Source organism: Sporosarcina sp. E16_8 (assembly GCF_017347095.1).
In the GTDB taxonomy this organism is placed as follows: Bacteria; Bacillota; Bacilli; order Bacillales_A; family Planococcaceae; genus Sporosarcina.
The window spans coordinates 1-40,802 of record NZ_JADPRZ010000032.1 but is presented as its reverse complement, the minus strand read 5'-3'; the positions used below and the strand labels follow the sequence as shown (position 1 = coordinate 40,802).

The 40,802-nt window shown below is 40.2% G+C and carries 32 protein-coding genes, 1 rRNA gene, 2 pseudogenes and 5 riboswitches; of the genes and pseudogenes, 12 read left to right on the top strand and 23 right to left on the bottom strand.

What is annotated here, in order from left to right; genetic code table 11:
* The 8 genes from I2484_RS15295 to I2484_RS15260 form a co-directional block, all read right to left on the bottom strand.
* Window positions 1-60 (bottom strand): 16S ribosomal RNA (locus I2484_RS15295); the annotation flags it as partial.
* Window positions 61-479: 419 nt separating this feature from the next.
* Window positions 480-1,814 (bottom strand): NCS2 family permease, encoded by a 1,335-nt coding sequence (locus I2484_RS15290; protein ID WP_207151912.1) that lies wholly within the window; start codon window positions 1,812-1,814, stop codon window positions 480-482.
* Window positions 1,815-1,908: 94 nt separating this feature from the next.
* A riboswitch (purine riboswitch) is annotated at window positions 1,909-2,010 on the bottom strand.
* Window positions 2,002-3,336: a glutamine-hydrolyzing GMP synthase gene (gene guaA / locus I2484_RS15285; protein ID WP_255551480.1), complete on the bottom strand. Its 1,335-nt coding sequence runs from the start codon at window positions 3,334-3,336 to the stop codon at window positions 2,002-2,004. (Overlaps the previous riboswitch by 9 nt.)
* Before the next feature lie 161 nt (window positions 3,337-3,497).
* Window positions 3,498-3,598, bottom strand: a riboswitch (purine riboswitch).
* A 31-nt stretch (window positions 3,599-3,629) separates the two neighbouring features.
* A complete protein-coding gene (locus tag I2484_RS15280) occupies window positions 3,630-5,819 on the bottom strand; it encodes a DUF4129 domain-containing transglutaminase family protein (RefSeq protein WP_207151911.1) in 2,190 nt (729 codons plus the stop codon).
* Window positions 5,816-7,021, bottom strand: coding sequence for a DUF58 domain-containing protein (locus I2484_RS15275; RefSeq protein WP_207151910.1), 1,206 nt, complete (start codon window positions 7,019-7,021; stop codon window positions 5,816-5,818). The genes I2484_RS15280 and I2484_RS15275 overlap by 4 nt, the downstream gene beginning before the upstream one ends.
* Window positions 7,018-7,968: an AAA family ATPase gene (locus I2484_RS15270; protein WP_207151909.1), complete on the bottom strand. Its 951-nt coding sequence runs from the start codon at window positions 7,966-7,968 to the stop codon at window positions 7,018-7,020. Before I2484_RS15270 ends, I2484_RS15275 begins: the two co-directional genes overlap by 4 nt.
* Before the next feature lie 139 nt (window positions 7,969-8,107).
* A complete protein-coding gene (gene nadE, locus I2484_RS15265; protein WP_207151908.1) occupies window positions 8,108-8,932 on the bottom strand; it encodes an ammonia-dependent NAD(+) synthetase in 825 nt (274 codons plus the stop codon).
* A gap of 15 nt (window positions 8,933-8,947) precedes the next feature.
* Window positions 8,948-10,417 carry a nicotinate phosphoribosyltransferase gene (locus tag I2484_RS15260; RefSeq protein WP_207151907.1) on the bottom strand — a complete coding sequence of 490 codons (1,470 nt, stop codon included), beginning with the start codon at window positions 10,415-10,417 and terminating at the stop codon, window positions 8,948-8,950.
* Between the two features lie 171 nt (window positions 10,418-10,588).
* Here I2484_RS15260 and I2484_RS15255 point away from each other — a divergent pair, with 171 nt between their 5' ends.
* Entirely contained in the window at window positions 10,589-10,759 is a 171-nt protein-coding gene (locus tag I2484_RS15255) for a hypothetical protein (protein ID WP_207151906.1), read from the top strand.
* 75 nt (window positions 10,760-10,834) lie between these two features.
* Here the strand turns inward: I2484_RS15255 and I2484_RS15250 are convergent, their stop codons facing one another.
* The 3 genes from I2484_RS15250 to I2484_RS15240 are packed head-to-tail and all read right to left on the bottom strand — an operon-like array spanning window position 10,835 to window position 15,638.
* On the bottom strand, window positions 10,835-12,646 hold the full coding sequence (locus tag I2484_RS15250) for an ABC transporter substrate-binding protein (protein ID WP_207151905.1): 1,812 nt from the start codon (window positions 12,644-12,646) through the stop codon (window positions 10,835-10,837).
* A gap of 36 nt (window positions 12,647-12,682) precedes the next feature.
* A complete protein-coding gene (locus tag I2484_RS15245) occupies window positions 12,683-14,170 on the bottom strand; it encodes an ABC transporter permease (protein WP_207151904.1) in 1,488 nt (495 codons plus the stop codon).
* A gap of 22 nt (window positions 14,171-14,192) precedes the next feature.
* Window positions 14,193-15,638 (bottom strand): ABC transporter permease, encoded by a 1,446-nt coding sequence (locus I2484_RS15240; RefSeq protein ID WP_207151903.1) that lies wholly within the window; start codon window positions 15,636-15,638, stop codon window positions 14,193-14,195.
* A gap of 127 nt (window positions 15,639-15,765) precedes the next feature.
* Here I2484_RS15240 and I2484_RS15235 point away from each other — a divergent pair, with 127 nt between their 5' ends.
* Both I2484_RS15235 and I2484_RS15230 read left to right on the top strand, forming a co-directional pair.
* The gene (locus tag I2484_RS15235) at window positions 15,766-17,505 is read left to right on the top strand and encodes an ABC transporter ATP-binding protein (protein ID WP_207151902.1); all 1,740 of its coding nucleotides are present in this window, start codon (window positions 15,766-15,768) and stop codon (window positions 17,503-17,505) included.
* A 242-nt stretch (window positions 17,506-17,747) separates the two neighbouring features.
* Window positions 17,748-18,791 (top strand): AI-2E family transporter, encoded by a 1,044-nt coding sequence (locus tag I2484_RS15230; protein WP_207151901.1) that lies wholly within the window; start codon window positions 17,748-17,750, stop codon window positions 18,789-18,791.
* 36 nt (window positions 18,792-18,827) lie between these two features.
* Here the strand turns inward: I2484_RS15230 and I2484_RS15225 are convergent, their stop codons facing one another.
* Together I2484_RS15225 and I2484_RS15220 are read right to left on the bottom strand one after the other, a co-directional pair.
* The gene (locus I2484_RS15225) at window positions 18,828-19,340 is read right to left on the bottom strand and encodes a methylated-DNA--[protein]-cysteine S-methyltransferase (protein WP_207151900.1); all 513 of its coding nucleotides are present in this window, start codon (window positions 19,338-19,340) and stop codon (window positions 18,828-18,830) included.
* Window positions 19,324-19,917, bottom strand: a complete 594-nt coding sequence (locus tag I2484_RS15220; protein WP_207151899.1) for a bifunctional transcriptional activator/DNA repair enzyme AdaA — start codon at window positions 19,915-19,917, stop codon at window positions 19,324-19,326. Before I2484_RS15220 ends, I2484_RS15225 begins: the two co-directional genes overlap by 17 nt.
* 197 nt (window positions 19,918-20,114) lie before the next feature.
* Between I2484_RS15220 and I2484_RS21585 the strand changes: the two are divergent.
* The 7 genes and pseudogenes from I2484_RS21585 to I2484_RS15190 form a co-directional block, all read left to right on the top strand.
* A pseudogene (locus I2484_RS21585) lies at window positions 20,115-20,306 on the top strand (DNA-3-methyladenine glycosylase); the annotation flags it as partial.
* A gap of 36 nt (window positions 20,307-20,342) precedes the next feature.
* Window positions 20,343-20,567, top strand: a pseudogene (locus I2484_RS22030) (phosphate ABC transporter ATP-binding protein); the annotation flags it as partial.
* Window positions 20,564-21,307 carry an ABC transporter permease gene (locus I2484_RS15210; RefSeq protein WP_207151898.1) on the top strand — a complete coding sequence of 248 codons (744 nt, stop codon included), beginning with the start codon at window positions 20,564-20,566 and terminating at the stop codon, window positions 21,305-21,307. The pseudogene I2484_RS22030 and the gene I2484_RS15210, both read left to right, overlap by 4 nt.
* A gap of 91 nt (window positions 21,308-21,398) precedes the next feature.
* Window positions 21,399-21,505: riboswitch (SAM riboswitch) on the top strand.
* A 78-nt stretch (window positions 21,506-21,583) separates the two neighbouring features.
* Window positions 21,584-22,705 carry a methionine biosynthesis PLP-dependent protein gene (locus I2484_RS15205; RefSeq protein WP_207151897.1) on the top strand — a complete coding sequence of 374 codons (1,122 nt, stop codon included), beginning with the start codon at window positions 21,584-21,586 and terminating at the stop codon, window positions 22,703-22,705.
* Window positions 22,702-23,886 (top strand): cystathionine beta-lyase, encoded by a 1,185-nt coding sequence (gene metC / locus I2484_RS15200; protein ID WP_207151896.1) that lies wholly within the window; start codon window positions 22,702-22,704, stop codon window positions 23,884-23,886. The genes I2484_RS15205 and metC overlap by 4 nt, the downstream gene beginning before the upstream one ends.
* Window positions 23,887-23,931: 45 nt before the next feature.
* On the top strand, window positions 23,932-25,050 hold the full coding sequence (locus I2484_RS15195) for a 5-methyltetrahydropteroyltriglutamate--homocysteine S-methyltransferase (protein WP_207151895.1): 1,119 nt from the start codon (window positions 23,932-23,934) through the stop codon (window positions 25,048-25,050).
* Between the two features lie 28 nt (window positions 25,051-25,078).
* Window positions 25,079-25,189: riboswitch (SAM riboswitch) on the top strand.
* 80 nt (window positions 25,190-25,269) lie between these two features.
* Window positions 25,270-26,727 (top strand): MFS transporter, encoded by a 1,458-nt coding sequence (locus tag I2484_RS15190; RefSeq protein WP_207151894.1) that lies wholly within the window; start codon window positions 25,270-25,272, stop codon window positions 26,725-26,727.
* A 413-nt stretch (window positions 26,728-27,140) separates the two neighbouring features.
* On the opposite strand, the gene I2484_RS15185 is transcribed toward I2484_RS15190, so the two are convergent.
* A complete protein-coding gene (locus tag I2484_RS15185) occupies window positions 27,141-27,638 on the bottom strand; it encodes a flavin reductase family protein (RefSeq protein ID WP_207151893.1) in 498 nt (165 codons plus the stop codon).
* 98 nt (window positions 27,639-27,736) lie between these two features.
* Window positions 27,737-28,579 carry a pirin family protein gene (locus tag I2484_RS15180; RefSeq protein ID WP_207151892.1) on the bottom strand — a complete coding sequence of 281 codons (843 nt, stop codon included), beginning with the start codon at window positions 28,577-28,579 and terminating at the stop codon, window positions 27,737-27,739.
* Window positions 28,580-28,817: 238 nt separating this feature from the next.
* Between I2484_RS15180 and I2484_RS15175 the strand changes: the two genes are divergently transcribed.
* Window positions 28,818-29,177: a winged helix-turn-helix transcriptional regulator gene (locus tag I2484_RS15175; protein ID WP_207151891.1), complete on the top strand. Its 360-nt coding sequence runs from the start codon at window positions 28,818-28,820 to the stop codon at window positions 29,175-29,177.
* Between the two features lie 62 nt (window positions 29,178-29,239).
* Here I2484_RS15175 and I2484_RS15170 read toward each other — a convergent pair whose 3' ends face one another.
* The 3 genes from I2484_RS15170 to I2484_RS15160 form a co-directional block, all read right to left on the bottom strand.
* The gene (locus tag I2484_RS15170; RefSeq protein WP_207151890.1) at window positions 29,240-29,806 is read right to left on the bottom strand and encodes an NADPH-dependent FMN reductase; all 567 of its coding nucleotides are present in this window, start codon (window positions 29,804-29,806) and stop codon (window positions 29,240-29,242) included.
* Window positions 29,807-30,083: 277 nt separating this feature from the next.
* Entirely contained in the window at window positions 30,084-32,378 is a 2,295-nt protein-coding gene (gene metE / locus I2484_RS15165; protein ID WP_218628033.1) for a 5-methyltetrahydropteroyltriglutamate--homocysteine S-methyltransferase, read from the bottom strand.
* A 46-nt stretch (window positions 32,379-32,424) separates the two neighbouring features.
* Window positions 32,425-34,290, bottom strand: coding sequence for a bifunctional homocysteine S-methyltransferase/methylenetetrahydrofolate reductase (locus tag I2484_RS15160; protein ID WP_207151889.1), 1,866 nt, complete (start codon window positions 34,288-34,290; stop codon window positions 32,425-32,427).
* 168 nt (window positions 34,291-34,458) lie between these two features.
* Window positions 34,459-34,567: riboswitch (SAM riboswitch) on the bottom strand.
* Between the two features lie 357 nt (window positions 34,568-34,924).
* Here I2484_RS15160 and I2484_RS15155 point away from each other — a divergent pair.
* Window positions 34,925-35,122, top strand: a complete 198-nt coding sequence (locus I2484_RS15155) for a hypothetical protein (RefSeq protein WP_207151888.1) — start codon at window positions 34,925-34,927, stop codon at window positions 35,120-35,122.
* Between the two features lie 82 nt (window positions 35,123-35,204).
* Here the strand turns inward: I2484_RS15155 and I2484_RS15150 are convergent, their stop codons facing one another.
* The 5 genes from I2484_RS15150 to I2484_RS15130 form a co-directional block, all read right to left on the bottom strand.
* Entirely contained in the window at window positions 35,205-35,489 is a 285-nt protein-coding gene (locus tag I2484_RS15150) for a TetR-like C-terminal domain-containing protein (protein WP_207151887.1), read from the bottom strand.
* Between the two features lie 126 nt (window positions 35,490-35,615).
* On the bottom strand, window positions 35,616-36,962 hold the full coding sequence (locus I2484_RS15145) for a GntP family permease (protein WP_207151886.1): 1,347 nt from the start codon (window positions 36,960-36,962) through the stop codon (window positions 35,616-35,618).
* Window positions 36,963-36,981: 19 nt separating this feature from the next.
* Window positions 36,982-38,529: a gluconokinase gene (gntK, locus tag I2484_RS15140; RefSeq protein ID WP_207151885.1), complete on the bottom strand. Its 1,548-nt coding sequence runs from the start codon at window positions 38,527-38,529 to the stop codon at window positions 36,982-36,984.
* A 2-nt stretch (window positions 38,530-38,531) separates the two neighbouring features.
* Window positions 38,532-39,254 (bottom strand): GntR family transcriptional regulator, encoded by a 723-nt coding sequence (locus tag I2484_RS15135; RefSeq protein WP_207151884.1) that lies wholly within the window; start codon window positions 39,252-39,254, stop codon window positions 38,532-38,534.
* 400 nt (window positions 39,255-39,654) lie between these two features.
* A partial coding sequence (locus I2484_RS15130; RefSeq protein ID WP_207151883.1) for a coiled-coil domain-containing protein occupies window positions 39,655-40,802 on the bottom strand: 1,148 nt, incomplete at its 5' end.

Here is a 40,802-nt window from a genome sequence, read left to right as displayed (position 1 = left end):
TTGCATGTATTAGGCATGCCGCCAGCGTTCGTCCTGAGCCAGGATCAAACTCTCCATAAGAACTTTTTCACCATGCAAAGCATGATGAAAAGAGTTTTCCATAAAGAAATCAAATAGCTCATTTCTTGCTGACTCGAATCCGAAGATTCTTGTGTGTGTTTCTTTTCGACCAACCGAAGCTAGTTTAGTTAGAAACGTTTTGCTCAAGTGCGTTAGCACTCTCGCTGTATTTCATTGATGTTTTGCTGTTCAGTTTTCAAGGTTCATTTGTTGTAACTCGCTGTCGGTATTTGTCGTTCGCTCCCGACTGCTTAATCAATATAACATCCCCTAAAACGGATGTCAACAGTTTTGTATACTTTGTGTAAAGTTTATTGAGTTTTTATTAATCCCCACTACTTCAAGACTCAAAATCATATGCAATAGCCATAGAAAAACGGCCCCCTAATCCAGACTGGGAGCCGTTTGTTTCACTTTCATTACTCTATAAACACGAAGTACATGATAAAGATGATCCATAAACCATACATGATGGGATGGACTTCTTTTCTGCGTCCGCTTATAACCATCGTGATTGGATAGAAGATGAAACCAATCGCGATTCCTGTCGCAATGCTGTACGTAAGTGGCATCGCAATAATCGTAAAGAATGCCGGTACTGCAATTTCAAAGCGTTTCCACTCTATGTTTCCTAATGATGACGCCATCAATACACCTACAATGATTAATGCTGGTGCAGTTACTTCAGACGTAATGACAAACAGCAGCGGTGAAAAGAACAAAGCAAGTAGAAACAGGATGCCAGTTACAACGGAAGCAAATCCCGACCTTGCCCCTGCAGCTACCCCCGCAGTCGATTCAATGTAGGAAGTCGTAGTCGATGTTCCAAAAACTGCCCCAGTTACAGTCGCCATTGAATCAGCAAGAAGTGCTTTCCCCGCTCTCGGCAACTTATCTTCTTTCATTAGTCCTGCCTGATTAGCAACTGCAACCAGCGTACCCGCCGTATCAAAGAAATCAACGAATAGGAATGTAATAACAATAACAAGGAACTGAGTTGTAAATAACGAAGTCGGATCTTGGAATATCGCTTCGAATGCAGCACCGAATGTCGGAGCCACACTAGGTACACTAGAAACGATTTTATTGGGCAAATTAATGAGCCCGAAAATCATTCCTATTATAGTAGTTGTTATCATTCCATAAAATATAGCTCCATTAATTTTACGCACCATCATAATCACAGTTATGACGAGCCCGAATATCGCGAGTAATGTTGGACCCTTTGAAAGGTCACCTAAAGCTACAAGCGTATTTGGATCTGCAACGATAATATTCGCATTTTGAAATCCGAGGAATGTGATGAAAAGACCGATACCCGCGCCAACTGCAAATTTAAGTTGCGCAGGGATTGCATTAATGATCGTTTCCCGGAGACCAGTAAGTGATAATACAATAAATATGAGTCCTGAAAAAAGCACGCCCGTTAATGCCGTTTGCCAAGGAATCCCCATACCTAGTACAACACTGAACGCAAAGAATGCATTTAATCCCATACCCGGTGCAAGTCCAATCGGATATCTTGCTATAATCCCCATAAACAGTGAACCTACAGCGGCTGCTAGTGCTGTCGCGACAAATACAGCACCTTTGTCCATACGCATTTCATCAGGGATACCAGTTACGCCGTCAAGTGACAACATTAAAGGATTGACGATAAGAATATAGGCCATTGCAAGAAATGTCGTCAATCCCCCGATAACTTCTCGGCGATAATTCGTTCCAAGTTTGTCGAACTCAAAGTACTTTTTCATATATAACTTCCTCTTCAATTATTATTTTTTAGATAAAAAGAAGCATGCGATAGTACCTCGCATGCTTCTCGAAACAAATTCAAATAGAAGGGTTATCCCCTTCTATTGAAATCGTAGTCGAGACATTTAAGGTGTCCCGGTAGAAACTTCCGAGCCATATCCTCGGTTTTATACGATAATTCCTATTTTATTCCCACTCGATTGTGCCGCCTGGCTTTGGAGACAGGTCATAGCATACGCGGTTTACATTTTTTACTTCGTTAATGATCCGGTCAGTGATTTTTAGAAGAATTGGCCAGTCGATTTGTTCCACTGTCGCTGTCATCGCATCTACTGTGTTGACCGCACGAATAATGATTGGGTATTCATACGTGCGCTCGTTGTTGCGTACACCGACAGATTTGAAGTTCGGAATGATTGTAAAGTATTGCCAAACTTTTTGATCCAATCCTACGAGTGCAAATTCTTCGTGCAAAATAGCATCTGCTTCGCGTACTGCTTCAAGACGTACAGGCTCAATCTCTCCTAAAACACGTACCCCTAGACCAGGTCCTGGGAATGGTTGACGATAGACCATATCATGTGAAAGGCCTAGCTCAACACCACATGCACGTACTTCATCTTTGAATAACTGGAATAATGGCTCCACTAACTCAAATTGCAAGTCTTCCGGAAGTCCCCCAACATTATGGTGAGATTTTATGACTTTATGTGTTTTCGTACCAGATTCTACGATATCTGGATAGATTGTCCCTTGTGCTAAGAAGTCAATTCCTTCAAGTTTCCCTGCTTCTTCTTCAAATACGCGAATAAATTCATTACCGATAATTTTGCGTTTTTCTTCTGGCTCATCTACACCTTTTAGCTTACCTAAGAAACGCTCGCTTGCATCTACGTAAATAAGGTTTTCTTCAAGGTCTTCTGCGAACATTTTTATAACGCCCTCAGACTCATTTTTACGCATTAAACCGTGATTTACGTGCACGCAATATAATTGCTTGCCAATTGCCTTAATTAGCAATGCAGCAACGACAGACGAATCCACACCGCCTGAAAGAGCTAGCAGTACCTTTTTGTCGCCCACTTGCTCGCGAACTAAAGCAACTTGGTCTTCAATAAAGTTTTTCATATTCCAGTTAGCTTCCGCTTTACAAGTATTGATCACGAAATCTTTTAACAGTACTTTCGTTTCCTTTTCACTTGGCCATTGCTCGAATGTTTTAAGTGCTTTCGTAGAAGGATGACCCACACTAATAACCGGAATATTTAAAGCGTATATTTCATCTAATACATCAATCGCTTCACCATCAACGATATTATTTTTACCACCATTTAATATAACTCCTTTTACTGTTTTTAACCCTTCAATCGTTTGTGGTGTAATATCATGAGGGTGAATCTCACTATATACACCTAAATCACGAATCCAACGGGCTATTGTCGTATTCTCACTACTACCTAAATCCAATACTAAAATATTGTCCTGTTTCAAGATGATACAACCTCCTTCTAATTTTACCATTCCAGACTTTTCCATCTATTTTTACCATTTTTTTCATCGTGCAACATTACTATATTCCAAATGTCCCACAAGGTCTTTTCAAATAGAGAAAAACGCGTCAGAAAGTCCAGCTTTCTGCGCGTCTCATCATCTATAAAAAAAGCGAAAACAGCTCATATAGTATGAGCTGAATCCACCTGCATAGTCAAGTCATTTTCGGTGACTTGTAGAAACATCCGAACCATATTATCGGATATATATGAGGGCATCTTCGGCTTATTCTTTTTTCATCTTACTTCTATTTACGACAAAAATCAACCTGAAGTCCTATTAATTAAACCTTCCCATATTTCCTTCAATTCAAACCACTCATGATCGGTAATATTTCCACCATACAATCCCTTTTCATATGCAGTTGTAAGCATTTTCATTCTTTCTCCACCAAAGTATTTGTCAACACTCGTTGCATAATCAGATAATGTCATACCAGTTGCTCGCTTCAGACCTGAACGGTCTAGTTGCTTTAATAAACTGGTATAGCGTTTTGTAAATGTAACCCAGTCTTCTTGTTTAGTACGATGGGTATACACGAGTACTTTAGGCAGCCATTTCACCCTACCAACGAATAATCGCCAACCGGCGAAAATGACTATAAATCCAATTGCACCTACTAACCACAGATTATTTCGGATCCAAGTACCAACAGATTTGAAAATCTCACTACTTTTAAAGTCCTTATCTGTCTTAACCGTTTTTTTATCCTGCTTTTTCTTTGGTTGTTCAGGCTTTTTCACTTCCGGTGTTAATGTATCATCAAGGTTTAACTCGATATCATATTCAATATCCGTTAAGCTATTAAATCCGATCGTCGGTTCGTATGGCATCCAGCCAACACCAGGCATATATGCTTCGACCCACGAATGCGCCTCATTATTCGTAATCTGATAAACTTTCTCCCCCTCGTCATTTAAAACGAATTCTCCGGGAGCAAAACCTTTTACCCAACGTGCTGGAATATCAATCGAGCGTAACATGACAACCATAGACGTGGAAAAGTTATCGCAGTATCCCTTTTTGGTATCAAAGAGGAACTGATCTACATAATCATCGCCAGCCTTCGGAATAGCGACGCCCTGCTGCGAATAGACAAAGCCATTTCTTCCAAAGTACCTTTCGATTTCCTTCGTCTTTTCGTAAACACTTTCCTGGTTCTCTGTTATGTTTTTTGCAAGTTCCTTCACCCGCTCAGGTAATTGCTCTGGAAGTTGTAGATACTGGGTTAAATCTTCAGCTACCTCTGAAAAATCTTCCATCCTTGTAGCCCTTAACTTTTTCAAGCTGTAGTCGGGCTCTGTGAATTCGACTTGATACGAATCTAGGACCTCTTCCTTGCCCCCGATTTCTGTACTGTACTTCCCTGCCTCTTCCAAGTGTTGAAAAACAACATCCTTTGTTGCGTATACTTTATTCATCCCATAAGGATAAACAATAAAAGGGAATTTTTCCGACACCTTCAAATCGGCAAGTAGTTGGGCCGTATCTTCCACATTCCCTTGACCTGCAATTTCCCCCATCTTCATACCAGGAGTATAACTAGTCTGGACATCGTCAACAGATACCTGTTCCCAACCTTTTGAAGTGTATGTGTTTTTCGTTTCAATTTTCCAGTATTGTTCGCTAGCCACTTTCGCTTCAATAACTAATGTGGAATCCTGCACAAACGAACCGCCAAGTGTGGCATCATTTGTATCGTATCCACTTTTAGCTCCACCACCACCTTCCCCATGGCCTTGTACAATCGACTCAAAATAAGGAAGCGGATCTGGCCAGATGGGATCCTGTTTAGGTAGAAAGTTTGCAAGCGCCCCACTGACAACTACCGCAAAAAGAAGTGGAACGGATATCGCTAGGAACGTACCTGTCGGAATAGATGTGTTGTGCTTCTCCGCAAGCCTAGTAATCGCCAGCAAACCAAGAAGTAATAATCCCGTCACCATGATTCTGAAAATAGCGCCGCCTGCTGCATATCCACCGAAAGTATCAATGAACGCTATAAAAAGAATAGTCATTATATAAAATAGCAAAATGCTTTTTCTAACTTCAATCCAATGACGGATTAGATAGGTCGTCATCCACAGCAGCGCAAAAAATAACACAGTCCTGAATGGATTCGTAATACGCTCCCAGTCACCATTCATGATAATTGGTGCATTCGTAAGAAGGTTACCCGATAAATGTACTAGTGTTTCCTGCGTAAATAGTATCTTATCAAAAAATACATAATGAGTCGCTGATAAAATGAATAGTATCTTTGTAGGAACGACTATCCACCACTTTGCTTTAATTAAGGCCAAAAGAAATGACAGCGCAACAAATAATAAAAACAGTGTTAAATGGTCTGAATTAGTCAATTCAATAACCGGAATGAGCCATTCTCTTAATAAGATCAATGCGAGTATATACAGAATTAGTAGCAGTCGCCTATCAATTCGCGTTCCAGTCATAATCGCACCACCTCTTTAAAAGCATTTATAAACTGCTCCCGTTCTAACAAATGTACGGTTATTCCCTTTGATTTTGCTAATCGGATATCATCTTCAATTCTTTGCAGCGTTGGATCATCCCTCTTCACCACGACCATGCAAATAATGGAGTCAATATTTTTCACACTTAACATGACCGATTGTATGAAAGGCCCATCTGGGTTCCCTGTGATCAATACAATACTGCCACCGTGCTGAAACGCAGTTCCAAAGTCAGCTAGCGACGCTTCATTTATGGGCTTAATCTTCGCCAAGTGAACTAGCGCCATATGAAGTTGCTCTTCAGACTGTATAAATGGGAATAAGGAAGGTTTAGGGCCCATCGTCATTAAGGCAAGACCCGCCTGATGCCCTGATGCTTCTTTCAATATTGAAGCAGTAAGTTCCACTAGCTCCTCAAACATTTCCGTCTCTCTACCATCCATGATTATAAATAACTCCTGTGATCGTCTATCTTCGAACTCCTTCGTCATCAGGGTTTGCGTTCTAGCAAACGATTTCCAATGAATCCATGTCACTCGATCACCTGACTGGTAATTGCGCACACCCGTTGCCATTGTCGTATCTTTGACGATATTTAATGGTGAAGCCATCGTACCTTGGTCAAATTGTGTATTGAATGGAACATAATGAATACCTGTCATTTTCGGAAACACAAGAATCGTATTCTCCTCTTCAATAAGTCTCGTTTTCCGAAGCCATCCAAAAAAGTCGGAAATCTCAACTTTTACCCCTTGAAGTATATGTTCACCCCTGGGCATTTTTTCAATTTCGTATTCCCACTCAACTTCTTTACGAAATCCAAAAACAAACAGGCGTTTCAATTTTCCACCTGCCAAAATAGCTAGTTCAGGCTCCGCCCACTTTTCACTCGCAACAGTATAAAGCAAAGGAAATCGACCTTTGCGTTTAATAGATAAAGAAACAATCAACTTCTCACCATTTTGCACATGAGGTGTCCGAATGGTACGTTCCACGGTCATTTTCGACATTGGATAGAAAAATAATAATAGAGAATAGATTGTAAAAGGCAATATGATATAAAAAATAGTCCAGCTGACCATGCCGCCTTGGAACATAGCAAAAACAAATGTAGCAACCAAGACGAACAATACAAATAATAACCGGCTCGAAATATCAATCATTTTCTTAACGGTTGTCATTTCAACTGAACCTTATCTACGGGTACACGTACTTTCATCAAGATCCGTTCTATAATTTCCGAAGTGGAAACTCCTTCATACTTAGCTTCAGGACGTAAAATCATGCGGTGTCCAAATACGAATGGAGATAAGTACTGAACATCATCCGGTGTGACATAGGTTCTTCCTTTTATCATTGCATACGCCTGACATGCTTTCATAAGCGCAAGAGATCCACGTGGGCTTACACCTAAATAGACATATGGGTTATCACGTGTCTGCGAAGCACATTCCACGATATAGGATTTAATGGTATTATCAACTTTAACCTCCGTTACAGCCTTTTGAAGTTCGATCAATTCTTCAAGTGATACCACCGTTTCCAACGTATCAATCGGAACGGCTTTCTCCGCACGATCAAGAACTTCAATTTCTTCAAGCTTTGTCGGATAGCCCATCTTCAGTTTGAATAGAAAACGGTCTAGTTGCGCTTCAGGTAACGGGTATGTCCCTTCATATTCAATTGGATTTTGTGTTGCCATAACAAAAAAAGGTTGCGGAATCCGCATCGTTTCACCATCTATCGTTACGGTGGACTCTTCCATCCCTTCTAATAGAGAGGATTGTGTCTTTGGCGAAGTTCTATTGATTTCATCAGCTAGAATAATATTTCCCATGATTGGCCCTGGCCTAAATTCAAATTCCATTTCTCTAGGGTTGTAAATTGAAACACCAAGAACATCGGAAGGTAGTAAGTCAGGTGTAAATTGAATACGCTTAAAGTCCGCCCCGATTGACTTCGCCAACGCTTTTACCATCATCGTTTTTCCAACACCCGGCACATCTTCAAGCAGGACATGGCCTCGGGCAAGAAGCGCGGTAACGCTTAATTCGGCGATATTCCTTTTCCCAATCATCACTTTTTCAATATTGGTTAAAACTTTTTCAATCATCTCTTTATGTGTCATTTCAATTCCCCCAGTTGTATATAACATTCAATTTGTCCGAAAATTAACAAAACACAACTTAATAATACAGGATATCCCATTCTCACACAACTTAAGCGTTGAAGGGACATAAAAAAAGACTCCCATAGGAGCCCATAAATCACTTCCAATAATCATCAAAAATCGTAATTGGCATATGCCGTTTATGCTTTGAACGGAGAAAATGATTCTCGATTGCTATACGGGGTCCCTCCGACAACACTTCCCCCTCAAGATAATTGTCGATATCATCGTAGGTAACACCAAGTGCTACTTCATCAGGTACGGCCGGCCTGTCTTCTTCAAGATCCGCTGTCGGAACTTTCAAGTAGAGATGTTCAGGGCAACCAAGTTCCTTAAGTAGTTCTTTCCCCTGCCGTTTGTTCAACCTATAGATCGGCATAAGGTCTGCACCGCCGTCCCCGAATTTCGTGTAAAATCCGGTAATTGCTTCCGCGGCATGATCACTTCCGAGAACAATACAATTATGCATGGCCGCAACAGAGTATTGAACCTTCATACGTTCCCGTGCTTTTTCATTTCCTTTAGCAAAATCGGTCAACATGATGCCCGCTGCTGTCAATGCACGTTCACTCGCATCGACAGCTTCTTTAATGTTAACCGTGTAGATTAGCGACGGCTTAATGAATTCCAATGCATCCTGGCAATCCTTCTCGTCAAACTGAGAACCGTAAGGCAACCGAATTGCAATGAATTTATAGCGCTTTGTTCCCTCTTCATCATTTAATTCATCAACAGCAAGTTGGCCAAGTTTACCGACGAGCGTCGAGTCTTGCCCGCCTGAAATCCCAAGAACAAAGCCATTTAAAAACGGGTTTTTCCTTGCATATTCTTTCATGAAGTTAATCGATTTCCGTATTTCTTCTTCGGGTTCAATCATAGGCTGCGCCTTTAACTCGGCAATAATTCTATCTTGTAGTGTCAACTTCAACAAACCTCCTTATCCGTTAATAAAGTCTTCTACCATTTCCTGGACTTCCTGGATATTACGCATTTTATTGTCCCAACATTTTTGGCTTAAATCGACCGGATACTCCTCAGGGTTTAGCGATCTTTTATATTCATCCCATAATAATTCTAAGTTGCCTTTCGCGTAATCACGCATTTGTTGAAGCGTTGGATTATCGTAAATAATAACTCCTTGTTCCGCGACTTTGACATGTAGATCTTTTGCTTCGAAATTCGTAACAAACTTCGAAATGAATGTGTGGACGGGGTGGAACATTTTGATGCGTTTCTCGGATGTGGGATCTTCATCATGCATCGTAATATAATCCCCTTCAGCCTTACCATTTTCTCGATCAATAATTCGATACAACTTTTTCCGACCAGGTGTAGTCACTTTTTCGGTTGTCGACGAAATTTTGATTGTATCTTCCATTTCACCCGCATCGTTTTCTATGGAAACAATTTTATAAACAGCTCCTAGTGCAGGCTGGTCATACGCTGTGATTAATTTTGTTCCGATTCCCCACACATCTACCTTCGCACCTTGTGCCTTCAAGTTGAGGATTGTATATTCGTCCAAGTCATTTGAAACGACAACTTTCGCATCTGAGAATCCAGCTTCATCCAACATTCGGCGCGCTTCCTTGGATAGGAACGAAATATCTCCGCTATCTAAACGGACGCCGATGAAATTGATTTTATCACCAAGTTCTTTTGCTACTTTAATTGCCGTCGGAATACCTATTTTCACTGTATTATACGTATCTACTAGGAATACACAGTCTTTATGACGTTTAGCGTATGAATGGAATGCTTCGTATTCACTTTTATAGGCCTGAATCATTGAATGAGCATGTGTTCCCGCTACAGGAATATCGAATCTCTTCCCAGCACGAACATTACTTGTTGCTTCAACTCCGCCAATAAACGTAGCACGTGCACCCCATATCGCCGCATCCATCTCATGTGCTCGGCGACTGCCAAATTCCATCACTACTTCGTCCTTGACGACTTGTTTGATGCGGCTCGCTTTCGTCGCAATAAGTGTCTGATAATTAACGATATTAAGTAAAGCCGTCTCAATCAGCTGTGCTTCGATAAGTGTCGCTTCTACGCGAATAATCGGTTCGTTCGCAAAAACTAGTTCCCCTTCAACCATCGAATAGACATCGCCAGAAAAACGGAGTTCTTTTAAATAAGAAATGAAGTCGTCTTCATAACCGAGGTCATCCTTCAAATAGGCAAGATCACTTTCACTAAAATGAAAATCTCTTAAATAATCGAGAACACGCTCAAGCCCTGCGAATAGCGCATAGCCATTACCGAATGGCAAGTTTCTGAAAAACAGTTCAAAAACCGCTTTCCGTTCATGTATACCATCCGCCCAGTAGGATTCCGCCATATTGATTTGATATAAATCTGTATGTAAAGCCAAGCTGTCATCCGCATATTTCGAACTCATGTCAATCTCCTTCTTCCGAATACTAATGGTACAAGTATACACTATTTACCCTAAATCCGACTTAACATAACATGATGTAACATATCCTTTTTTCCTTTTCCCCAATTCATGATTGAATTTATCCTACTGAGCCATATTAAGAAGAATTGATTCTAATTAGGAGGTGTTTTTATGCAAAAAGACAATGAACGAGATGCAAACAAAAACAAACCCTTATCTGAAAAGATAAAAACGAGAACAATCAATCAAAATGGCATTCATGAAGAATTATCCCGTGAGTTCGCAACGCTTGGTGACCGAAAAAAAGCGATGATTGATTTTTATCGGTCTACAAAAAAATAAAACTTAAATAAGTAGAAAAGAGACTAAATCCTAACAACGGATTTAGTCTCTCTTCATTAATCATACAAGAAGGTATTAGTTACCTGCTTTATAATCGTTCAAAAACTCTTGAACTTTTGCCGAATCTGCCTTCAATTCATTCCCCGTATCGACCAGCGGGCTAACCGTAGAAACTGCCTTCTTTTTATTCCCTTGATAGAAATTAAGAATTTCATCTTGGTTGATGGAATATAGAACAGCCTTTCTTAATGTTTCACTTGTTGATACTTCACGATTTTTCGTATTGAAGAGTAAGTAGCTTACAGCGTTACTATCATTTTTTTGTAGGAATAACTTGCTGTCATTTTCAACTAAATCATATTTTGTTTCCGGAACACCATTAAACAAATGGATTTCACTGTTACGCAATGCTGATAGCGTGCTGTCCGGATCTTGTATAAAGCGTACAGTTACAGTAGATATTTTCGGTTCGTAATCCGTCCCTGCCATATAACCAGGGTTTTTGTAGAAAATTGCTTCATAATCATTTTTGTGAGACAGAATATATGGTCCGCTTGCATACAATGTGTTGTTATATTTGGCACCTTCCGTGACAGTGTTCTGGTCCCCGTAAGGAATATCTTTACTTACGTCAAACGTAGCAACATCATACGTATTGATGCTTTCAACTTGTTTTTTTGACACGATCCCTGCGGATTGGTGAGCCAAATAGTTCAGAACTTGTGGGAAAGGGTTAACTGTTGTCATTTTTACAACTTGGTATTTTCCAGAAGCATTGTTTGCTACAGCTTTATCAGAAACGAGCTCAGCGATCTTTACGTCCAAGCCCTTCTCCAGTCCTTCTCTAATCGTCTCGTTACTTCCGGATTGGAGACCATCCAATTCAGATAGATCCGTCACAACTTCCACATCCTGAATATGTTCATGCAAGCTATATGTGCGGTGATCAGGTACAGAATCCGGATCTTTTGCACGGTTCATCGAGAATATAACATCATCAGCGCCTACACGTTCACCTGTATCTACAGCTTTTCCGTCCGTAATTGATGCGAAATTGATATCATCACGAAGAAGGAAGTAATAAGCTGAATTGCCCTCTGCGATGCTGTGATTATAAGATAATGAGCCGTCTGAAACAACAACGTCATCATCTGTCAAGTTGACGAGACGCACATACATATTTGTATTCAATGTATTAATAGATCCATCGTTCCCTTTAATTGGATCGAGAGACGTCAAAGTTCCAATAGCTTGCTGAATGATTAGTGGATCCGTATCTCTTTTTGTTTCGTCAATGAAATCAATAGGTTCCCACGCAATTGCACGTGATTTAGCAAGCCTAACCGTGTCTACGTCGAGAATGTCCTTATTGACCCCTTGCGCTTTAAATGAATTATAAAGAGGTGCAATATAAGCTTTGTCAAACACTAGACGCTGTTCTAATTGCTTGTATGTCTCTGCAAACTCATTAGGCGTTTCTGTACTTGCTTTTTCAATCAATGCATCAATCTCATCATCAGCCATAATACTGTTATCACCGTCTGACTTGAACAGTGCTCGAACTGCATAATCCGGGTTCCCCGTAACTGTTGTCCAGCTAGATAATGCGACATCATAATTCCCTGCTTCTTTCTGTGCAGTGAAGCTTCCGTAATCAGGTTGAATATTCAATTTTACATCAAAGCCATTTTTAATAAGCTGATCTCGTACAATATTCATATCTTCTTCCCCAGAACCCATACCCAGAAGCTCGATGACCACTTTACTTTTATCCGTCTTTGGTTCTGTATTGTCATTCTTTTTATCGGAAACATCCGATTTGGTACTTACACATCCGGCCAAAACCACCATAACTGCTAGTAAAATCGTCAATAAACTTTTCTTCATTACTAATTCCCCCTCATTATTGTTCGGTATTTATGATCAATCCATTCTTGGATCAAAGGCATCCCGCAGTCCATCTCCCAAAAAGTTAAACGATAAAACAAGTAAGATAATCGCAAGCCCTGGGATAATGGCTAAATAGGAATGAGATTCCAAGTAAGTACTGCCGATTTTTAAAATATTTCCCCATTCTGGAATATGTGGTTCCACACCGAGTCCTAAGAAACTCAAGCTACTCGTCGCGATGACAGCGCCTCCGATTGTCAGTGTTGCTTTGACAATCATCGGTGCGAGCGAATTCGGTACTATCTGCCTAAAAATAATAGAGAAGTCTGATGAACCAAGCGCGCGTGCTGAATCGACAAATTCATAGTTCGATACCATCATGACATTCGCACGCATCGTTCGGGCATAGGTTGGTATAGACCCGACACTAAGCGCTAAAATAAGATTCGTCGTATTTGCCCCAAATGCCGCAATGATAGCAATCGCCAATAAAATTCCAGGAACAGCATATAGTACATCTAGCAGTCGCATAATGATATTGTCCGTCCGCTGACTGTAATACCCGGCTAATGCACCTAGGAATCCACCAATAACTACGGGAATTGCCGTTGAAGCAAAACCTACAAGCAGCGAAATTCTTGCACCAAAAATGATTCTCGAAAACAAATCCCGTCCGAAATTATCAGTGCCAAAAGGATAGGCAAGGCTCGGCTTTTGAAGTATTGCACCATAATCATTTTCAACCGCCATATCATAGTCAAATGTAAACGCACTGCAAATGGATACGGAAAACATAAGAATGATGAAAAACAAACCAAGTATTGCCGTTGAATTACGGGTGATTTTCTCCCAGATTGTATTCCATTTCAAAATTCTTGACTGATCATGACTGCGAATCTTTAAAATAAGGCTATAGCCAAGCAATAGTGCAAAAATATTGCCCGTCAACGCGGTAAACAGTAGAAATATGGCAACAATCATCATCCAAGCTGGTGCACTTTCTTCTTCAACATATTTCGCTGTGAGAATGAGTGTCACGACTTGAAAAATCATTACACCTAGTAGGATAATCATTGCCGCTAAAAATGTATCCGCCACATATGACTTAAACAAATTAAGCGATGATATCGCGATGATGAAAACCTGGGTGAGCAGCATATAGACAGCGAACATATACTCCGGTGTCTTCTGCTTTTTAATAAGATTGAATGCAAATGCTACAGTAAAAACATTTCCCGTTACTATACTGAATAGCTGCACGTAGCCGAGTTTTCTTGTCGAACTCCGAATTTCACCTATTGTCAGAAGGTCTCGCTTCACCATCAATGTAAGTATCATTTGGAAGATAGTGAACATAGCATAAGCCGTAAATATGCTAAAAACCGAACCTTTCAACTCCCCTTTTTCGAAATTGAAACTGTTCAGTAGCAAGACACTCGTCAGGATTAGAGAAATAATCCATGTGAAATTTGCTTGTGTATATTCCCTCGATAATTTCAATGCATATTTTTTAGTTAGCATCACCTTCACACCTTCTCCTGCTCTACGATTGCTTCATCTTCGAACGGATGCGAGGATCGAAAAACGCATACAAAATGTCGATGAGCACATTAACTAACGAAATCGTTATTGCAATATAGATAACTCCACCCATAATAGCGGGAATATCGGGAATGAACTGCTTGTCTACGATGTAACTTCCGATTCCGCTAATGTTGAATACTTTCTCAGTCACCGCTGCGCCCCCGAGCATTCCCCCGAATAACAGACCAATGACTGTAATAATCGGTATCATTGCATTGCCAATCGCATGTTTCCATAGAACCTGAAGCCGATTGAGGCCCTTCGCTTTTGCGGTGATGATGTAGTCCTCGTTGATGATTTCCAACATCGAAGAACGTGTCATCCTCGCAACCGATGCAGTCAAAGCAGTCCCAAGGACGACAACAGGCATAATTATAGACAGCCAGTTTTGAGGACTATATGTGGCTGGTAACCATTGTAATTTAATAGAGAAGTTCAAAATAAATAATAGGCCTTGCCAAAAGTTCGGGATCGATAATCCAATCAATGCAATAAACATGAATGAATAGTCCAAAAATGAATTCGACCTAGTCGCAGAAATGATGCCTACCGGGATGGCGATGACAATTGCCATCAGTAAGGATAAAACGGCAATTGTTAATGTGATTGGGAATTTATTTGCTATACTCGCTGCGACATCCTCATTGCCGGCATAAGAAGCACCTAAATCAAACGTCGCGATTCCTATTAGCGCATTCCATAATTGTGAAAAATATGATAAATCCAGACCATGCAATTGATTGAATGAAGCGATTTGCTCCTTTGTCGCCGCCTCACCAAGAATATTCGCGGCAGGATCAAACGGTGATAAGTAAAGAATCGTGAACACAAGAACTGCAACGCCAGCTATGACAAAGATGCTCATAATCAATCGTTCAACTATAAACTTGATGTACGGATTGCTGAACAAAAGAATAAGTAGATACATAAAGATGCCTGGAATGAATGAAGCAAGCAAGAACAACGGTTTTCCAAGCAACGATTGAAAGTAAGTTGAATACGTAACTTGTTGAATACCTTTCTGATCCGCTACCTGATTTGTTTTTTTTGTTAGCGTTTTTGTAAATTGTTCTTCGGCAAGCTCTTTCACTTGCCTATCTATTTCCAGCTCATTTACTTTTTTATTGAAGAATGAATGTTTCCGTAGTAATTGTTCTTTAAAATCAAGCATCGACGCCTCTTTATAACCTGATGCTGTTAATGATGCCCTTACCTCTTCATAAATTGATGAGTATGTATTGTCTCCCCTCTTCGACAGATAGAATAGACATACAATTAGATGAACCGGCAAACCTAAAATTAGTAGCCAATACTTATAAGTCGGTCGTCGCTCCATTTTGCCAAACGTATATTGAAGAACATCCGATAATCTAAAATAGGGTGTCGCTTCTTTATTCACTCCCATCGAAGCAATTCCTCCTTCCTGATATTGTTTAATCCCTATCGGTATAGTAAAGTATAGATTCGGTAACTATTTAAGTCAATGTAATTTTTAGTTAAATATAATTTCAGATAATAGGCAGGTGTTCTTATTGGAAACAGTATTAAAGGTAAGTGATCTACGAGTCTCGTTTCTTAGCCATGACAAGGAATTTGAAGCAGTGCGCGGTGTGAGTTTTGAAGTGAAGAAAGGTGAGACGCTTGGAATAGTAGGTGAATCTGGAAGCGGGAAAAGCGTGACAGCCCGCTCAATCATGCGCCTCCTCCCCTCTCCCCCTTCTTATCTAAAAGATGGAGAGATTGAATTTCAAGGTGAGAATCTCGTGCATAAAACGGAAAAAGAGATGGAGAGTATTCGCGGTCGCGATATAAGCATGATTTTTCAAGATCCAATGACTTCATTAAATCCAACAATTCAAATCGGGAAACAAATAGCTGAAAGTTTAATCAAACATCAGAACTTATCTAAAAGAGATGCGAAAAATCGTACCATTGAACTTCTGAAACTTGTAGGTATCCGTAATAGTGAAGCTCGTTTCAGCCAATATCCGCACGAATTTTCAGGGGGAATGCGGCAGCGTGTCATGATCGCGATTGCACTCGCTTGCCGCCCTACTCTACTGATTGCGGATGAACCGACAACTGCACTTGATGTGACAATACAAGCCCAAATCTTAAATTTGATGAAAGACATGCAGCAACGTTTTGGAACATCCATCATACTTATTACCCATGACCTAGGCGTTGTTGCCGGCATGTGTGATCGCGTCGCCGTCATGAAAGACGGTGAAATTGTGGAAACCGGAACGACGGAAGAAATTTTTGATAACCCTAAACATCCCTATACGAAGAAACTACTCAATGCCCTTCCACGTCTTGACGAGAAAAAGAAGCCTAAACGCGCTCCTTTACGTTCCATTGGTATAGCTAAAGGGAAACCGCTGCTAGAGGTGAAATCACTAAAACAGCATTTCGACGTTGGGAAAGGCAATATAGTGAAAGCCGTGGACGATATCAGCTTTCATATCAAACCTGGAGAGACGCTTGGACTTGTCGGTGAGTCTGGATCAGGTAAGTCAACGACCGGCCGCGCCATTTTACGCCTTCATGAACCGACAGACGGAGATGTGTTGTATCAAGGAATGGCCATCAACCGGCTTTCGAAAAATGAAATGAAAACGATGCGGCGTCATATGCAGATGATTTTCCAAGATCCGTATTCTTCACTTAATCCGCGTTTCAAAGTGCTTGATATTATCGGTCAAGCATTAGATATCCATCGGTTGAGTAAAAACAAAGAGGAACGCAAAAAGAGGGTAGAAGAGTTGCTTGTTATGGTTGGACTCGAACCGGCCCATGCAAAGCGCTATCCACATGAATTTTCAGGGGGACAGCGCCAAAGAATCGGTATTGCCCGCGCACTTGCCGTAGAACCTGACTTCATCGTTTGCGACGAACCGTTATCAGCACTCGATGTTTCTATCCAGTCGCAAATTGTGGAATTACTGGAAGACCTTCAGCATCGGCTTGGACTCACCTACCTGTTCATAGCGCACGACTTGTCTATGGTTAAGCACATTAGTGACCGGGTCGCAGTTATGTATGCAGGGAAAATCGTTGAGCTTGCCGATAGTGAAGAACTGTACTCTAATCCACAGCATCCCTATACAAAATCGCTACTCTCAGCGATTCCGATTCCTGACCCGAAAATAGAATCGAAGAAAAAACGAACGCTTATGGAAGATCAAATCGAGGAGGACAAATATCAACTATCGCATTCTGAGCTAATCGAGGTTTCGAATGGACATTGGGTAGCCATTCCAATCAATTAAAATATGTTTCAAATTTCATTTATTACAACATCTATCATATAATTAAAGATAAGCTGAGGAGATATGAACTTTTACGGTTTATAACTCCTTTTTTTTGCTTGTGCTTGCCTATTCTTTCGCAAGTTACTTTTTTAAAAAAGCATTTCTAACTTGTAATCTCTACAATTCTTGGCAATACTACCAATGAAAGGTCTCAATTCTCATTTTCACTTGTAATTATTTATGAAGGAGCTAAAGTCATTATGAATGGGTTATTAGACATTTTCGAGAAAAAGGGACCACGGCGTATTCTTATTTTCACTTTGATTATTTTAATTCTTTACAGCGTCAAAAGTATGATGAATATTATTTTGCTTACCTTTATTTTCGCTTTTTTGTTGGATCGGCTAATTGAGTTTACAATCAAACGTGTAAACTTTAACCGCAAGTTGCTAGTCATTCTACTGTACACGGTGATTGTTGGCTTACTGACAGTTGGTGTTGTAAAGTATTTACCTATAATCACAATGGAAATCAGTCAAATTATTGTAAGGATTACAAACTTCTATTCCACACCACATGATAGTGTACTGCTCACCTACTTAGAATCCGTCATCTCTAGTAATCAAATTGCAGCCTATTTGGAAAATGGTTTTTCATTTCTGTTAAAATATTTCTCTGATATTAGTAAAACAAGTATTCAAGTACTACTTGCCCTCGTATTAAGCTTATTTTTCCTGCTAGAAAAACCACGTTTAATAGAGTTTACAAACAAATTTAAAGATAGTAAGATTGCTCCTTTTTACTTCGAAATTAAGTTCTTTGGTAAAAAGTTCACCCGTACATTCGGGAAAGTGATTGAAGCCCAATTTATCATTGCAATTGTTAATACTTTCTTGTCCGTGATTGTATTGCTCATACTTGGATTCCCACAAATAATCGGGTTAGCAATTATGATTTTCTTTTTAGGACTCATTCCGGTTGCTGGGGTCATCATTTCACTTGTCCCTCTGACAATAATTGCTTTTACAATCGGAGGCTTCCTGAAAGTTGTTTACGTGATCATTGCAGTCATGATTATTCATGGCATTGAAGCCTATATTTTAAATCCGAAATTAATGTCTTCAAAAACGGATTTACCCGTTTTCTACACGTTTATCGTACTGATTTTCTCACAGAACTTCTTTGGCGTATGGGGACTCATTATCGGTATTCCCGTGTTTGTTTTCCTACTAGATGTACTTGATGTAACCAATAAAGAATCGGTGAACTCCAAGCCTATTCTGAAAAGCAAAAAGACAAGGTGAGATTTATCCTCCCTTGTCTTTTTTTATATAAAAACGCTATCTTTCCAGTTCTAGAAGTTGCATTTTCATCTCCAAACCAGCCCGGAAACCGCCCAACTTACCACTCTTCGCAATAACGCGATGACAGGGAATAATAATCAAGACCGGATTGGCACCGATAGCGGTTCCGACGGCTCGTACTGCATCCGGTTTTTCAATCCGCTCGGCAATGTCCGAATATGAAACAGTCTGTCCATAGGGAATTTCTTGCAATGCCTTCCAGACAATTTGTTGAAAAGGAGTACCGTGAAGATCAATTGGCAATAAGAAATTCCTGCGCTGCTCTTTTAAATAATCGACCAACTCGACAGCGTGCGGCTGTAGAATGTCCGCTTCTTCCGTCAATTTATGACTCGGAAGCCTTTTATTCACCCATGCTTCAAGTTCTTCAAATGGCGCACTCGGGGTACCGATATAGCATAGCCCCTCTGTCGTCGCAGCTAAATACATATTCCATTGTGAGTGATTAAGCAATGTCCAATACACGTTTTTTTTACTGTTCTTCTCCATTAATCTGTACCTCCATTACTCTTTTCCGATATTGTTTCGGTGTTTGTCCCGTTTTCATTTTGAATAGTGTGATGAAGTAGGACGAATTCGGTAGCCCCACACTTAAGCCAATCTCAGCAACTGACTTATCGGTTGTTGTAAGTTCAAAGATCGCTTTCGATATCCTAACCTTTTGGATATATTCAACAGGCGTCAGCCCCGTGATTCTTTTAAATGTTCGCTGTAAGTGATAAGGACTTCCATGGCAGTCGTCTGCAAGTATTTCTAACGTCAAAGGCTCATGAAAATGCTCGTCTATATATTCTCCAATTTGGATGACCCATTCTTCATCAGGCAAACGTAACCCAGTCGGTTTGCAACGTTTGCAAGGCCGGAATCCTCCCGCTATCGCTTCCGCCGCATCATTAAAAATACAGACATTTTCTTTTTTCGGATCCCGGGATTTGCAAGATGGTCGGCAAAAGATACCTGTCGATTTAACGGCATAAATGAAGAATTCATCAAACCCTGCATCGTTCTGTGTAATCGCTTGCCATTGTTCATCAGTCAATTGCCTGACTTGTCGATGACTACTCATGGAATCACCTCTTTCTCTTACATTAAGTATACGCCCTCTATTTCCAAAATAAATGCTTTTCAGGACGTAACAGCAAGATAGCGAAATTTTTCAATCTGGAATTATGGTACAACTAACATGTAGATATATAGAAATAAGGAATTCCATTGAATACGCTATGGCCTAAGTTTATATAGATAGTCATTTGTTCAACATACATGGCAGAGAAGGATCCACTGCTCAAACAAGCAGTAAATGAGTTTTATGGATTGCGAAACATCGGCAACCCCGACCTGTTCGAAGCATTATGTTGGGGAATTCTTGGTCAGTAAATCAATCTGACGTATGCGTATACGTTGAAAATGCGCTTTGTGGAGACGTTCGTAAAATCGATTGAATGGGAAGGACAGTTATAGTAGATATTCCCTGAACCAAAGGGAATTGCGGACCGAACATCTTTACATGAAATTGAAGAATTAATCGTCAAAATTAACCGAATGTATGACACAACCATCATCTGGATTACTCATAATTTAGAACAAGCCTTATCTATTGGAGATTACACTTGGGTTATGATGAATGGTCAAGTCATCGAAACTGGCGAAAGTGACCTATTGAAATCACCAACAAATGAATTTGTGAAGCAGTTTGTACAAGGAGGCGTAGAATGAGTTATCTTACGTTATCCATCACACTTATATTTGTTATCATACCTCTACTTTTATCAAAGACTCTGCATTTAGATTTGGAAAAAGACACAATAATCGCGACAATTCGGTCCATTATCCAATTGCTCGCAGTCGGCTATATTCTTAAATTTGTCTTCGATTCTGAAAATATATTGTACATTTTGTTAATGATTACATTAATGATTACATTAATGATTGCAGCAGCAACACAAAACACCCGTATGAAAGGAAAAGCCATCAAGGGAATCACTTGGAAAATCGCTGTCACATTACTTGTTGTCGAAGTACTAACCCAGAGTATCCTACTAGGCTTTCAAATCGTACCGCCAACCGCACAATATATCATTTCAATCAGCGGCATGGTCATTGGCAACTCAATGGTGCTATCAATCCTATTCCTTAACCGGTTCACAGCTGAGATTGAAGCGCATCGTGATGAAACAGAACTCATCCTTTCTCTCGGTGGAACGCCAAAACAGGCCATTCATAGACAACTTATCAACGCAGTCAATACAAGTATGATTCCAACAATCGAAAGTCAGAAGACAATGGGCTTGGTTCAACTTCCAGGTATGATGAGTGGTCAAATCATCGCAGGTGCGGACCCCATCCAAGCAGTTCAGTTCCAATTGCTCATCATATTCCTATTATTGACGACCGCTGCAGTGACAAGTGTATTACTTGGGTTTTTATCGTATTCAATCAGCGGATGCAGTTACTGAAAGACGGATTTTAATAATTCACTCTTGTTTTATTTTCCATGTCATGATAAAGTTATTGAAATTGTTCTTTTCTCATAATTCCATAATTTGATTCTTATCAAGAGAGACCGAGGGATTGGCCCTATGACGTCTCAGCAACCAGCCTGTTCAGGTACGGTGCTAATTCCTTTAGGTGTGCATTTCCCTAGAAGATAAGAAGATAGTCTACGATATTTCGGGGACCCTCTTCTTACTAGAGGGTCCCCTTTTTTAATACAAAAGAAAAGGGTGACTACAATGACAAAACGAAGTTTAGAGACAATTTTGGTGCAATTAGGAAATAACAGCGATCCGAAGACCGGCGCGGTTAACCCGCCAATTTATTTATCAACAGCGTACAAACATAAGGGGCTCGGTCAATCAACTGGCTACGATTACACACGGACAAAAAATCCAACCCGCTCCATATTGGAAGATGGAATTGCAAACTTAGAGGGCGGCGATGCGGGTTATGCGTGCAGTTCAGGTATGGCAGCGATTCAGCTTATTCTAACGCTATTCCGCCCTGGAGATGAATTGATTGTTCCAGAAGATATTTACGGAGGCACATATCGCTTACTCGAACAGTATTCCGACGTTTACTCAATCGGAACAACGTATACGAATTTCGCAGATGTGAATGAGACCGAGAAGTTAATCACTTCCAAGACAAAAGCACTTTTCATCGAAACACCTACGAATCCACTCATGCAAGAATTTGATATTCGCCTATACGCAGACCTTGCTCTAAAGCATGATTTACTATTGATTGTCGACAACACATTTTTAACACCTTATTTCCAAAGGCCCATTGAACTCGGTGCTGACATTGTCATGCACAGCGCAACGAAATATATCGGAGGACATAACGATGTCCTCGCGGGACTTGTCGTTGCAAAAGGTGAAAAACTTTGTGAACAACTAGCCGCCAACCATAATGCTATCGGCGCGGTCCTTTCCCCTTCCGATTCATGGCTAATTATCAGAGGGCTGAAAACACTGCATCTGAGAATGAAGCAGCATGATTCAAACGCGAAAATAATCGTCAATTATTTGAAAAATGAACCGCAAGTCGCGGATGTTCTCTATCCAGGAAAAGGTGGCATGCTGTCATTTCGTTTGAACGATAGTGAATCGGTCGGACCATTCCTTGAAAATCTGCAGCTCATTACATTTGCAGAAAGTCTAGGTGGTGTGGAAAGTTTCATCACTTACCCAGCAACACAAACCCATGCGGACATCCCACGTGAAGAACGGATACGACGTGGCGTCTGCGACCGACTTTTACGTTTTTCTGTAGGAGTGGAAGAGGCTGAAGATTTGATAGCAGATTTGAAGCAAGTGTTTGCAACTTTGAATAGTGGGGTGCTTCAACGATGAATTTGAATAAAGAGCGATTGGAAACTACCCTCATCCATGCATCGACACGCGGGGAGTACGAACAAAAAACAGGTGCTGTCAACGTACCTATTTACTTATCTTCAACGTTTCATCAGGAAAGCTTTGATGCATTTGGGCCGTATGATTATAGCCGTTCGGGCAATCCAACGAGAGATGCGTTGGAAAAAACAATTGCCTCACTGGAAGGCGGTGCGCGAGGATTGGCCTTTGCTTCCGGAATGGCTGCCATCTCGGCTACATTTATGCTTCTTTCTTCAGGCGACCATATCGTTGTGACCGAAGATGTCTATGGCGGCACATACCGATTCGTAACCGAAGTATTGCCGAAATTCGGTATCGACCATACCTTTGTAGATCTAGCCAATGTCGAGGAAACTGCAAATGCAATTCGTCCGAATACAAAAGTAATCTATATTGAAACACCATCCAACCCTCGTCTAGGCATTACGGATATTGAAGCGATTGTTGAACTTGCAAAAGCGAATGACTGTCTGACTTTTCTTGACAACACCTTCATGTCGCCACTTTACCAACGTCCACTGGATCTTGGCGTTGATATCGTTGTTCATAGTGCTACCAAGTTCTTATCGGGGCATAGCGATATCATTGCCGGATTGGCAGTTACAAAGGGTGAAGAACTTGGCAATCGATTGGCATTCATTCAAAACTCTTTCGGCTCTATTCTAGGTGCGCAGGATTCTTACTCGTTAATTCAAGGTATCAAAACGTTAGGTGCCCGTTTAACACAGTCATCTGAGTCGGCACATAAAATAGCCTCATACTTGAACGACCATTCTTTAGTGGAAGAAGTGTTTTATCCAGGGTTAGCAAGTCATCCAGGACACGAAATCCACGCGAAACAGTCAACAAATCCAGGAGCTGTCTTATCTTTCCGCTTGCCTAACAGAGAGACAGCAAAGGCATTTGTTGAAAACGTTCAGATACCTATTTTCGCAGTCAGTTTAGGCGGTGTTGAATCAATTCTGTCCTATCCCGCAACGATGTCCCATGCCGCCATGCCTAAAGAACAACGGGAGAAACGCGGCATTACTGATGGTCTGTTACGCTTTTCTGTCGGGCTCGAACATGTCGATGACTTAATTGCCGATTTTGATCAAGCCTTGATAAAAGCAAATGAAAGAATTTCCATACGTAATTAAGTACCTCTAAAAAAATAGTATTAAATTGGAAAGAAGGAATTTAAATTGACAAAACCTGTAGCGGAACAAACTTTTACGAAAGCACCATTTAAAGCAGATCACGTCGGAAGCTTTTTAAGACCAGAACGCCTAAAGCAGGCTCGTTTGCAAAGAGAAATCGGTGAAATCACTACCGAAGAATTACGCATAATTGAAGACGAAGAAATTACAAAGCTCGTCGAAAAACAAAAAGAAGCTGGGCTAAATTCTGTGACGGACGGAGAGTTCCGCCGTAAATGGTGGCACTTCGACTTCCTTGCCGGTTTTGACGGCGTTGAGTTTTTCGAAACAGATAAAGGACTCCAATTCAACGGTGTTGTAACGAAAGCGCACGGCATTAAAGTGACAGGAAAAATTGGGTTCAGCGACCATTATATGATTGAACACTTCAAGTTCCTGAAAAGCGTAGCAGGCGATACGGTCGCAAAATTCACGATTCCAAGCCCAAATATGCTGATACACAGAGCGGTATTCGAAGAAGGCATTTATACAAATGACGAAGAATTATTTGATGACTTGGTTACTGCCTATCAAGGCGTAATTCAAGCACTTTACGATGAGGGATGTCGTTATCTTCAAATTGATGACACGTCATGGGCTTCCTTCTTGTCGGAAGATGGAAGGAAAGCATTGCAAGCGAAGGGTCAAGATCCTGACAAACTTGTAAAACTTTCCGCACGGGCAATCAATGAATCCATCGCGAAAAGACCAGCCGACTTGCTCGTGACAATGCATATTTGCCGCGGTAACTTCAAATCGACCTATTTTTCTAGTGGTGGCTACGAAGACGTATCCGAAACAATTTTCGGCGGATTGGATGTTGACGGTCTTTTCCTTGAATTTGATGACGAACGCTCCGGCAGTTTTGAACCGTTGCGTCACGTCAATCGACCTGACCTTTTCGTCGTATTGGGCTTGATCACCTCTAAATTCGGCAAACTAGAGGCCCCTGAACAGGTTAAAGCAAGAATTGTAGAAGCTACAAAATACGTCCCTTTAGATCAATTATGCTTAAGTCCGCAATGTGGCTTCGCCTCAACAGAAGAAGGTAATCAGTTAACTGAAGAACAACAATGGGATAAAGTTCGTCATGTTGTAAATATCTCGCAAGAAGTTTGGAAGTAATCTTTAAAAATTAAATAGGCTAGTAAAACTCTTATGAAGAGCGGTGGAGGGGCTGGCCCTATGAAACCCGGCAACCATACAACAATAATGTTGATAAGGTGCTAATTCCTGCAAAGCGCAATGCTTTGGAAAATGAGAGGGTATTTTCTCTGGAATGCCTCTCTACTAACAGTGGAGGGGCATTTTGTTTTATTAACAATAGAATTGGAAGTGTCAAGAATGAAAAAAGAAGGTTTGCAAAGGTATCATACGATTTGGGGTTTGTTATTTTTAGGTTGGTTTGTTTCTTATCTCGACCGGGTAGCAACTGGGCCGATCATTACATATATGATTGAGAATGAAGTTTCTTTTTTTGCAGACGTGGCAAATCCCCATGGAATCGGCGGATTGATTGGTAGTTTGTTTTTTGCCGGTTTTATGCTAATGCAATTTCCTGGAGGCTACTTCGGGGACAGGTTTGGCTATCGTGCTATTATCATTTTAAGTATTGTTTGGGCTGGTATCGCCACTATACTAACGGGTTTGGCGGGAGGCCTTGTCGCATTTATTCTTTTCCGAGTTCTACTAGGGTTAGGCGAAGGTGTTTTTTATTCGAATGATCGCTCTTATATTGCCTATCATACACCTCCTGAAAAAGTCGGATTAGGGATGGGTGTAGCGCTTACTGGATTATCTGTTGGACTGACGGCGGGTACACTTGGAGTTCCTTATCTAATAACAGTCGCAGAACCATTTATGGGCGAAGGAGCTTGGCGCTTTCCTTTTTTCGTGACCGGAACAATTACACTCGTTATTGCACTCCTACTATTTAAATATATGAAGCCAAAAGATGATTTAAGTGCTTCTGTAGATCTATCTTCACCTGGCATTAAAACACAGTTTGGCAAAGGACTATTGTACATGTCCATGTACTCCGCCGTCTTTCTTGTCATAGTGATGGGTATCTATTACTTTTCCGTCAAACTAGGCCTATCTTCAATCGCGATTGCGGTCATTCTTGTAGCACTTTGTCCGCTCTTAATACTTTATTTATACACAACGAAGAAGTCTGAAATAAAACCGCTAATAGCGAATAAAAATCTTTTCTTATTGTATTTGTTTTTTATCCCTATCATGTGGCATCTATGGTTTTACGGATTTTGGTCCGTCTCTATCGTCAAAGATTTCGGTGGCGGTGCATTAATGGCTGCCGCTTTGATTGCATCGTTTAATGGTTTAGCAGGAGTCATCGGTTTTCCTCTTGGCGGTAAAATTTCTGACATAGTGGCTGATCGTCCAAACGGGCGACGTAATGTCCTTGCTGTGTTAACTGCAGTGCTGACCGTAACCATTTTTATATTTGCAGTCTATGTCATGATGGGCAATAACAATCCCGTCGTTATGTCTATCATACTGTTTGTATCCGGATTATTCTTTTTCGCATTGCAACCGGTCGCACATGCTCTAGCTTCCGATTTGGCTCCCGAAAAAAGCAGAGGATCCATGTTTGGAATGCTCAATTTGATTGGAGAAATCGGAGCAGTTCTCTCACCTGTCGTCTCCGGGGTCATACGAGATAACACCGGCAGCTGGGGCTTGCCACTTCTACTCGATGGTGCATTAATGGCGGCGGGTCTAGTTCTAGTGCTAGCCATCTCCAGCAAAGCGGTGCGCAAGAATACTGTATCCTTGGTATAAGGCCCCCTTTAAGACGCGACTGGCATAAGTCAATCCTGCGCCAGCCGTTCGGAGCTTGATCACCCCCTAGGCGCTACGTGTATAGTTGGGCTTTTGGAATGCTTTGGATTGAATGACTTCTATAAGATTACCGAGATTTTTGGATGTGTAGGGATGCGATAGGCAACTATTCACAACGGGATTACTGAAAAGAGTGCGGCTCTCAGTAAATCTGTCACGAATAGTTAGCCGACAGCGGTCCGAAAATAGTACGGTGAAAATGGAGGTTTTCAAGCCCTTATCACCAGTATTTCATGCAAATAAATGGTTAATCAACAGACGTGACTTTCATTATCTTAAAAGAAAAACAGGCGTGTCATCAGTAGTATTAACTGATGACACGCCTTTCTACGCCGAAGATTGTACAGACATTGTTAACTATAAAACCCTTCTGGAATTGCACCTATAGTTCTTCGGTGATACAGAAGCGGTTCTTTACTGTCATTCTGAATATCTAACACTTCTCCTATGAATATCGTATGATCCCCAGCATCAATTTGTTGAAACGTTTTGCATTGTAAAACCGCAAGCGAATTTGACAGTACTGGTAGATTTAAATCTGACTCTTTCCAATCGCATTGGCTAAATCGATCAGCAACCCTGCTAGAGAATAACGTACATAATTCGCCTTGATCTGCCGCTAAAATATTTACAGAAAATTTCTCAGCATCTAGAAAGTCACTATAGGTAGATACTCTTTTGTCAATGGACCATAAAATGAGTAAAGGCTCTAATGATACGGATGCAAATGAATTGACCGTTAGCCCCATCGGTTTTTTATCTGCATCAAATGCTGTAACGACAGTGACTCCCGTAGGATAATTCCCCATTGCTTCTTTAAAACGCGCTACTTGTTCTATCTTACTTCCCATATCAGCAACTCCCATTTTCTTATTTCACTTAAAAGCATATCAAATCTGTTAGAATATTTCATACTTTGTGATTCTGCATTAAATTGAATGGTGCATGTTCACTCAAATATTCCTTCTCTGTAATCTTTATAGGCCTGCATAATCTCTTCTTCTGAATTCATCACAAACGGGCCACGTGCTACCACTTTTTCTCCGACAGGCTTACCTGCATATAACATGATATGCAGTTTCTCTTCTGCATGAATCTTTACTTCAGTCTGTTTGCCATCTGTTCCACGTTCCAACCAAAGAACCTGTCCCTTCTTCCCCTCCACGCTTTCACTGCCGAATGTCCCTGTTCCTTCTATTATATAAAGAAAACCATTGTAACTGCCAGGAAGGTCCTGTGTCACAGTGATACCCGGTTCAACAATCAATTCGGCCATCGTAACAGGTACATAATTTTTCGTGTCAGCTATAACACCTGCCGAAGAACCGGAAAAAACACGTATTGTAGCGCCATCTTCATGACGGACCGGCATGTCTTGTGCACGCATGTTCTGATAACGTGGTTCCGTCATTTTTTTATCGCTTGGAAGATTGACCCACAATTGCAGCGATTGAACCGTTTCCCCGACAGCCGGGTCCTCTGTATGAATGATTCCTTTACCTGCCGTCATCCATTGGACGTCTCCAGGATTTAGTTCCCCTCCCCCAGTTTTATTGTCAAAGTGCTCTAGCTTTCCATCAATCACGTACGTAACGGTTTCAATACCACGATGCGGATGCATGCCAAATGTTCCACGCACGAAAAAGTCTTCAGCCATCAATAGAAATGGATCAGCCTCTTGCCAGTTTCCCGGTTCAATCACCAATCCTACTTTATGAGTTGGCGAGTGTTGCTGATAAACGACGTCCCTTACACTTCTGATTGCTCTAGAAAAAACTTGTTTATTATTCATGTTAACTTCCTCCTTCTGTTTTTGACTGTATCTATTGAACATATGAATTCATGTGAAAGTTGAGCGAAGGTGCCTTATAGGGGTAGCCTCCCCTAAGCGCCGAAGCGGATTTGAAATGTATCTTTATTTTAAATCGTAACAGAATCCTATATATGTTATTATGAATTAAATTCGCCACAGTGTGAAGTACGCACTATAAAGTGCTATAGTATACAAAAAGATACTAACGGAGGTTATTATGGGGATACAGCCTGAACTATGTAAAGTTGACGAAGCTTTAGGGATCTTAGTAGGTAAATGGAAACCAATTATTTTACTGCATTTAATTACTGAAGGAACGCAGAGGTTTAGTGAATTAAAAAGATTGATGCCGGGGATTACTCAAAAAATGTTAACTAAACAATTAAGGGAATTGGAAGATGAAGATATTATTAACAGAGTCATCTATCCACAGGTTCCCCCTAAAGTTGAGTATTCTATCTCGGAATACGGAAAAAGCTTACAGCCCATCTTAGAAATCATGCACGAATGGGGCACCAGTCATGTTACACATATCGAAAAGAAAAGAAATAGCCAGAATACCAGCGACGTACTATAATGGATAAATCAAAAACAGACACTCTTCAAGAGAGTGTCTGTTTTTGATGATCAGTTGATTTCTTAAGCTTTAACTGTAGCGTTTGTTTTGTTATAGAACTCAATAAAGTTAAATACAACTGAATCCAAGAAATCGATTGTAGCTTTATCAGTAAGTTCGCCGGCTTCGTTTATTTTCTCATGAACTGAACCGATGTATACTTCGTTACCTGGCAGTAAGACAGGTGCTAATGCCGGGTTTGACAGAATTTCTCTTAAGTGGAGCTGCGCACGGATACTTCCGAATGCTCCCATAGATGATCCTACTATGAAACCAGGCTTATTTTTAAGTGTGAAATCGCCACCACGTGATAACCAGTCGATTGCATTTTTCAATGCGCCTGGAATAGAGAAGTTATATTCAGGAACTGCAAATAATACAGCGTCTGAATCTTTTATATTATCTTTAAAATCCACTACATTTGCAGTTGGATTACTTTCTATATCTATTGAAAACATTTCAAGATCATTGATAAAGACAGGTGTGATGTCTAATTGATCAGCATAACGACTTCTCATATGTTCAACTAGCTTTAGGTTGAATGAAGTTGAACTAGTACTTCCGATAATTGCTTTAACTTTAATTGCCATGATGTAAAACTCCTCTATATTTATAATTTGTAACTTTGTATCTAATTTAATTATACACCACAAACACCTAATAGGAAGTACGCACTTCAAAGTGCCATAGTATACTAAAAGATACTAACGAGAGAAGCTCGACACATTCTACCGATCATATCCTACGCCAACCGAGCATATTAACATTCTACCGATCATATCCCCACGACAACAATAAAAAGGCATCCCCACCGCCATTGATCCACGGGGAGATGCCTCTCTTATTTCGAAGGCCTACCTAAAATAATTAACTCTTAAGTGTAGCCAACTGACTTTCCCTAACTTCTTTCGCCGCCTCTACCATTATCTTCAAAGCGCTAATCGTCTCTTCTTCTTTTCTAGTTTTCAAGCCGCAATCTGGGTTAATCCAAAATTGTTTCGGATTAATGGTTTTGAGTGCACGATTAATATTTTGCTTCATTTCTTCCTTACTTGGAACACGTGGGCTGTGGATGTCATAAACACCTAAGCCAATTTCTTTATCATACGTATTATTCTCAAATGCAGCGATAATTTCACCATGACTTCTTGACGTTTCAATCGAAATAACATCCGCATCCAACGCGCTAATCGATTTGATAATACCGCTAAATTCCGAGTAACACATATGTGTATGGATTTGAGTATCATTTTCAACAGAAGATGTTGCCAGTTTAAATGCATAGACAGCAGCCTCCAGATAGCTTTCACGTTTTCCTTTATCCAACGGTAAACCTTCACGAAGCGCAGGCTCATCTACTTGAATCATGCGGATACCATTCTTTTCAAGCTCTTCAATCTCTTTACGCAGTGCAAATGCAATTTGGTTCAATACGTCAAAACGTGGAATGTCATCCCGTACAAACGACCAATTCAAAATCGTTACAGGACCCGTCAGCATTCCTTTTACAGGCTTCGTCGTTAGCGTTTGGGCATAGACACTTTCTTTCACAGTAATTGGTTCACTAAACGCAACATCACCTAAAATGAGTGGCGGCTTGACGCAACGCGAACCATATGACTGAACCCAGCCAAACTGTGATACTGCAAACCCTTCGAACTTTTCACCAAAGTATTCAACCATATCTGTTCGTTCAAATTCACCATGAACCAAAACGTCAATGCCGATGTCTTCTTGAATTTCAATCCACTTGTCAATCTGATCTTTGATAAATTGTTCGTAGGCCTCATTTGTAATTTCACCTTTACGCCATTTAGATCTTGTCTGTCTGACTTCTGGCGTCTGCGGTAAACTCCCGATTGTCGTTGTCGGCAGAAGAGGTAAATTAAAGCGTTTTTGCTGTTCAACAATCCGTTCCGCAAATGGCAATGAACGATTTACATCCTGCTCAGTTAGATTTTCAATCGTTTCTTTCACTTCAACATTTTGTCGATACTTCGAGTTATTTAGACGAGCAAGTGCATTTCTGCTCTCCTCAAGTCCTGCTGCAATCGTTTCAGTTCCATCGTGAACCCCTCTACTAAGGAGTACAATTTCAACAAGCTTCTGATCAGCGAACGACAAACCATCTTTAATAATTGGATCTAATTTCTCTTCCGTTTCCGTACTGACAGGAACATGAAGAAGTGAAGAAGATGGTTGAACAATTAAGCGGCTTTTATCAACGTGTAACTGGATTTCTTCTAATAGCGTTACTTTTTTATCTAGATCTGCACGCCATACATTTCGGCCGTCAATAACACCCGCTGCAAGTACTTTGTCTTGAGGGAAACCATATTTCTGTAACAATTCAAGCGAATCGCCATGCACAAAGTCCAGACCGAATCCATGTACTGGCAACGCAACAACAGCTTCATAATTAGCGACTTTTTCAAAATACGTTTGTAAGATGATCTTTAATTGTGGCACCGCTTCACGGATTGCTGCGTATGCCTGTTGCACATGTTGGAAATCCTCTTCAGACAACTTACTTGTAAGAATTGGCTCATCAATCTGAACCCACTCAGCGCCTGCCTCTACAAGTTCTTTCAATACTTCGATATACAACGGTGTAAACTGTTGCAATAAAGCTGGGAAATTCTCTTCGCCGAAAGATTTTGCCAGTTTAATATATGTAACTGGACCTAAGATAACGGGCTTGCCATCAATACCCAACTTTTCTTTTGCTTCTTTATAAAAAGCGAGCGGACGGTTCTCTACTAGTTTCGGTGTTACACCTTCTAGTTCCGGAACAATATAGTGATAGTTTGTATTAAACCATTTCGTCATTTCTGAAGCAACCGCCTCCTTCGTTCCACGGGCAATTGCAAAGTATGTTTCCAAAGGAACCTTACCACCCGCATACTCGAAGCGTGTTGGTACGACACCAAACATAATCGATGTATCCAGTACATGGTCATATAATGAGAAATCTCCAACCGGAATAAGATCGATACCGAATTCTTTTTGCTTCTGCAAGCTTTCTAGACGCAGCGTTTCCGTTGTTTTTAGTAGCTGTTCTTCTGAAGTTGCCCCATTCCAAAAACTTTCCAACGCCCTTTTCCATTCACGTTTTCCACCAATTCTTGGATATCCACTAATTGAACTTTGTACTTTCACCATTGTATGTTAGCCCCTTTATTTTTTATTGTATTTTTTTCAATCCATTTTAATACACGATACTTCCGGTTTGAACCACCTCCCTTGCTACAATCGCGTCCACTTTACCGTGTATATATTCCGTCAACTGTACAGTCATGTCATAGCGCATAAAGGGAGTGATTAAATAGATGCCATGAAAATGCTCAAGCGCCACATCAATTAATTCCTTAGAAACCTCTAAACCTTCTCTCGTAGACTGCTCACGATTACCATCTAACAATGCCATTCTTGCACGTACTTGGTCCGTCAACTTAATGCCCGGTACCTCATTGTGTAGAAACTCGGCGTTTTGCGACGAGGTCAGCGGCATAATTCCGATGTAAATTGGCGTCTCAAGATGTTTTGTTGCCTCGTATACTTCAATAATCTTCTCCGCGCTATAGATAGGCTGCGTGATAAAATAGTCAGCTCCAGCTTCTATTTTTTTCTCTAATCTTTCCACTGCGCGATCTAAATGGCGCACATTCGGATTAAAGGCTGCCGCCACAGTAAAGGATGTTTTCTGTTTCAATGACTTTCCAGACTTAGAAATGCCTTCATTAAATTGCTTTATCAGTTGGATTAATTCAAATGATGTCATATCGAATACAGACGTTGCTCCGGGGAATTCACCGATTTTTGTAGGATCCCCCGTAATTGCCAGTACCTCAGTAATCCCTAATGTGTGTAATCCCATGAGATGTGACTGCAATCCAATTAGATTGCGATCCCGACATGTAATATGGACAAGAGGCGTTGCACCAATATTTTGTTTAACAAGTGACGCCATTGAAGCATTACAAATTCTTGGTGTTGCCAATGAATTATCGGCCAAAGTAATGGCATCCACACCAGCATCCTTTAACGCCTGCGCTCCCTTAAAGAACTCACTTGTATTTAAATGTTTGGGTGCATCGAGTTCAACTATTATCGAATGTCTTTTTTTAACTGTTTCAAGCAATGTTGGCGGTTTCGATTCCTTCGACTCAAGAATCTCAATTTCAACTTCCTTCTTTTCAACAAACTTCTCTTGAATTGGCTCACGATTTGTAAGTCCTTTCACAAGTGCACGAATATGTTCTGGCGTCGTCCCACAACATCCACCTATTAAACTGACACCTTCATTTCTAAAGTTCATTGCAAACTTCTCGAAATATTCAGGCTCATTTTCGTAAAACAATTTCCCATCCTTATAACCCGGATAACTAGCATTTGGATACACCGAGAGTAAAGCACGCTTCATCAATGGAACCGTTTCTAAAGATTCCAGCATATGATGGGGGCCGAGACGACAGTTGACACCAACGATATCCGCACCCAAATTTTCCAACTGTTGCAAAGCGTCCGCTAGCTCCAACCCATTTTGAAGTACTCCCGCTTCATGCATCGAAACGTTTGTAATAATTGGGATGTCTGTCTCCTCACGTGCAATTTTAAGCACGGTTGTTAATTCATCAAAATCGTAATAGGTTTCTAATAGTAGACCGTCCACTCCCTCAAGAAGTAGGCAATACAATTGTTCCCTAAAGCTGCGCTTGATTTCCTCCTTTGTTCCAATGGATGTTCGAGACCCGTGAATGCCCCCGATGGTCCCTAGGATGAACGTATCTTTACCCGCCGCTTTTTTTGCAAGTTGGACCGCTGCTTTATTTATCTTTTTTACACTGTCCTCCAAACCATAACGTGCTAACTTAATATAATTGGCACCATACGTATTCGTTTGAATAATATCCGCGCCTGCCTCTATATAGGCCTGATGGATGTGAAGCACTTGATCAGGATGTGTTAGATTCAGCTCTTCAAAACATAGATCCACACCGTGTGAATAAAGAAGTGTTCCCATTGCCCCATCACCAATTAAGATCCGTTCTCTCATAGTCTCTAGTAAATTCAACGACATCACTTTCTCCTCTCGATTTCCACAAGCCCTATTTAAAAAATATCCCCATTCAAACCTCCTTCTTTTAAAAAAAGTTATTTAATGGATTTTTTTGTTAAAATAAAAAAGAGCCTCTTCCTGTGTTACATAAAGGAAGTAGACTCTAAATCTGAATAAGTCTTCTCCTCATCTACCAAGTCGTGTTTCCGACTTGCTGGAATTAGCACCATGCCACAAAATGGCGGTTGCTGAGGTGTCATCGGGCCAGTCCCTATACCTCTCTAGATAAGAAAAACTATTAAGTTGGATTTGCTTAGTTACGTTATTACAGACTTTACATCATTGTTGGAAAATTAGCAACTCATTTACACAAAGTTAATTAATTGTTTCATAGTTTCAGTTTGTTTTTCCACCCAAACACCATAGTTACTTGAATAGGATTTTGCTATCCTTGATATAATTAATCAAGTCCCCTCAGCTATACCCAACGATTTCATTTAGCAAAAAGAGAGCTTAACGCACATAACAATATTACGACTAATAACCACTGTCCCCACTATAACCCTGCATATAATAAACTATAAGAACAATAACAATCGACCAGTTTACTCAGTTGTTGTTCCCATCAAATTGAAGGGAGGTCATTGACTTGAAAACTTCCTTAGGCATCTGGATTGGTTGGCTCGCAATAATTTTAGCGGCTGTAGGGTTCTTTTATGCTCCTTATTGGCTAGGTGGTGGCGCGCTCGTTTTAGGCTTAGTCTGTTTAGCTTTTCCACAAAAAGCATTGGCATGGATTTCAATCCTGCTTGGAGCCATTGTAATAGTAATTACGATGTTCCAGTAGCTGGATCATTAATGATATATCGAGGTATGTCTGGGTTCCTACCATACATGCCTTTTTATTTGATTTGAATGCTTACGATTTACTAGTTATCTCTTTTTAGTCCAGCAACATGGACAGGACCCCAAAACGTCGTTTGCGATAAAATATGGGCCATTTCTTGTGGTGATCTATCCATGTCGCTCTCAAGCCAACATTGAATGACTCCCAGATGCGCAGAACTAACGTAAGCGACTAAATAATCAAGCGGAACCATCATATTTTCTTCATTCAAGAAATCACTAAACTTATGAAGCATTTTATTTTTTATGAATTCCTTTAATCGAACTTGAAAAGATGGATTCCCATTCGGTCCTAAAATAACTTTCATAAATCGCCGATTGTATAATTAAAGATGGAAGTGACATGCCATATAACTTTTCTCAAACCTAATTAATATTCGATTTTATCCAAAAAATAGATGCGCTCAATAACACCAAATTGATAACCACATTTTTTATACAACTAAACTCAATAATAGAATAAACACTAATCCAGCTACCGAAATAATCGTTTCAAGCAATGTCCATGTTGCGAAAGTTTCTTTCAGCGTCAAACCAAAGAACTCTTTAAACATCCAGAAACCAGCATCATTCACGTGTGAGGCAATTAAACTACCTGCTCCCGTCGCCAATACGACCAATGCTAAATTCACATCAGAAGTACCTAACATTGGTATGACCAATCCAGCCGTTGTTAATGCCGCTACAGTTGCTGAACCTAGAGCAATCCTTAATATAGCCGCGATAATCCATGCTAGTAAGATTGGCGATAATGAGGTTCCACTGAATAATTCCGCTACATAGCCACCAACGCCGCCATCGATGAGCACTTGTTTAAAAGCCCCACCGCCACCAATAATTAAAAGCAACATCCCAATATTTGCAATCGCTATCCCACAAGAATTCATAACGGTTTTCATCGGTATATTTCTTGCCAATCCCATCGTAAAAACTGCAAGCAATAAAGATAACAACATAGCTGTAGAAGCATTACCTACAAAACGAACGATTTCGAATGCCTTATTATCGGTAATGTCCAATGTCTTTTGAACCATCGAAATAACCGTGGCGATAGACATTAAAATAACAGGAAACATTGCCGTAAACACACTGATACCAAAACCAGGTGTATCTTCAATCTTAAACGTTTTTTGTTCACCCAAAGATGCAATATCCCCTGTTCTATTGAACGAATCAGGTACCAGCTTTTTAGCAAGTTTCGTGAATAACGGACCCGCTATAATGACGGTCGGAATTGCGATGATAAAACCGTAAAGTAATACTTCGCCAATGTTTGCACCGTATTCTCCAGCAATAACTGTCGGTCCGGGATGCGGCGGTAAGAAACCATGCGTTACAGATAAGGCAGCTGCCATAGGGATTCCCAAGTATAAAATAGAAACCCTTAGTTGTTTTGAAATTGTAAATACAATTGGAATCAATAGCACTAACCCTACTTCGAAGAATAAGGCAATACCGATAATGAATGAAGCAACTACAACAGCCCATTGAATATTTTTTTCTCCGAATTTGTCGATGAGGGTCATCGCAATACGTTGCGCGCCTCCCGCATCTGCGATTAGCCTACCCAACATTGCACCAAGTCCAAAGATTAATGCTAAATGGCCAAGTGTTCCGCCTAGTCCAGCCTCAATAGAAGAGACAATGCTATCTAGTGGCATGCCTAAGGCTAAAGCAACGCCAAAAGAAACGATAATTAAAGATACAAAAGTGTTCAATTTGAACCACATGATTAAAGCTAGTAACGCAACTATACCTATCGCTACAATGATTAATGGCATAACAATTCCCCCTAAGTCTCTATTGCTCTTTAATTAAGCTTCTCTGGTAATTCGCAATGCTTGTGTATTCCTTTTCTAATACTCTTGATAAATTAATGAATATCGGTAATAGTTTTCTATATTCTTGTACATCAGAATCAACAGGTGTGTGCTTATAAGTACTGCCAACCATTTCAGAAACAACATCAAATGATTCAATTTCCCCCGTGGCATAAAGCCCCAAGATGCAAGCCCCTAGACATGAACTCTCATAACTTTCCGGGACGATTACTTCCAAATCGAATATGTCTGCCATCATTTGGCGCCACACATCCGATCTTGCAAAGCCACCAGTTGCTTGAATTCGGATAACTGGTTCATCCATGACTTCAGTTAGCGCTAAAAATACTGTGTATAGATTGTAAATAACGCCTTCAAGAGCCGCCCGTATCATATGTTCTTTCTTATGTGTCATGGTTAAACCGAAAAACGAGCCGCGTACGTCAGGATTCCACAACGGTGCACGTTCACCTGCTAGGTATGGATGGAATAACAACCCATCAGATCCTGGTCTTACACGTTCAGCAATCTTCGTTAACACTTCATAAGGATCAATGCCAAGCCTTTTTGCCGTTTCTACTTCTGATGATGCAAATTCATCTCTAATCCAGCGAAGTACCATTCCACCATTGTTTACGGGTCCACCAATGACCCAATGTTTCTCGGTTAATGCATAGCAAAATATTCGACCCTTTTCGTCTGTCTGAGGGCGGTCAATGACTGTTCGTATTGCACCACTTGTCCCAATCGTTACCGCTACTTCACCCTTACCTATTGCATTCACGCCTATATTAGAAAGCACTCCATCACTTGCACCGATAACAAATGAAGTTTGCGGATTGATGCCGAGCTTACTCGCTATTTCTACGTTACAATTGTTAAAAATCTCGGTTGTCGGTACAAGTTCAGATAGCTGCTCCGGTGTGACACCCGCTATCTCCAATGCTTCTTCATCCCAATTTAACTTTTCCAGATTCATCATCCCCATCGCTGATGCAAGAGAATGATCTACAACATACCGACCAAAGAATTTCTTGAAAATATATTCTTTAATGCCTATATATTTCTTAGCTTTTGCCGCTATTTCAGGACGATCATTCACAATCCAAGCAATTTTGCTTAAAGGGGACATTGGGTGAATAGGTGTTCCAGTACGTTTGTACACTTCATGGCCATTTAACTCTTCTTTAATTTTACGTGTCCAGGCTTCACTTCGATTATCCGCCCAAGTAATACACTGCGTTAGGGGCTCATCATTTTCATCCATCACGATAACACTATGCATCGCACTACTAAATGAAATGAACAATAACTTTTCTGGAGAGATTTTAGATTTCCCCATTATAGCTGAGATTGCTTGTAATACGGCTTGATAGATTTCTTCCGGATTCTGTTCAGCTGTCGAAATATCCGGTGTGTAAAGGGGATAACCAATATTCTCTTGTTGAATAATTTCACCTTTCTCTGTAAAAAGAACTGCTTTAGTACTCGTTGTACCTATATCTACACCTAACATATAATTCGTCATATTCATTGCTCCCTTCCTTTTGCGAGCATTTGTTGCGACATCCATTGGTCTGCCACTTGGTCTTGAACATCATCGAAGTTTTGATGCAATGCTTGAATCATGATATCTCTATCTTTTATTTTTATGGCTTTAATGTAAACTTCATGATTTTTCAAGACTCGTGAAAAGTCATCATATTTCTTCTCTAATCGCATTCGCATCGATAAAAGAATTAAACTTTCCATCACAGGCTTCGTGTTATTCCAAATCAACATGATGTATGAATGGTCAATTGAACGAATAATTGTTTCATGAAATAAGACATCCTGATAAGAGAACTCATCTGCATCTCCATATTTAATGGCAACTTCCATCATTTCGTGTATTTTACTTAGTTCCTTCACTAATTCACTTGTGTCCATTTTAACAACCCGTTCATAAACGAATGTTTCTATCAGCAAACGAACATCGTAAATTTCCTTTATATCCTTCTCGGTTAACCCAACTACAACTGCACCCATTCTTTCTAATCGAATAATATTTTCTGATGCCAATACTTTTAGTGCTTCCCGGATAGGAGAACGACTTATTTCAAATTCCAACGCTAATTTATTTTCCGATAAAACAGTACCCTTTTCTATCATGCCAGAAATAATCCGCATTCTAAGCTCGCACGCTAAACGGACTCCCATGGAAGCGTTTGCAATCCATTTTTCAGGATATAGAAAGTCCTTATATTTACTCATGATTTCACTTCCTCACTTAAAGTCCGATATACTTGTATACAAGTATGATAGGTCAATTACGACGAAATGTAAACGCCTAGATGATGAAAGTAAAAAGAACGTTCAGAATGATGATACTAATATACATAATCTATTAACCGATTGAGTGGCAATCAACTACTTTAAAAAAGCTAATCATATGTCTTTTGACGCGCTATAGTAAAGAGGCTAAATCTATAGTAGATTTAGCCTCTTTACTATAATAGCTTTTTGTTATTTAAGTGAATCCCCTACGCGTTCTGACTTTATAGTAGACGACTAAACGACCCATGCTCTGATTTTAAAGTGATCCAGATGAAAACAACTAATTTACAGCCCTATCTACAGTTGTTTTACAACCCCAAAGTTGTAAGGATTCTTTTTAAACCTGTTCCTCTTCATTTAAAACTTGAATATCATCCATTTCTACAGTAAGCTGATCCAATTTATGCTCTAGAGTATTGATAATAAGTAACTTAGCATCCAATTTCTCTTCATAATCCAACGATTTGACCAATAGCTCTTTTATTTGATGGTCTAATTGCATAAGTGTATCAGTGTCAATAGTAGGTGTGCTTGTTGAAGGTATTAAGCCAATACCCACTTGACTATCATTCTTCTGATACAGTTCTTTTTCTAGTATTACAATAGCCTCACTATACTTTTCATTTTGTCCTTTTAAATCCGATATTTCATGTTGGAGTTTTCCTATAGAATTATTTTTTTCTTCTATTGCTATTAGTAGACATTGTCTCTCTTTCTCGGATTGGGTACGCTCTTTGTTGGCTATAGCTAACTTCTCCAGGTGCGAGTGTACTTGTTTATTTTCTTCTTGAATGAGATCAACAAGCTTATATTCGAGCTGAGCTATAGTCGTTTTATTAGTTAGATTTTTTTCTTCTATTGCAATAGCGTCATTTTGCTTTTTATTTTGTTCTTTTAAATCCGATATTTCTTGTTGGAGTTTTCCTATAGCTTTATTTTTTTCTTCTATTTCTATTAGTAGACGTTGTCTCACTATCTTGGACTGGGTACGCTCTTTGTTGGCTATGTCTAACTTCTCAAGTTGCGAGTGTACTTGTTTATTTGCTTCTTGAATGAGATCCCCAAGCTTATATTCGAGCTGGTCTATAGTCGTTTTATTAGTTAGATTCTTTTCTTCTATTGCAATAGCATCATTTCCCTTTTTATTTTGTTCTTTTAAATCCGATATTTCATGTTGGAGTTTTCCTATAGCATTATTTTTTTCTTCTATTTCTATTAGTAGACGTTGTCTTTCTTTCTCGGACTGGCTACGCTCTTTATTGGCTATGTCTAACTTCTCAAGTTGCGAGTGTACTTGTTTATTTGCTTCTTGAATGAGATCAACGAGCTTATATTCGAGCTGAGCTATAGTCGTTTTGTTTGTTAGATTTTTTTCTTCAATTGCAATAGCGTCATTTTGCTTTTTATTTTGTTCTTTTAAATCCGATATTTCATGTTGGAGTTTTCCTATAGCTTTATTTTTTTCTTCTATTTCTATTAGTAGAC

What these genes read in the sequence shown, in the direction of transcription:
- I2484_RS15290 (WP_207151912.1), bottom strand. Translation starts at nt 1,814, where the DNA reads ATGAAAAAGTACTTTGAGTTCGACAAACTTGGAACGAATTATCGCCGA.
- guaA (WP_255551480.1), bottom strand. Translation starts at nt 3,336, where the DNA reads ATGGTAAAATTAGAAGGAGGTTGTATCATCTTGAAACAGGACAATATT.
- I2484_RS15280 (WP_207151911.1), bottom strand. Translation starts at nt 5,819, where the DNA reads ATGACTGGAACGCGAATTGATAGGCGACTGCTACTAATTCTGTATATA.
- I2484_RS15275 (WP_207151910.1), bottom strand. Translation starts at nt 7,021, where the DNA reads ATGACAACCGTTAAGAAAATGATTGATATTTCGAGCCGGTTATTATTT.
- I2484_RS15270 (WP_207151909.1), bottom strand. Translation starts at nt 7,968, where the DNA reads ATGACACATAAAGAGATGATTGAAAAAGTTTTAACCAATATTGAAAAA.
- I2484_RS15260 (WP_207151907.1), bottom strand. Translation starts at nt 10,417, where the DNA reads ATGAGTTCGAAATATGCGGATGACAGCTTGGCTTTACATACAGATTTA.
- I2484_RS15255 (WP_207151906.1), top strand. Translation starts at nt 10,589, where the DNA reads ATGCAAAAAGACAATGAACGAGATGCAAACAAAAACAAACCCTTATCT.
- I2484_RS15250 (WP_207151905.1), bottom strand. Translation starts at nt 12,646, where the DNA reads ATGAAGAAAAGTTTATTGACGATTTTACTAGCAGTTATGGTGGTTTTG.
- I2484_RS15245 (WP_207151904.1), bottom strand. Translation starts at nt 14,170, where the DNA reads ATGCTAACTAAAAAATATGCATTGAAATTATCGAGGGAATATACACAA.
- I2484_RS15240 (WP_207151903.1), bottom strand. Translation starts at nt 15,638, where the DNA reads ATGGGAGTGAATAAAGAAGCGACACCCTATTTTAGATTATCGGATGTT.
- I2484_RS15230 (WP_207151901.1), top strand. Translation starts at nt 17,748, where the DNA reads ATGAATGGGTTATTAGACATTTTCGAGAAAAAGGGACCACGGCGTATT.
- I2484_RS15225 (WP_207151900.1), bottom strand. Translation starts at nt 19,340, where the DNA reads ATGGAGAAGAACAGTAAAAAAAACGTGTATTGGACATTGCTTAATCAC.
- I2484_RS15220 (WP_207151899.1), bottom strand. Translation starts at nt 19,917, where the DNA reads ATGAGTAGTCATCGACAAGTCAGGCAATTGACTGATGAACAATGGCAA.
- I2484_RS15210 (WP_207151898.1), top strand. Translation starts at nt 20,564, where the DNA reads ATGAGTTATCTTACGTTATCCATCACACTTATATTTGTTATCATACCT.
- I2484_RS15205 (WP_207151897.1), top strand. Translation starts at nt 21,584, where the DNA reads ATGACAAAACGAAGTTTAGAGACAATTTTGGTGCAATTAGGAAATAAC.
- metC (WP_207151896.1), top strand. Translation starts at nt 22,702, where the DNA reads ATGAATTTGAATAAAGAGCGATTGGAAACTACCCTCATCCATGCATCG.
- I2484_RS15190 (WP_207151894.1), top strand. Translation starts at nt 25,270, where the DNA reads ATGAAAAAAGAAGGTTTGCAAAGGTATCATACGATTTGGGGTTTGTTA.
- I2484_RS15185 (WP_207151893.1), bottom strand. Translation starts at nt 27,638, where the DNA reads ATGGGAAGTAAGATAGAACAAGTAGCGCGTTTTAAAGAAGCAATGGGG.
- I2484_RS15180 (WP_207151892.1), bottom strand. Translation starts at nt 28,579, where the DNA reads ATGAATAATAAACAAGTTTTTTCTAGAGCAATCAGAAGTGTAAGGGAC.
- I2484_RS15175 (WP_207151891.1), top strand. Translation starts at nt 28,818, where the DNA reads ATGGGGATACAGCCTGAACTATGTAAAGTTGACGAAGCTTTAGGGATC.
- I2484_RS15170 (WP_207151890.1), bottom strand. Translation starts at nt 29,806, where the DNA reads ATGGCAATTAAAGTTAAAGCAATTATCGGAAGTACTAGTTCAACTTCA.
- metE (WP_218628033.1), bottom strand. Translation starts at nt 32,378, where the DNA reads ATGGTGAAAGTACAAAGTTCAATTAGTGGATATCCAAGAATTGGTGGA.
- I2484_RS15150 (WP_207151887.1), bottom strand. Translation starts at nt 35,489, where the DNA reads ATGAAAGTTATTTTAGGACCGAATGGGAATCCATCTTTTCAAGTTCGA.
- I2484_RS15145 (WP_207151886.1), bottom strand. Translation starts at nt 36,962, where the DNA reads ATGCCATTAATCATTGTAGCGATAGGTATAGTTGCGTTACTAGCTTTA.
- gntK (WP_207151885.1), bottom strand. Translation starts at nt 38,529, where the DNA reads ATGACGAATTATATGTTAGGTGTAGATATAGGTACAACGAGTACTAAA.
- I2484_RS15135 (WP_207151884.1), bottom strand. Translation starts at nt 39,254, where the DNA reads ATGAGTAAATATAAGGACTTTCTATATCCTGAAAAATGGATTGCAAAC.